The organism is Leucobacter sp. NPDC077196 (assembly GCF_040687075.1).
GTDB lineage: Bacteria > Actinomycetota > Actinomycetes > Actinomycetales > Microbacteriaceae > Leucobacter.
Window position 1 is genome coordinate 735,245 of record NZ_JBFBML010000001.1, and the last position, 55,519, is coordinate 790,763.

Sequence of the window (55,519 nt, forward strand, 5' to 3'; positions counted from 1 at the left end):
GCATCCGCACGGTACTCCCCGCACGCGTGCAGCTCGTGCTCGCTGCGAATCCGTGCCCCTGCGGAAACGCGGGCTCGCCCGACACCGCGGTGAGATGCACCTGCACGCCGCGCGTTCGGGTGGGGTATCGGCAGCGCATCTCCGGGCCGCTCTCAGATCGGATCGACCTGCGACTGTCGTTGCACCGGGTGTCGAAGGTGCTGCTCGATGATCCCCACGAACGCCGGGTCACAAGTTCTCAACTGCGCGAGCGCGTGGTCGAAGCTCGAGCCGTCGCCGCGGAGCGCTGGGCCGGCACCGGGTGGACCGTGAACGCCGAGGTGCCCGGAAGCTGGCTGCGCAGCGCGCGACTGCGCCTGCCGCGCGCCGACACCGCGGTGATCGACCATGCGCTGGCACGTGGAGCGTTGACGCTGAGGGGCTACGACCGGGTGCTGCGCGTCGCGTGGACGGTGAGCGACCTCGCTGGCGTCGAGCGACCGCGCCGAGCGGAAGTTGCGCAAGCGCTCGCCTTGCGCGGGGGTGATTCAGCGTGAACGCGAAGCGACCGCGCATCCGCCCCGATGCGAAAGAACGGGCGGCGCTCACCCAGCTCTCCCCGAACGCCGAGTCGAGCTTGGAGCAAGCCCGTGAAGGTGAGGCCGGGGTGGCGACCGGACTCGACGTGCTGTATGCCAGGGCCGTGTGGTCGAGGCTGATCGAACCGGGCGATGCGGTGGCCGGGGCCCTCATCGGCGCACTGGGCGCATCGTCGGTACTGGAGATGCTCGCAGATGTCGACGCGCCTCAGCAGCTCGAGACGTCTGCGGCGGCTGCTGGAGTCGATCTGAATCGCCGCACCCTTGCGGCGGCGGTTGCTCGCTGGCGTCACCGTCTCGACCGAGCTGCAACCGCAGCGGATCTCGACCGGGCGATCGCCTCGGGGCTGCAGCTGATCGGTCCCGAATGCTCGTTGTGGCCCGCGGCGCTGAACGATTTGGGTGTCCATGCTCCGCAGCTGCTCTGGGTGCGCGGCGAAGCAGCGTTCCTCGGTCTGCCTTCGCTCGCCGTCGTCGGTGCGCGCGCCTGCACGGGGTACGGGGCTAACGTGACGGCAGAGCTCGTGGACTCCGCCGGCACTGCCGGAATTGCGATCGTCTCAGGTGCGGCGTACGGCATCGATGCGGTGGCGCACCGTGCTGCGCTCGCATCGGGTGCGCCCACCGTCGCCGTCCTCGCGGGCGGAGCCGACCGCGCCTACCCCGCTGCGCACGAATCGCTGCTCGATCGCATTGCGGGCGCGGGAGCAGTGTGCTCAGAAATGGTACCGGGGGCCGCCCCCACGCGGTGGCGGTTTCTCCAGCGCAATCGGTCAATCGCTGCTCTCGCCACGGCTACGCTCGTGACCGAGGCAGGCACGCGATCCGGATCGCTCAATACGGCGGGTCACGCGGCTGAACTGGGACGGGATCTCGGGGCGGTGCCCGGGCCGGTCACCAGTGCGGCGTCGGCCGGTTGCCATCGGCTCATACGCGAATACGGAGCAACGCTCGTTTCGAATTCAGACGAGCTTCGCGAGTTTCTCGGTCTCGACGACGCCGCGGGGCAGTTGATCGACGGGATCGTCGACCGTCAATCGGCGTCGCACCGGCGGGTGCTCGACGCACTGCCGCTGCGCGGAATCCGAAGCGCCGGAGAGGTCGCGCTCGCCGCCGGTCTCGGTACCGAGGAGGCTCGCGGGGTGCTGGCCGAACTCGAGATGCTGGGATGCGTCGCTCGTGCAGGGGTTCCCGGAGATCTCGCGCGCTGGCGTCTGGTGCGACGCGAGTGAGCGCATTGAGCGGATCGTGGAGTGCGGCATCGTGCGGCCCGAGCGATTCGGGAAGTAGTGGAGCATTGGGCCAGAGTCAGGCTGCGAGAAGCGGATTGCGCTGCGCCCACTTGGTCGCCTCGCTCTCCGGCAGCACGACGAGCCCTCTCGGCGTGTACGAGATCGCCAGCAGCGCCTTGATCCACGTCGGATTGAGCTGCGGTGCCTTTCCGCCGCTGAAGCGGAAGGCGATCGGAGAATGCTCCGAGACCCAGATCTCGTGTCGACCGCTGCCACGGCTCGCGTCGACCGCCCAACTCAAGAAGAAGCCCTCGTGTTTTGCGAGCTTCATGCCGATCACTGTTCTCAAGTGAGCGAGGGTGCGATCTTCGAATTCGTACTCACGACCACCATGCACGACGTATCCCATACAAAAAGTATGACATAATTTATGTAATACAAGAACATGATTGCGTGGAGTGTGCAGGTCGGGCATGTCGAGTAGCCATCTGTTCCTGAAGCGGGGCGGAGTCGGTTGGTGCGTGTCGCGCTGAGATGGGCCATACAATCGCTGAGGGGATTCAGGGTCGCCGTGCTACGCGGGGCCGAAGTGGAATGATCGTGAGGACGATCGGATGATCGTTGGAGAGGCCGCAATGGATCGCGATGCCGAGATGTTCCGCTATCTCGTGGAGGCCGTGCAAGATTATTCGATCTACCTGCTCTCACCCGGCGGTCTCGTGACGAGTTGGAACTCCGGCGCAGAACGCATCAAGGGATACCAGCGCAGCGAGATCGTGGGAAAGTCGTTCGAGACCTTCTTCACGGGGGATGACCGCGCCGACGGTCTACCCGACAGAATTCTCGCAATCGCGAAGCGGGATGGTCGCCTGGAGACGGAGGGGTGGCGCGTTCGCAAAGACGGCTCGCAGTTCTGGGCCCACGTCACCGTGAACGCGGTGCGCAACGATCAAGACGTGGTGATCGGCTTCGCGAAGATCACGCGCGACGTTACCGTGGCGCGTGAAGCTTCGAACGCACTGCGACGCGCAGCTTCCACGGACCCACTCACGGGAATGTGGAACCGATCGGCGTTTCTCTCGGAGCTCGCGCAGTGGTCTGCGGATGCCGCACCGTTCGCAGTCGCGATCATCGACCTCAACGATTTCAAACGGATCAACGACACACTCGGGCACGCTGCAGGCGACGAACTTCTGCGCGCCACCGCAGAGAACCTACACCGCAGGGAAGACCTCGGAATCGTGACCGCACGACTGGGCGGCGATGAGTTCGCGGCTGCGGCTCTGACACCTGATGCGCGGGCGGTCGACGACTTCGTTGCAGGTGTGACCGCGGCGATGAGCGAGCCGGTGCGCTTCCACGGAAAGTCGAGAATCGTTTCCGCCAGCATCGGCATCGCCGGGTTCCCGGGAGACGCGAGCGACATCTCCGAGCTGCTGGTGCGCGCCGACGCGGCGATGTACGACGCCAAAGAGCGTGGGGCGAGCGAGGCGATGCGCTATCGCGAGGGCTTGCTCGAGCACTCGGCGTCACGCCGGTTCCTCGGCCGCCAGATCATCGGAGCCATCGAGCGTGACGAATTCACGCTGCTCTACCAGCCGCAATCCTCGCTGAAGGATGAGGCGGTCGTGGGCTGGGAAGCGCTCGTGCGCTGGGAGCACCCGATTCTCGGACTGCTGCACCCCGGGGAGTTCATTCCCATTGCCGAGGCGAATGGAACCATCGTGCAGTTGGGTGAATGGGTGCTGCGGCGCGCGTGTTCGGATGCAGCTGGGTGGCAGGATCGGGCCCGCGTCGCTGTGAACGTATCTGCCGCTCAACTCACCGATGAGCAGTTTCTCGCTGCGGTGAGGCGCGCGCTGTCGGAAAGCGGATTGACCCCCAGCCGACTCGAACTGGAGATCACCGAGTCGACGTTGATCTCTCATCGTCGGGAGGTCATCGCGACGTTCGAGGAACTGCAGCGACTCGGCGTGCTCATCGCGCTCGACGATTTCGGCACCGGGTTCTCGTCGTTGGACACCCTGCTGTCATTCGGCTTCGATCGGGTGAAGATCGACCGCTCCGTGCTCTACGAGAGTTTGCAGCCGTCTCGCACCCGCGATGTACTCCGGGCGATTCTGGCGCTCGGCCACGCGCTCACGGCCACCGTGCTGGTCGAAGGCGTCGAGACGGAGCAGCAGCGCGAGATACTCAAGCTCGAAGGCTTCGACGAGATCCAGGGTTTTCTCACTGGCCGGCCGGGCGCCGGCCCCGCGGTGCTCTCGCAAAGCGAACGCATGCGTGCGGCTTCGCCAACGGGGGGCGCAGTGCAGACCGGGCCTGAAACTGATCAGATCTTGCTGCCCCGCCGGTGAGTACGGGGCCGACGGCGTCCTGACCAGCAAATGCGCGAGAATGGGTACATGCGATTGTCCACCGCCGTCGAGCGGTTTCTCACGACGGTGCAGCTGGAGTACGGGTACTCGGAGCACACGGTTCGCGCCTACCAGCGCGATCTCGCATGGTTCGTCACTTTTGCTGAAGAATCGAGACGCGAGCAATTGGACGCCTGCGATATCGAACTCATGCGTGAGTGGTTGTGGCAGCGGCAGCAGCAGGGACTTGCCGCCACGACCATCGCGCGCAACGTGGCGACATTGAAGTCGTTCGGAACTTGGCTCGAGCGCTCCCGTCTCGTGCCGGGCAATCCGGCGTCACGGTTGCGTGCGCCGAAGGCGGGGCGTGAGCTGCCCCGGGTGCTGGCTGATGAGCAGATGCGCCGACTGCTCGCACGCGTCGAGGCGCGCGCGACCCCGGATCAGCCCGAATCGCTGCGCGACCATGCCGTATTCGAGTTGTTGTACGCGGCAGCGCTGCGGGTCTCCGAGCTGTGCTCGTTGCCGGTGACGGGCGTCGACACGGCTGGCCGCACGGTCCGGGTGCTGGGGAAGGGCAATAAGGAGCGGGTGGTGCCCTATGGGGGGCCGGCAGCGCGGGCGCTCGACACGTATATGGCCCTCGCCCGCCCGCAGTTGCTCGTCCGTGCGGCCGCAGCTGCGCCTGCATCCTCTGGGCGGGTTGATCACGGGGCTCTGTTCGCGGGGAACAGCGGCGGGCGCTTGGGCGTCAATGCGGTGTATCGAATGGTGGCGAGAGAGCTCGGGGAGGAACCGGGCGGGGGTCCGAAAGGTCCGCACACGTTTCGTCACACTGCGGCGACTCATCTGCTCAACGGGGGAGCGGACCTGCGAGTGGTGCAGGAGATGCTGGGGCACTCGAGCCTGTCGAGCACGCAGGTGTACACGCACGTCTCGACCGAGCGCTTGGCCCAGAGCTATCGGCAGGCGCACCCGCGCGCCTGAGCGCCGGCCATCGGAAGCTCACCACGGCAGTAGTACTGGTCGTGCGACGAAATAGCGCATTGGATTCACATATGCATCGTCGACGCGGACTCCGAGGTGCACGCATCGCTTTTCGCAGTGCCCGCCCTCGCCCACGGTGCCGATGACCGAGCCGATGCCGATCGTGTCGCCCCGCTGCAACGCGCTGCTGACGGGTTCGATCGAGTACACCGTGTGCGCATCCACGCGCACGGAGATCACCGGCCGATCGACGACCGATCCGACGAAACTCACCACCCCTCCTGCCGGGGCCCGAAGAGACGCCCCCGGCTCTGCTGCGAGATCGATGCCTCGATGGCCTGCGCCGTAGGCGTGTGGGGGAGCGCGGAAGGGCTCGACGAGCGCGAGGCCCGCTTCCAGCGGCGGCAGCCAGCGTTCGGGAGGGCGCTGGGTCGCGAATGCTGTTGACGCGTCAGTGGCTATGAGCCACAGCACCAAGCTGAGCGTCACGCCGCGGGCCAGCGCGTTCGGTTTCGATCGTACGTTCATGGAGCGATCGTGACATCGCGGGCGTCGTGGTGAGGCTCAATCTGCAAGATGGTGGAAACGGGTGGGTGATCCGCCTTGATTCCGTCTTGTGGGCGGACGAAATCGGGGTCCCGCTGGTGTACACTGGTCCAGCACCTTGTGAGAGGTGACTTCGCGTGCCCACGCATCGGAGTGACGCCAACGGTCCGTGTTCGTCTTGAGCACGGCGGCTGATCCCGAGGGCACCAGGATCTGGTCGCGATCGCGACCGATGACAACCGTAATAGGCGCGCCCGCGAGGGTGCGCAGAACAGGAGGACGGCAATGGCCGTCGTTACCATGCGCCAGCTGCTCGACAGCGGCGTTCACTTCGGACACCAGACCCGCCGTTGGAACCCGAAGATGAAGCGCTTCATCTTCACCGAGCGCTCGGGCATCTACATCATCGATCTGCAGCAGTCGCTCGGATACATCGATGCTGCGTACGAGTTCGTGAAGCAGACCGTTGCCCGTGGCGGCAACATCCTCTTCGTCGGCACCAAGAAGCAGGCGCAGGAGGCCATCGCCGAGCAGGCGACCCGTGTCAACCAGCCCTACGTGAACCAGCGCTGGCTGGGCGGACTCCTCACCAACTTCCAGACGGTCACCGGTCGGCTGGAGCGCATGAAGGAGCTCGAGCAGCTCGACTTCGAGGGCACGACGAGCGGCTTCACGAAGAAGGAGCTCCTCCTCAAGAAGCGCGAACTCGAGAAGCTGCAGAAGTCGCTCGGCGGAATCCGCCACATGGGCAAGACCCCCTCGGCTCTCTGGGTGGTCGACACCAAGAAGGAGCACCTCGCGATCGACGAGGCGAAGAAGCTCGGGATCCCCGTGATCGCGATCCTCGACACCAACTGCGATCCCGACGAGGTCACCTACCCGATTCCGGGCAACGACGACGCGATCCGCTCGGTCGCGCTGCTCACCCGCGTCATCGCCGATGCTGCTGCTGAGGGCCTCATGGAGCGCCACCAGAAGCCGTCCGAGGGCTCTGAGCAGGCCGCTGAGCCGCTCGCCGAGTGGGAGGTCGAGCTGCTCGGCACCGACGCTCCCGTCGCAGAGGCGCCGGCCGCCGACGCTGCCGCTGCTGAGGAGGCACCTGCTGCTGAGGAGGCACCTGCCGCTGCAGAGGCACCCGCAGCGGAAGAGGCACCGGCCGAGGCCGCTGCCGAGACCCCGGCCGCAGAATAATCTCTGACCGTTCACCGAACGACCACTGAAGGAGTCACACATGGCTGCAGTAAGCATGGCCGCTGTGAAGGAGCTGCGCGATCGCCTCGGCGCCGGCATGCTCGACAGCAAGAACGCGCTCATCGAGGCTGACGGAGACGTCGAGAAGGCCATCGAGATCCTGCGTCTCAAGGGCCTCAAGGGCGTCGCCAAGCGCGGCGACCGCGAGGCGAGCGAAGGCCTCGTCGCCGTTCGACAGACCGAGGGTGCCGCAACGATGATCGAGCTCGTCTGCGAGACCGACTTCGTTGCGAAGAACGAGAAGTTCATCGCACTCGCTGATCGCGTCCTCGACGCCGTCGTCGCAGCGAAGGCCTCGTCCGTGGAGGAAGCCCTTGCGGCTCCCGCCGAGGGCAAGACTGTCGCGGACGTCATCACCGAGGAAGCCGCCATCATCGGCGAGCGCATCGAAGTTCGCAAGCTGTCGCGCGTGGAGGCACCCGCAACGTCGGTGTACCTGCACCAGACCTCGAAGGATCTGCCGCCGCAGATCGGCGTGGTCGTCGGCTACGAGGGTGATGACGCCGATGCTGCACTCAGCATCGCGCGGCACATCTCCTTCGCGGATCCCCTGTACCTGAGCCGCGAGGACGTGCCCGAGGCCGACGTGGACAAGGAGCGCGCACTCGTTACGGAAATCTCCAAGAACGAGGGCAAGCCCGAGGCCGCACTGCCGAAGATCGTGGAGGGGCGCCTGACCGCGTTCTTCAAGCAGGTCGCGCTCAACGAACAGGTTCACGCGCTCGACGCTGACAAGCGCGAGGTGAAGAAGGTCGCGGAAGCTGCCGGAATCACCGTCACCGGCTTCGCACGCAGCAAGGTCGGCGCTTAGCCACTCACACCGGGACCCGGGCCATTCGGCTCGGGTCCCGTGCTGTGTCCGCACTACTATGGGCTCCGGGTGCAACCGGGGCCCGATGACGCTCAGCCGTCCACGTTCGACTCAAGGAGATACCCCACATGACGAAGACCGCCGATCGTAAGCGCCGAGTACTGCTCAAGCTCTCGGGGGAGGCCTTCGGCGGGGGAACGCTGGGTGTCAATCCCGACGTCGTCAGTCAGATCGCCCGGGAGATCGCCGCGGCTATGGAGGACGCAGAGGTCGCGGTGGTGGTCGGCGGCGGGAATTTCTTCCGCGGCGCCGAGTTGTCGCAGCGCGGCATGGATCGGGCCCGTGCCGACTACATGGGCATGCTCGGCACCGTGATGAACGCGCTGGCACTTCAAGACTTCCTCGAGCAAGCGGGCGTCGAGACCCGAGTGCAGTCGGCCATCACGATGACGCAGGTCGCCGAGACGTATATTCCGCTGCGCGCCATTCGTCATCTCGAGAAGGGGCGCGTGGTGATTTTCGGCGCCGGTGCCGGTCTGCCCTACTTCTCGACGGACACCGTCGCAGCGCAGCGCGCCCTTGAGATCCAGGCCGATCAGGTGCTCGTCGCCAAGAACGGCGTCGACGGCGTCTACACGGCCGATCCGCGTCTGGATCAGAATGCGACGCTGATCGAGAAGATCACGTATAACGATGCACTCGTTCGCGGGCTGAAGGTCGTCGATTCGACATCGTTCAGCCTGTGCATGGACAACCGCATGCCGATGCGCGTCTTCGGCATGGAGCCCGCGGGCAATGTCACCGCGGCCTTGCGCGGCGCGGAGCTCGGCACACTCGTTCACGCCTGACACCGGCCTCGCGGGCCGTGCCCGCTAAGCTGGAATTCCGAGCGTTTTCACTAAGGAGTACACCGTGATCGAAGAAGTCTTCGCCGACGTCAAGGACCGCATGAGCCGCGTGGTCGAATCTGCGAAGGAGAGCTTCGCCACGGTTCGTACGGGACGTGCGAACCCGTCGTTGCTGCAGAACGTCCAGGTCGATTACTACGGTACGCCCACGCCCCTGTCGCAGCTCGCATCCGTGCAGAACCAGGATGCTCGAAGCCTGCTCGTGACCCCGTACGACAAAGGTGCGATGAAGGGCATCGAGCAAGCCATTCGAGATATGCCGAATCTTGGCGCGAACCCGTCGAACGACGGCACCGTCATTCGTCTATCGCTGCCTGAGCTCACGACCGAGCGCCGTAAGGAGTTCGTCAAGATCGTGAAGAGCAAGGCAGAGGATGCTCGGGTCGCGGTGCGCAACGTGCGCCGCTCGGGTAAGGATGATCTGGACGCGCTGAAGAGCGACGTCGGCGAGGATGACATCGCTCGCGCCGAGAAGGAACTCGAAGCGGTCACCAAGCAGTTCATCGAGCAGATCGATGAAGCCTCCAAGCGCAAAGAAGCCGAGTTGCTGGAGGTCTGATCCGGATGGCGGGCTCGGAGAAACGCGACGAGATTCGGAGCGCGCTCGAATCGACTCGCGCGCAGCTCGAGGCGACGAATGCTCGTATCGAAGCGCGGGCCGGCCGCAACCTCGCCTTCGCTATTGCATCGGGCGTGATCCTCGGGGGCGTTTTCCTGGCGAGTCTGCTGCTCGTGAAGCAGATATTTGTGGTGCTCGTCGCCATTCTGGTGGGAATCGCTCTCGTTGAGCTCGCCTCTGCCTTCCGTGTTGCCGGGCGTCGCGTTCCGCGCATCGGCGTCGTCGTGGCGGGGCTCATCGTGGTCGCCGGCGCTGCCTTCTGGGGTGCCGAGGGCATGCTGCTGGGTCTCTTCGCGGGTTCATTGCTCCTGATCGTGTGGCGTCTCGTCGAGGGGCTCGTGCCGCGCTGGGAGGCCCCGGCTCGAACGCTCATGCGTGATGTGTTCTCCGGCTGGTTCACGCTCGTCTATGTGGGGTTTCTGGCGTCGTTCACGGTGCTGCTGGTGCTCGCGGATCACGGGGAGTGGTGGGTCTTCGCGCTCGTGCTCGTTGTCGTGTCGGTGGATGTCGGGGCGTACGCCGCAGGGGTGACATTGGGCAAACACAAGATGACCCCGCGTATCAGCCCGAACAAGACCTGGGAAGGGTTCGCCGGAGCGGCCGTTGTTGCTGCCGGCGCTGGTGTGCTGGTATCGATTCTCGCCCTCGGGCAACCATGGTGGGTCGGCATTATCATCGGCATCGTGGTGCTGTTCACCGCCACCGGTGGAGATCTCACCGAGTCCCTGATCAAACGCAACTTGGGTGTGAAAGATATGAGTTCTTGGATTCCCGGCCACGGCGGCTTTCTGGACCGCCTCGATTCGCTGCTGCCGTCCGCGGTGGGCGTCTACGGTGTGGCGCTGGCGCTGGGGGTGGTGTGATGCCGCGGCGTTCTCAGCGGTCGGACACGACACCCGTGCAGAATGGACGGGTGCACACGTCATTCCCGCTCGCGACCGGTTCGCAGCTCGGCTATCAGCAGGAGCAGGTGGATCGCTTTCTGGAGGACGCCCGTTCAGCGTACGAGGGTGCCGGAGATGAGGCGATGACGTCGATCGCGGTTCGTCGCCGAGCCTTCCCCGTAAAACGCGGAGGATATGCGGCACGATATGTCGACGCCGCGATGGATCGCCTCGAAGAGGTGTTCTACGAGCGCGAGCGACGCGCGAGGGTGCGCGCTGCGGGGGAAGAAGCCTGGTGGGACGAAACCCGCCAGTTGCTCTCCGAGGTGCGCGGTCGCATGAATCGCCCTCGCGGCAAGCGGTTCCGCCGACGAGGTTTTTTTGCGACCGGCTATCGGCGCTCCCAGGTCGACGCCTTTCTCGACCGGGTCTCCGAAATGTTCGAGCGGCGCGAACTCGTCCTGCAACCCGCCGAAGTGCGCGACGTCGTGTTTCACTCGCAGTGGCGCGGCTATGACGAGGAACAGGTGGATGCACTGCTCGATTCCGTCGTCGAGCTGATTCTCGCTACCCGTTAGGGTGGAAATAGCTCAGCGGCACACCGCATCGGAGTTTCAGTTGTCCATTCCATCCCACCGAGATAGAATCGTTACATTGTGGCTATCGTGAAGTTTGCTCCCGTCTCCCGTTGGTCGAAGCTCCGAGCTCCGGTCGCGGTGATCGCGGTGTCCGGATTCCTGGGTGCCGCGATCGTTGCTCCGTTCGCGATGCCGAGTGCGCCCGCCGACGCCGAGACGCTCGCGTTCCAGGAGCGCATCCACCAGGAGTTCATTCCGGCTACGACCGCTGAGGCCGATCTCGTGTACACCGAAGTCGGCGTTGTGGAGCTGCCCGATCCCGAAGAGGTTCGGAAGAAGCAGGAAGCGAAGCGGGCGGCAGAGGCGGAGAAGGCTGCGAAGGAAGCCGCTGAGGCCGCTGAGGAGGCCGCCGGTGCGGGAGGTGCACCGTCGTCTGGCGATGCACCCGGCGCACCGCCGAAGTACACGGGCGGTGGCTCGCCGGCCGAATGGATGGCAGCTGCCGGGATTCCCGAATCCGACTGGGGCTACGTCGACTACATCGCGACCCGCGAGAGCACCTGGAATCCCAACGCCACGAATGCGAGTTCTGGGGCGTGCGGTCTGATTCAGGCGCTGCCGTGCAGCAAGGTTCCCGGTAACGGTTACGATCCGGTCGACAATCTCCGTTGGGCGTCGGGCTACGCTGCCGACCGATACGGCGGGTGGGCCCAGGCGTACGCGTTCTGGACCGCGAACCACTGGTGGTGATCCGGCGTCATGGCGAAGAGCCGACGCCCGAACAAGTACCAGCGCGCCGCGCTGACCCCCCAGCTCGATGTGACGCGCCTCGCGAATGGTGGGGCGCGCACTGAGACTCGGTCAGGCGCGGAATGGTTCGTGAGGGACATCCCGGCCCATCGTGCTGAGAAAGAATATCTCTGCCCGGCGTGCGGAGCTGTCGTGGCTCTGGGTCAGGCGCACGTGGTCGCTTGGAGAGCCGATGATTTCTTCGGTGACGAAGTCGCAGTGCGCAATCGCCGCCATTATCATCTGCACTGCTGGCGACTCGTGTAGTACCCCGCCCCGCATGGATCCCGTCACCGCTCCCTGAGGCGCCTGCCGGGCCGGACGGAACAGTGCCGAGTGGATCACCACAGTGTCGGGGGCGTCGCCGTCACAGGTGCGTCAACAACCGGAGATGCGGGCGTGCGAGCACTGAGGCCTGGCCCCTGGTCGGGTTGCCGACCCGCCTGGAACGCCGTCGCAGCGGCCCGGGCGCGCATGTCTGCCGCCTCATTCAGCGGGTGGCCCGCGTGACCCTTGACCCACTCGAACGAGACGTCGCGGCCCACCATTGCAGTGTCGAGGAGTTCGAGCAGCTCGCGATTGAGCACTGGCTTGCCGTCGGCCTTGCGCCACCCGCGCCGTTTCCAACCCGCCATCCACTGCGTGATCGAGTTGATCACGTACTGGCTGTCGCAGAGGATGTGCAGCGGCTCATCCGCTCGGTCTGCAGTGGCGGTGAGCAGGTCGAGCACCGCCATCAACTCACCTTGGTTGTTCGTGGCGCGCGGCCATCCGCCAGCCCGCCACTGGTCGTCGTTCATGTACCAGGCCCAGCCGGCCGGGCCTGGATTGCCAAGTGCTGAACCGTCCGCTGCTGCCGTGAGTGCCATGGATTCCATCTTGCCAGAGGCTGAGCACCGTCCCGGATAGGCTGGTGGGGTTCGACTGAATCGAAGGGTGTGTGTAGTGGTGGAGATCTCGAGTAACACGGTTCTGCAGTCGCGTCGGGAGGAAATCGAATTGCAAACGGCCGACGGGCTCACGCTGTACGGCGAGCTCGCGCTTCCGTTTGACCGAGAGCCACGCGCCACGCTCGTCACCCTGCACCCGTTGCCGACGGCCGGCGGCTTCATGGAATCTCATATTCTTCGGAAGGCGGCGAATCGGCTTCCCGAGCTGGCCGATATCGCGGTGCTTCGGTTCAATACGCGTGGCACGTCGTCGCCGCGGGGCACGAGCGAGGGCGCATTCGGGGATGGCGTCTCAGAGGAGCACGACGTGGCCGCAGCCATGGCGTTCGTAGCTGATAGAGCGCTGCCGATTCCCTGGCTGCTCGGCTGGTCGTTCGGCACGGAACTCGCGCTGAAGTACGGTCTCGCGCACCCGATCGAGGGTGCGATCCTCCTTTCACCGCCGCTGCACCGGGCGACCGCCGAAGACGTGGAGGCCTGGCAGCACGCGAAACCTGAGCTCGTCGCACTGATTCCGGAGTTCGACGACTACTTGCGTCCGGGCGAGGCAGCCGAGCGTTTCGCCAGCGTTCCACGCATGACGCTCATTCCGATCGAGGGCGGCCGACACCTGTGGGTGGGGGAGAAGCAGACTCGGCGCGTGCTCGATGAGATCGTCACCGCAGTGGGTACTGCAGCCGCTCCGCTACCCACGGAAGTGGACGAGGAGCGGCTGCAGCGCTAACCGAACTGTCTGTCGCGGCTAGGGAGTGCGCGGGCCTTCGGGTTCTGATGCCGTTTCAGTCGCCGCGTCAGCGGCAGCACTGCTCGCATCGGCTGCAGTGCCCGCATCGGCTGGTTGAAGCTCGTCGACCGGCACCGCTTCGGCGATGGGCTGTGCGACGAGTCGCCCGGCCACGGTGCTCATCTTCTGCGCATTCGTGATGACCTCGCCGAGGCTCTCGAAGTACCGGGCGACGGCGCCGCGCTCGACCTTCAGCTGCGTCATGCGATCTTCTGCTGCTGCGAGTACCTTGGTTGCGCGGTCTTCTGCCGCCGCGAAGGTCGTCTGCGCGCGCTGCTCGGCCTCCATGATGATCTCAGCGGCCTGGCGCTCCGCCGCTGCACGCACATTGCGCGCGTCCTGATTCGCTTCGGTACTGAGACGCTCATACTCATCGCGCGCGAGCTCCAACTGCGCTCTGAGTTCCGCGAGTTCGGTACGGGTGGCTTCGAGCTCGAGCTGAGCCGTTTCAGATGCGGCGCGTTGACGCTCAGCGAGGTCGCGTTCGAAGGCTTCGCGCTGCTGAGCCGCGTCAGTGCTGAAGGCGGTGCTCTCCCGTTCAATGCGCTCGGTCATCTCGCGCACGGCATCCTCGGTCTGCTCACGCAGCTGCGCGAGGCGTGCTTCCTCAGACGCGCGGTGTTCGGCGAGCTCGGCCACCGTATCGGCGCGCAGGAGGTCGGTTTCCTCGGTGACGGCAGCGCGCTTCGCTGCGACCTCCCGCTCGATCGCAGCAGACTGCTCCTCGCGTTCGCGCAGCAGATCGGCTTCGTGCTGAGCGGCAGCGGTCGCGAGTACGCGGTCGTGCTCCTCGCGCTCCCGGACGAGGTCGTCGGTGAGCCGCGCTCGTTCCCGCTCGATCTGCAGCTCGAGGGTCTCGCGCTCGAGGCCGAGAGCCTCGGCGATCTCGTCGCGCTGGATGCGCAGTCGCTCAGTTTCGGCGGCACGCTCATCGGCGAGGCGTTGTTCGTGCTCGCGGGACTGAGCGGCGAGGCGCTCCTCGTGAACGGTCGTTTCGTCCGCGATCCGGGCGGCGTGGGCCTGCTGCTCGCGATCCTGCTGACGCGCGAACGCGTCACGCGCCTCGGCCATCTCTCGCTCGTGCGCGGTGACCTCAGCGGCGATCCGCGTTCGGTGCTCATCCCACTCGGAGATCACGCGATCCTGATGGGCGGCGAGTTCTGACCCGAGACGGTCCTCGTGCGCAACGACCTCGGATGACAGGCGCGCGTCGTGAGCCGACCGCTCCGAGGAGAGTTCGCTCGAAAGCGCTGCTCGAAGCGCGTCCTGCTCCTCGGCGAGTTCGGCACGCGCCGTGGAGATCGCCATATCGTGCTCAACGCGCTCGCGCTGGATGCGGCTCTCGTGCTCCAGCAGCTCTTCTGCGAGTGCGGCATCGTGAGTTTCTCGCTCGCTCGCGATGGTGGCGCGGTGCGCCTCCAGTTCTTCGGCGATGCGCGATTCGTGAGCCGCGCGCTCCGAAGTTATCGAAGTATCGTGGGCCTCGCGCTCGGCAAGGAGATCCGCGTCGTGCTGCGTGCGCTCCTGGGTGATTGCGGCTTCGTGGGCGGTGCGCTCTGCCGTGATCGACGCCTCGTGCGCGTCGCGTTCCTGAGCCAGGCGCGATACATGGGCGGCGAGCTCGTCCGAGAGACGCACCTCTTGCCGTTGCCGTTCGTCCTCGAGACTGGCCTCGTGCGCGGCGCGCTCCTCGCGCACCGCGGCGTCGTGCGCGGCCCGTTCGGAGCGCACTGACGCCTCGTGCTCAGCTCGCTCAGCGGCAATGCGGGTCTCGTGCTCATCGCGTTCGCGAGAGATGAGATCACGGTGCTCGGCCAGCTCAGCGGCAAGAGCGGCATCGTGCGCGTCGCGCTCATTCGACAGCGTCGACTGATGCGCTGCAGCCTCGCGCGCCAGCAATTGGTCGTGGTCCTCGCGCTGCGAGGCGAGGCGCGCATCGAGTGTTGCGGCAGCCGCCGCGCGGTCCTCGGCGGCGACGGAATCGGCGCGCTGGCGCTCGCGTTCGGCCTGGGCGGCCTGTGTCGCGAGCTCGTGCTGGAGGGCTTCGCGATCCCGCGCGATATCCGCCTCGTGCTCCGCGCGCTCCTGAGCGATGCGATCGGTGTGCGTCTGCATCTCAGAGCGCAGCCGGCGCTCTTGCGAGTCGCGCTCCTGCAGCAAGGCGGCGTCGTGCTCCGCACGCTCTTGCGCGATGCGGCCGCGAAGCGTCTCGACCTCGGTGGTGAGCGCGCGACGCTGGGCGTCGATATCGGCCTCGAGCGCGCGCTGCTGCTCGGTGTAGCGCTCTTCGAGCTCGGCTTCTTCGCGCAGGCGCCGCGCTTCGAACTCTGCGCGTGCGCGCTCGCCCTCCTGCACGAGACGGGCACGCTCGAGTGCTGCCTCGCGCTCATTCTCTGCTCGTTGCCGCTCGAAGGCCTCGGCCTGCAGCTCCGTGTGTGCGCGCAGCTCGCTCGCCGCTGCGCGGGATTCGCCGGTGATGCGTTCGGCTTGCGCCTCTGCCTCTGCGAGTGCGGCCTGCGCTTCCCGATGCGCTGTCTCCCGAGCTGAGAGCGCCTCTCGCTCGGCACTACTGCGGGTCAGTTCCGCTTCGCGCCGGGCCTCGTCGAGCAGACGTTCCCGTTCGTCATTCAACGCCGCGCTCTGCGTCGCGACGTCGTTCCGCGCCCCCGTCAGAATAATCTCGGCCTGTTCCGACGCAGAGGTCAGCAGTTCATCGGCGCGATGTTGCGCCTGCGTCAGGACGCGCCGGCTCTCCTCTTCGGACGACCGACGCAGCTTCTCCGCATCGAGGTCGGCCTGAGCCATGAGCCGTTGCGCGTGATCCTCGGCAACCTGCAGGCTCTTCTCGACGCGCAGGCCGAGCCCTGAGTAGCCCGAAGCACCGAGTTCGGCCACCTGCTCTTGCAGGTCAGCGATGAGCTGGCGTTGCTCGTTGCCAGTCTGCGACGCCTGCTGGTGGGCCTGCTGCAATGATTCGAGATGCGATTGCAGCGTCGCGATGTGGCCGGTGAGCGCTCCGACGCGTTCGTCGACCTCATCACGGTTGTAGCCGCGAAATGCAGGGGAGAACTGCTGGGCTGGTTCGGACACGGGCCCTCCGGTTATCTGACGGTCGTCGCGCGCCCGAAGAGGGCAGCAGACGAGAACACAATTGCCCCCCACGATAGCGTAACCGACGGCGCGTCACGGGGGAGCCGGTGCCCCGGCGCGGGCTCTCCGAAGGGCCCGGAATGAAAGCGCTCATGTCACACCCGGAAAGCTCCGGTACCGTTGGACGTTGAAGAACCGTGTTCGTGCCGGTGCGGCTGAAGTCGCTCGTGCTCGGACCGAGGTGAAAGTAGAGGAGATTCCGTGCGACATGCGCTTGCAATCGCAGTGCTCGTGCTGTCAGGCGTGCTTCTGCTCCTGGGGTTGGGGCAGCGTACGTTTCTCGCAGGCCCGGCCGAGATCAGTTTTCCGGTCGACACGCAGTCGGAGGCCGCGTTCGCCGTCATCGACGGAACCGAGTTCGCAAAGCTTCCCGGGCAGGCGAACGTCGTGGTGCGAGGCGCCGACGCATTTGTCGCGACGGCGATGACCCGCGATGCCGACGCCTGGTTGGCGCCCTACCCGCACGCGGAGCTCACGGTCGATCAGCGACAGCAACGGCTCCTCACGGCGCTCATCCCCGGAGCCATCGCAGAGTCGCCGGCCGCGGGATCCGAGGCGCCCGTCGACGAAGCCGAGGGCGCGGGGCTCGACCCTCGCGGCAGCGACCTGTGGCTGGACTCCCGTTTCATCGATGGGGTGGGCAGCTCGAACGAGACTGAGACACTCCGGGTGCCGGTCGCGATCGCGGTCGACCAGTCCGTGCTGATCGCGACGAATGGAACGGACCCGATTCCCAGCGAGTTGTCTCTCGTCTGGGTGCAGGATCGCAGCACTCCGTGGGCCGGGCCGTTGCTCGCAGTGGGAGGCCTCCTCGCGCTCGTCGGGGCGGTACTGTACTTGCTCGCGATCGATCACGATCGTCGTGGCCTGGGCCCGCGGCGCGGTCGTCGAGGCCCGCTGCAGGGGGTGCGGAACGCGTTCGCTCGTCCCGGAGCGCGGAGCCGCTCGGCAACGCCATCGACCGGTACCGGCGGAACCGCCGAACCCCGAGGAGAGCAGATGTCTACAACCGGGTCGAAGCGCCAGGATCTCGCCAGCACGACCACTCCGCGTCGGGTGCGCGCGCTGCGCCACGTCCGTCGGGCGGTTCCGGTGCTCGGTATCGCAGTGGCACTCGGTTTGACGGGGTGCTCAGCCGAATATTGGCCACAGGTCGGCCCTCAGCCCACAGAGGAGACGCCCACGGCGCAGCCCTCGTCGATCGCACCGGTGCCCGTCACCGAAGCTCAGCTGCATCGCATCGTCGAACAGATCTCGGCAGCGGCGAATCAGGGCGACGACGATCTCGATGCTGCGGCGCTCGACGAGCGGTTCGTGGAGGACGCGCTTGCTCAACGAACGGCGAATTACACCATTCGCTCGTCGGTGCCCGAGTATGCCGTGGTGCCGCCGCGCATCACCGATGACGAACTCGACTACGCGCTGGTGCAGAGCACGGAGTCCTGGCCGCGCACCGCGTTCATCACGGTCGCATCGACGTCGGGAGAAACCGATGCCGATGCTGCAGCAGACGGCACTGCTGACGGTTCCGCAGATGCGGCACCAGCGGAGGCCGACGGCGAGGCCGCCGAAGAGGGCAGCGGCACAGAGGAGCAGACCTCCCCATCGCTCGCGCTCACTCTCACGCAGCAGTCGCCGCACGAGAACTTCGAAGTCTCGCGCGTCATCGCGCTTCGCGGCGGCATTTCCATGCCTCAGGCTGCACCGGCAAAAGACGGGACGGCGCTGCTCTCGAACGATATCGAGACGCTCGTGCTCCCTCCAGCACAGGTGGGCGAGGCGTATGCGGCGCTCCTGCAAAACGGAGCGGATGCTCCGGAGGCCGACCTGTTCGATCTCGAGAGCGACGCGCTTCTCGAGAACTACGGCATGGCGCGCGCGGAGGCTGCGCAGCAGCAGTCGGACGACAAGGGCCAGACCATGCAGTACAGCGCGACGGCTCGACAGGGAGATGCTCCCGTCGTCGCGCTGTCAACTGGCGCTGGAGGAGCGCTCGTGGCGACGACGGTCATCGACGAGCAGATTGTCGATGCCGCTGGAGGGCGTTTCAAACCGCAGGCGCAGGGAGCGATCACCGCGCTCTCGGGACTGGAGGGCGAGCAGGAGCGACTCGTGCAGCAGGTCGCCCATCAGATGCTGTTCTTCGTGCCGAGCAAGTCCGAGGATGCGAAGATCGAGCTGCTCGGCGTGACGAGCGAGCTCGTGGAAGTGACGAACTAGTCTCGACGACATGCAGCGATGGCCGCATGGTGCCGCGCGAACGCCGGTCGTGCATGCAGCACATCAGAAAGGATCGACAACGATGACCCAACAGATTCCTCAGCGGCTTCCCGGTGGCGGCGTAGATCTCAGCCACTTGGCGGCGCGTTCCGCCGCTCCGCAGGCGAATGACCCCTCCGCGGAGGGCCCCTCGGGTGGATCCGTAGTCGACGTGCCGTCGCTCGTGATCGATGTCAGCGATGCGACATTCGAACAGGCAGCGCAGCTCTCGAGCGTTGTGCCCGTCGTCGCGCTGCTCTGGTCGGCGCGGAGCGAACCGTCGGCGACCCTCGGCTCGATGCTGGAAGTAGTCACTCGCGAGCTCGGTGGGCGCACGCTACTCGCCAGGATCGACGCCGATGCCAACCCGGGCCTGGCGCAGGCCTTCCAAGCGCAGACGATCCCCACCGTTGTCGCGATCGTCGCCGGGCGGCCGGTGCCGCTCTTCCAGGGGCCTGTGCCAGAGGAGCAGGTGCGGGAGTACTTCGATCAGCTGCTGCAGCTGGCGGAGCAACACGGCGTCTCCGGCCGGGTGAACGCGCCTGATGCCGTATCTGCGGATGACAACGCCCCGACTGAACCGGAGATTCCGACGGCCCACCTTGCGGCCATCGAAGCGGCGGAGCGCGGCGACTATGAGCAGGCGATTACGGAGTGGGAGGCGGTGCTGACCCGCGCCCCTGCTGACGCGGAAGCACGGGCGGCGCTCGTACAGGTCAGGTTGCTGCACCGCCTGCAGGGTCTCACTGCAGAGGAGATTCGTAGCAGCGCCGCAGCAGCGCCCGCCGAGGTCGAGGCGCAGCTTCGGGTCGCCGATCTCGATGTTTCGGGCGGGCATGTCGAAGACGCTTTTCTTCGGTTGCTCGACCTCTTCGTCGACCAGGATGCGGACGGGCGCGCCGTGATCCGCGAGCGGCTGCTCGAACTGTTCGAGGTCGTCGGCGTCGCCGATCCCCGAGTATCCGCTGCGCGAGGGCGCCTCGCAAACCTTCTGTACTGAGCGGCGGCCGATTATGGCTGCAGGGCCTGCGTATCTCGACCACGCGGCGACATCGCCGATGCCCGAACAGGTGCTGCAGGCGTATACCGATGCGCTGCGCACTGTGGGAAACCCGGCCTCCACCCACGGGCACGGGCAGCGGGCCAGCGAGATGCTCGAGGCCGCTCGCGACTGCATTTCGCGCGCGGTCGGATGCGATCACGCCGAACTCATTTTCACAGCAGGCGGGACCGAATCGATCAACCTTGCGATCAAGGGTCTGTATTGGTCACGCCGTCGCTCGGGTTCAGGCCCGGTGGTGCTGATCGCCGAGGGCGAGCACCACGCCACCCTGGAGGCCGCAGAGTGGCTGCGTGATTCGCAGGGTGCGCGACTGATCGGTGTGCCCATCGACGAACATGGGCTGCTGACGCCGACAGCGCTCGAAACGGCGATCGGTGCGGTCGGTGCCGATCAGGTGGCGGTCATTTCATTTCTATGGGCGAATAACGAGGTTGGCACGGTGCAGCCCGTCGACGAGCTGTGCGCGATCGCCGCCGCTCACGGCATCCCGGCACACGTCGACGCCGTGTCGGCGCTCGGTCAGGTGCCCGTCGACTTCGCGAACTCTGGGGCGGCGGCCATCAGCCTCTCAGCGCACAAGGTCGGGGGCCCTGTGGGCGTCGGCGCGTTGATCCTCGGCCGCCGATTCACCGCCGATCCGTTGCTGCACGGTGGGAGCCAGCAGCGATCGCGATCCGGTACTCAGGATGTCGCCGGAGCGGTCGCCTTCGCTGCCGCACTCGAGCTGATCCTCGATGGATCGGGACGTCCACGGCAGACCGCGGTGGTGCGCCTCGAGCGCCTGCGCGACCGACTCATCGACGGCGTGCGAGCTGCGGATCCGTCCGCCGTGCTCCGCGGCGCCCCCGCCGGCGCCGGGCGGCTTCCCGGCAATGCGCACTTCACGTTTCCCGGTTGTCAGGGGGACTCGCTCGTCTTCCTCCTCGACAGCGCGGGGGTTTCGGCATCGGTGGGATCAGCATGCCGGGCAGGGGTCGCCGAGATTTCGCACGTGCTCCTGGCCATGGGGCTCGCGCCAGAGATTGCGGCGGGCGCATTGCGCTTCACCCTCGGCCACGAGACCACCGAAGCCGAGGTCGACGCACTCGTCGGCGCGCTCCCCGCGGCGGTTACCGCGGCTCGAGCCGCCGGGCTCAGCTGACGCCCGATTCCGGTGCGCTGCTGCACGGGCCGTCCCGCACCCGACCAATTCTCGAAGTCGACGCATCACGCACGGGCGACTAGAATGCTCTGGTGAAGATTTTGGCAGCGATGAGCGGGGGCGTTGACTCAGCTGTTGCAGCAGCGCGAGCCGTCGAAGCGGGCCATGAGGTGGTCGGCGTGCACCTGGCGCTGAGCCGAATGCCCGGCACGATTCGCACGGGATCGCGGGGCTGCTGCACCGTTGAGGACGCGATGGATGCTCGTCGCGCCGCGAATCTGCTCGACATCCCCTTCTACGTCTGGGATCTCAGCGAGCGGTTCAAAGAGGACGTGGTCGACGACTTCATCGCCGAATACGCCGCCGGACGTACGCCGAATCCCTGCATGCGCTGCAACGAGAAGATCAAGTTCGCCGCGCTGCTCGACAAAGCCGTCGCGCTCGGCTTCGACGCCGTCGCCACGGGGCACTACGCCACTCTCGCGGACGGCGAGTACGGGCCAGAGCTGCATCGAGCGAGCGCTTGGGCGAAGGATCAATCGTACGTGCTCGGCGTGCTGACCGAGCGTCAGCTCGCGCACTGCTACTTTCCGCTCGGCGACACCCCGTCGAAGCAGCTGATCCGTGCCGAGGCGGCGGAACGCGGTCTCCAGGTGGCGCAGAAGCCCGACAGCCACGACATCTGCTTCATCCCCGACGGCGATACCCGTGGCTGGCTCTCCGATCACGTCGACCGCAGTCCCGGCGAGATTCTCGATGAATCGGGCGAAGTGGTGGGGAGTCACGACGGTGCGCACGGTTACACCGTCGGTCAGCGCCGCGGGCTGCAGCTCGGGCGGCCGGCCCCCGATGGCAAGCCTCGATATGTGCTGTCGATTCGCCCCGTTTCGAATCAGGTCGTCGTCGGGCCGAAGGAGCAGCTCGAGATCGCACGGATTGCTGGGGGGCGCTTCAGCTGGGCCGGAGTTCCCGGGTTCGACCTGGCTGATCGCTTTCGCTGCGATGTGCAGATTCGCGCGCACGCCGACCCCGTGCCGGCGTTCGCCCGCCTCGAACCGATTCGAGAGGACGCGCGCACGGAACTGCATCGAGCCGACGCGACGCACGAGGTCGTTGTCGATATCGATCTCGAACACGCGGAGCCCCTGGTCGGCGTAGCCCCGGGCCAGACTGCGGTGCTGTACGTGGGAACCCGGGTGCTCGGGCAGTTCACGATCGATCGGGCAGTGCCGGTCGAAGCCGCCGCAACCCGCTCCTGAATGTCGGGGCTCGCTCATACACTGGACTCGTGAGCACGAACGCGCAGCAGATTCCCGAAGATTTCGACGCAGCCCGCGATGAAGCGGAGCGTCTCGCCGAGAAGATCGAGCAGCTCAGAGTCGCCTATTATTCCGAGGCGACGAGCCTGGTCTCCGACGCGGAGTACGACGAGATGTTCCATCGCCTCGAAGCGATCGAGCGGGCGTTTCCCGAGCTGGCGACTCAAGACAGCCCCACACGCGAGGTGGGGGCGGCCGTGGTCTCCGGCGGGTTTCCCGAGCACGAGCATGCAGAGCGGATGCTCAGTCTCGACAACGTCTTCTCGATCGAGGAGTTCCGCGAGTGGGCCGTGAAAGCGCGATCGGCCGCCGGCCGCTCCGTGCGATGGCTGTCCGAGCTCAAGATCGATGGCCTGGCGATCAGTCTCGCCTACCGTGACGGGCGACTCGAAACCGCCACAACCCGCGGCGACGGGCGAGTGGGGGAAGACATCACGGAGAATATTGATCTCATTCCCGTCATCCCCCGAGCGCTTTCCGGGAGCGGCTTCCCCGCATTCTTCGAGGCGCGGGGCGAGGTGTTCCTCACCGGGGAGAACTTCGCGGCCCTCAATGAGCGCCAGCATGAGCTGCAGTCGGCATTCGTATCAGAGCAGCTGGCGAAGGGGAGGGATGCCGGCCAGATCCCGGTACGGTATCCCGAGTTCGCCAATGCTCGCAACACGGCGGCGGGCAGTCTGCGCCAGCGCGCGGAGAAGAAGTCGGACGCCGAGCTTGCCTTGATGCGCGACCGCCTGGGTCGATTGTCGCTCTATGTGCACGGCATCGGAGCATGGCCGGATCCCGCAATCGAGAACCAATCTGACGTATACGAGTTGTTAGCCGCGTGGGGGCTTCCCGTGTCGCCGCACTCTCGCGTGTTCGATTCGGTCGATGAGGTCGCCGCGTTCATCGAGGATCGGGGTGAGCACCGCCACGATGTCGAGCACGACATCGATGGCATCGTCGTGAAGGTCGACGAGCTCGCTCTGCACGGAGAGCTGGGGGAGACGAGCCGCGCACCGCGGTGGGCGATCGCGTACAAGTACCCGCCTGAGGAGGTGCACACGCGCCTGATCGACATACGCGTCGGTGTGGGGCGCACGGGCAGAGCCACGCCGTACGCGGTGATGGAGCCGGTGAAGGTCGCCGGCTCTACCGTGCGTCAGGCGACCCTGCACAATCAGCAGGTCGTGCGCGCTAAAGGTGTGCGCATCGGCGACACCGTCGTGCTCCGCAAGGCCGGAGACGTGATTCCCGAGGTCTTGGGGGCGGTGACCGAGTTGCGCGACGGCACCGAGCGCGAATGGCAGATGCCCGAGACCTGCCCGGAGTGCGCGACGCCGCTGCGCCCGATGAAGGAGGGCGATATCGATCTGCGCTGCCCGAACTCGAGAGCCTGCCCCGCCCAGGTGCGCGGTCGCGTCGAGCACATCGGTTCGCGCGGAGCTCTCGACATCGAGGTGCTCGGCGAGATCACGGCGGCTGCGCTGACGCAACCTGAGATCCCCGAGAAACCACCTCTCGAGACCGAGGCTGGTCTTTTCGATCTGACACTGGAGCAGATCGTGCCCATCGAGGTGATCGTGCGCGACAGCGAGACCGGCGAGCAGCGCGTCGATGAGGCGACGGGCGAGTTCGTGCGACGAGCGCCCTTCCAGCGCGTCACCGTCAAGTATCCCCCCGCTGCCCAAGGAATGACGCCTGCCGAAAGGCGCAGGGCCGGTGTGCGAAAGGACCATCGTGTCGTGCTACCGTCGCGCGACGCCGAGACGTTTCTGGCCGAGCTCGAGAGGGCGAAGACGAAACCGCTGTGGCGACTGCTGGTCGCGCTGAACATTCGGCACGTCGGGCCGGTTGCGGCGCGTGCGCTCGCCGACTGGTTCGGATCGCTCGATGCTATTCGAGAGGCGACGCAGGAGGAGCTCGCCGAGGTCGACGGCGTTGGCAGCATCATCGCGGAGTCGCTGACCGCCTGGTTCGAGGTGGACTGGCACCGGGAGATCGTGGATCGCTGGAGCGCGGCGGGCGTGCAGTGGGCGACGCCCGGACACCCCGGCCCCGGCGCCGCGGCCGCTGACGGCGTGCTGTCGGGTCTCACCATTGTCGCGACGGGATCACTCGACGGCTTCACTCGCGAGGGTGCCACCGAAGCCATCATCGCGGCGGGCGGCAAGGCTGCGTCGAGCGTCTCCAAGAAGACCGATTTCGTCGCGGCCGGGCCGGGTGCGGGATCGAAGCTGTCGAAGGCCGAGGAGCTCGGGATCCCCGTGCTCGATGCAGCGCAGTTCGCGCTGCTCGTCTCCCAGGGGCCGCAGGCGGTGACGCCCGTCAGTAATCCGTCCACAGGCGGCGTGTAACCCCAACTGCGCACGAGTTATCCACAAACTTACGTCGAGTGGCGTTGTCGCTCCTCTCGACGAATACGGTGAGATGAGACACCGCGGTTCCCAGCCGCGCAGATCCTCGTGAAGGAGCGCCAATGGCCGAGCACACCGATTCCCCGATACGCGCCGCTTGGGCGACGCAGGACCCGCTACTGACCACCTACTACGACTGCGAGTGGGGTGTGCCGGTGTTCGACGACGATGGCGTATTCGAGCGCATATCGCTCGAGGCGTTCCAATCGGGGCTCTCCTGGCTCACGGTGCTGCGCAAACGAGAGGCGTTCCGTGACGCGTTCGACGATTTCATGATCGAGCGCGTGGCTCAGTACGTCGATGCCGACGTCGACCGCCTGCTCGCTGACGCGCGCATCATTCGCAATCGAAAGAAGATCATTGCAACCGTGGCAAACGCGCGGGCGGCCCTGCAATTGCGCGAGCGAGACGGGGTGGGTCTCGCGGAGTTCGTCTGGTCGTTTCGCCCCGAACGGTCGCCCGTTCCGAAGTGCGACGCCGAGGTACCGGCCGTTTCGCCCGAGTCAAGCGCATTGGCTCGAGAGCTGAAGCGCCGAGGGTTCGCCTTCGTCGGCCCAACGACCGTCTTTGCGCTCATGGCGGCGATCGGCATCGTGGACGCTCACCTCGTGAACAGCCATCGGCGGGGCTGCTCAAGGCTCTGGATGCCTGACGGGACACGCGCGGAAGGAGAGCTGCCGTTCGCCCACCGAGCCTCCCTCGTGCCCGCTGCCGGCTGAGCGTCGCAGACATCTCGAACCTCGGCCGCCGATAGGATGGTGGGCGTTCCCAGATGACCCCTCCCGATGGAGCAGCATGCCTGAAACCAGCGCGGCGAGCACCGAGATCACGGCGGACACCGTCGCACATCTCGCGGGCCTCGCACGAATCGCCCTCACCCCAGACGAGGTCGAGGCGCTCACGAGCGACCTCGATTCGATCCTGACCCATATTGCCAAGGTCGGTGAGGTGACGACACCCGATGTTCCGGCAACGAGCCACCCGCTTCCGCTGAACAACGTCACTCGGCCCGATGTGGTGTCCGACGTGCTGACGCAGGAGGAGGCGCTCGCGAACGCCCCAGAGACCACTGACGGAATGTTCCGGGTCTCATCGATCCTCGGTGAAGAGCAGTGAGGGACTCGATGAACGAGCTCATCCAGATGACCGCGGCGGATCTCGCCACGAAGCTCGCCTCGGGCGAGGTCTCCTCGGAAGAGGCGACCCGAGCCCATCTCGACCGCATCACAGCGGTCGACGGGGCGCTCAATGCATTTCTCGCGACAGATGCAGAATCTTCGCTGGCCGTCGCTCGCGACATCGATGCTCGCCGCGCGTCGGGCGAGTCGCTCGGGGAACTCGCCGGGGTTCCCCTCGCGATCAAGGACGTGCTCGTCACGACCGACATGCCCGCGACCTCGGGCTCGAAGATCCTCGAGGGTTACCGTTCGCCCTTCGATGCGACCGCCGTCGCTCGAGCGCGGGCTGCCGGTCTCGTGTCGATCGGCAAGACCAACATGGACGAGTTCGCGATGGGCTCCTCGACCGAGAACTCCGCATACGGGCCTACGCTCAACCCGTGGAAGCTCGACAGCGTGCCCGGCGGTTCCGGGGGTGGCTCGGCTGTCGCGGTGAGCGCATTCGAAGCGCCGCTCGCGCTGGGATCGGACACCGGCGGTTCCATCCGTCAGCCGGCAGCGCTGACCGGAACGGTGGGCGTGAAGCCGACGTACGGCGGCGTGAGCCGATACGGCGCGATCGCACTCGCCTCGTCGCTCGACCAGATCGGCCCATGCGCTCGCACCGTGCTCGACACAGCGCTGCTGCACGACGTTATCGCGGGGCACGACCGGCACGACTCGACGTCGCTCGACTACGCGTGGCCATCGATGGCCGCCGCAGCTCGCGACGGTGCCGATCCGGGCACGCTGAAGGGCCTGCGCGTCGGAGTCGTGAAACAGCTCATGATCGATGGGGTGCAGCCGGGCGTACAAGCCCGCTTCGAGCAATCGCTCGCGCTGCTCACCGCCAACGGCGCCGAGATCGTCGAAATCGATGCGCCGCATTTTGAGTATGCCGTAGCGGCCTACTACCTCATCCTCCCGGCGGAGGCGTCGAGCAACCTCGCAAAGTACGACTCCGTGCGGTTCGGGATGCGAGTGACCCCGCAGGGCGGCGGCACGGTCGAGGGCGTGATGAGCGAGACGCGCGCGGCCGGGTTCGGCGCAGAGGTGAAGCGACGCATCATCCTCGGCACCTACGCGCTCTCAGCCGGCTACTACGATGCCTATTACGGCAGCGCGCAGCAGGTGCGCACCCTGATTCAACGCGATTTCGCCTCGGCCTTTGACCAGGTCGATGTCATCGCCTCGCCCACGGCGCCGACCACGGCTTGGCAGCTCGGCGCGCATAAGGGCGACCCGATGCGCGATTACCTCAACGACGCGACCACGATTCCCGCGAACCTCGCGGGAATTCCGGGGCTCAGCCTGCCCATCGGCACGGCGAGCGAAGACGGCCTGCCGGTCGGGCTGCAGCTCATGGCCCCCGCATTCGAGGATGCGCGTCTGTACCGCGCGGGTAGTGCCATCGAGCAGCTCATCGCCGACCGCGACGAGGCCCCCTTCTGGGCACAGGCTCCAGAGCTCGACGCTGCATTCCTTGCGACGGCCCAGACCGGAAAGGCGGCGAACTGATGGCCAAGACCAAACTGATGGACTTCGACCGCGCGCTCGAACTCTTCGAACCCGTCATCGGGCTCGAGGTGCACGTCGAACTCAATACGAAGACCAAGATGTTCTCGACCGCGCCCAACGTGTTCGGTTCGGAGCCCAATACGAACCTCGCTCCGGTCTGCCTCGGCCTGCCCGGTTCGCTTCCCGTGCTCAACCATGAGGCAGTGCGGTACTCGATCAGTCTCGGCCTCGCACTCGGCTGCGAGATCGCAGAGGTGTCGGGATTTGCGCGCAAGAACTACTTCTATCCCGACATGGGCAAGAACTACCAGATCTCGCAGTACGACGATCCGATCGCCCATGACGGCTCCGTCGAGATCGAGCTCGCCTCCGGTCGCATCATCCACGTGCCGATCGAGCGGGCGCACATGGAGGAGGACGCGGGCAAGCTGAACCACGTCGGGGGATCGACGGGACGCATTCAGGGCGCCGAGTACTCTCTCGTCGACTACAACCGAGCCGGTGTGCCGCTCGTCGAGATCGTAACCCGTCCGATCTTCGGCGGGGAGTCGGATACGCCCGAGATCGCATCGGCGTACGTCTCGACGATTCGTGATCTGGTCGTGTCGCTCGGCATCTCAGATGCCCGGATGGAGCGCGGAAACATCCGCTGCGACGCGAATGTCTCGCTGCGACCCCGCGGTAATGAGGGAGCCGGCATATCGGTGCTCGGAACGCGCACGGAGACCAAGAATGTCAATTCGCTGCGGTCGATCGAGCGTGCGGTGCGGTTCGAGATCCAGCGCCAGGCGCAGATCCTCGACGGGGGCGGTGCCATTACGCAGGAGACGCGACACTGGCACGAGGACACGGGGGAGACGTCGCCGGGTCGCCCGAAGAGCGATGCAGACGACTATCGCTACTTCCCCGAGCCCGATCTCGCGCCACTCACTCCCGCTCGCGAACTGGTTGAGGAGCTGCGAGCGCAGCTTCCCGAGCACCCCACGCTTCGCAGGCGGCGGCTGCGGGAGGAGTGGCAGTTCTCAGCGCTGGAGTTCCAAGACCTGGTAAACGCAGGCCTGCTTTCGACGATCGAGCAGACCGTCGCCATCGGAGTGCCCCCGCAGACGGCGCGGAAGTGGTGGACGGGAGAGGTCGCCCGCATCGCCAACGAGCGATCGACCCCCTCCGCCGACCTCATCACGCCTGAGCAGGTGGCCTCGGTCGTCGAACTCGTCGACGCCGGCACACTCAACGACAAGCTGGCGAGGCAGGTGATCGCGGGCATCATCGACGGCGAGGGCACCGCGGCTGAGATCGTCGAAGCGCGGAGTCTCGCGATTGTGTCTGACGACGGAGCGCTCATCGAGGCTGTCGACGCAGCACTTGCCCAGCAGCCTGATGTGCTCGCGAAGATCCGCGATGGCAAGGTGCAAGCAGCTGGAGCCATCATCGGAGCGGTGATGAAAGCGATGCGCGGTTCGGCCGATGCGGCGCGTGTTCGCGAGCTCGTGCTCGAACGCGCATCCGCCGCCGAATGACCGTGCAGCTACGCAGCGGCGTCGCCGGATAGCGGTTCAGGCAACAACGCAGAAGGGCGGCAGTTCGATTGAACTGCCGCCCTTCTGCGTTTCACGATCGACTCAGCGCACGTCGTCGTCCACCCAGTCCATCGACTTGGTGACGGCCTTCCGCCACTGACGCAGCAGGCGCTCCTGCTCGGCGCTGTCGAGTTCGGGCTCCCACCGGCGATCCTCCTGCCAGTTGGCCGAGAGGTCGTCGAGTCCCGACCAGAAGCCGACGGCGAGTCCCGCGGCGTAGGCGGCGCCGAGCGCCGTGGTCTCAGACACCACGGGTCGCACCACGGGCACGCCGAGGATGTCGGCCTGGAACTGCATCAGCGTGTCATTGGCGACCATGCCGCCGTCGACCTTGAGCTCGGTGAGATCTACCCCCGCGTCCGCGTTCACCGCGTCGAGTACGTCGCGTGTCTGGTACGCCACGGCCTCGAGTGCGGCCCGCGAGATGTGGCCCTTGTTCGCGTATCGAGTGAGCCCGAGGATCGCCCCGCGAGCATCGGGGCGCCAGTACGGGGCGTAGAGGCCGGAGAAGGCGGGAACGATGTAGACGCCGCCGTTATCGGGAACGCTCTCTGCCAGCTGTTCGACCTCTGGCGCGTCGGAGATGATGCCGAGCTGGTCGCGCAGCCACTGGATGAGCGATCCGGTCACCGCGATGGACCCCTCGAGCGCGTAGTGCGTCGGACCATCGCCGAGCTTGTACCCGACGGTGGTGAGGAGGCCGTTCTTGGAATGAATGATCTCCTCGCCCGTGTTGAAGATCAGGAAACAGCCGGTTCCGTAGGTGTTCTTCGATTCGCCCGCGGTGAACGCGGCCTGGCCGAAGGTGGCCGCCTGCTGGTCGCCGAGGATGCCGGCGATCGGCGTCTCGCGCAGCAGCGAGGAGTCCTCGGCGGTGCCGTAGATTTCGGAGGAGGATTTGATCTCGGGGAGCATCGACCGGGGCACGTCGAACGCTTCGAGGATGTCGTCTCGCCACTCGAGGGTCTTCAGGTCCATGAAGAGCGTGCGCGATGCGTTGGTCACGTCGGTGACGTGAACGCCGTGCTCAGAGCCGCCGGTCAGATTCCAGATGACCCAGCTGTCGGTGGTGCCGAACAGCAGATCGCCGGCGTCGGCGGCCTCGCGCGCCCCTTCGACGTTCTCGAGAATCCAAGCGACCTTCGTGCCCGAGAAGTACGTCGCGAGGGGGAGCCCGACGATGTCCTTGAACCGTTCGATACCGCCATCTGCCGCGAGGCGGTCGACGATGTCCTGCGTGCGCGTGTCCTGCCACACGATCGCGTTGTAGACGGGCTTGCCCGTCTTGCGGTTCCACACGACGGCGGTCTCGCGCTGATTGGTGATGCCGATCGCCGAGATGTCGTGCCGCGTCAGATCAGCGCGACCGAGGGCGATGCCGATGACCTCCTGCACGTTGCGCCAGATCTCGAGCGCATCGTGCTCCACCCAGCCGGCCTGCGGCATGATCTGCTCGTGCTCCTTCTGGCCGACGGAGATGATGGTGCCGCTCTTGTCGAAGATGATCGCTCGGCTGGAGGTCGTACCCTGGTCGATCGCGATGATGTATTCGGACATGGTGTTCCTTTCGTGACAGCTTCGTTGCTCGGGGAGTGGGTGGGTCAAGCCGCTGCTGCTGCGAGTCCCAGCACGAGCGGGGCGATGAGTGCTGCGATCGCGCCGCCGACGAGCGGGCCGGCAACGGGCACCCATGCGTACCCCCAGTCGCTGCCGCCCTTGCCCTTGATGGGCAGGATCGCGTGCGCAATGCGGGGCCCGAGGTCACGCGCGGGGTTGATCGCGTAGCCCGTGGGGCCGCCGAGGGAGGCGCCGATGCTGACGACGACCAGCGCGACGGGCAGTGCGGTCAGCGGCCCGAGGCCCCCGGGAACGCCGACCTGGATGTCGCCGTAATCCGCGAAGGCGAACACGGCGAAGACGAGCACGAAGGTTCCGATGACCTCCGTGAGGAAGTTGCCGAAGGGTGTGCGGATCGCCGGACCGGTCGAGAAGACGCCGAGCTTGGCCGCGGGGTCGGGTTCTGCGTCGAAGTGCGAACGGTATGCCACCCAGCAGAGAACGGCGCCGACGATGGCGCCGATCAGCTCAGCGGCGGTGGCGACGAGGAACTGGACCACGCTGATCTTGCCCGCGATCGCGAGCCCGATGCCGACGGCCGGGTTCAGTATCGCGCCGGAGTATGCGGAACCGAGCACGCCGACGAAAACCGCGAGGCCCCAGCCCCAGTTGACCAGCAGAAAGCCGCCGCTGTTGCCCTTCGTCTTCGCCAGGGCGACGTTGGCGACGACGCCACAGCCCAGGAGCACGAGGAGACCGGTACCGACGAACTCGGAGAGGAAGTAGAAACCGAGATTGACATCTGGCATGTCGTCTTTGACCTTTCAAGAAAGCGAGGGGAATGGCTCGCGATGCGTGGTGAGTGCGGGTGCGGAAGAGATGCTCCGCACCCGCGGGGTCGCACCGCTCAAATATCGACGACGACGCCTCCGCGTTCGACGTCGATGCGATGCGCGGTGCGAAGCAGTGATGCTGTGCGGTCGATCTCTTCATCGACGCGCTCGGCCTGCCAGCCCAGCGCCGGAGCAACGGCTTCAGCGGCTGCGCGCAAGCGCTCGAGAGTCAAGCCGCCGAGGAAGGCGATCGAGGTGCGGCGCAGCAGCAGATCGTCGAGGTGCACCACCTGCTCCGACGCTGCGAGATGCGCGAGCTCCGCCGCCGTGTAGGCGGGAAGCAGGTCGAGCTGCTCGTCATGCTCCGGCGTCGCGGCGAGCACCTCATCGGCGCGCGTGCCGTACCGATCGAGCAGCGCCTCGACGCGCGCACGATCATTGCCGTCCGCGCGTTCTGCGACCCAGCGCGTGCGGGCTGATCGAGTCTTCGGGAACTCCTTGCCGCCGCCGATGGCGAGCGTTTCCGTGCCGACCTTGCGAGGTACTCCGAGGAGCTCCAGCGTGTCGTTCGCGAGGTGCGCCGCGAGGGCGCGGAACGTCGTCCACTTGCCTCCCACGAGGCTGAGCAGCGGCACGCCGGCGCGTTCGGATGATTCGATGCGGTAGTCGCGCGACACGAACCCGGGGGCGGTATCGTCGTGGCGCGGCAGCGGGCGGATGCCCGAGAACGTGTAGACGATCTGAGACCGCTCGACGGTGATGTCTGGGAAGACATGGGCGACGAGATCGATGAAGTAGTCGACCTCGTCGCTCGTGCATGAGGTCGGGGTGCTGGGGTCCGCGTCGATATCGGTGGTGCCGACGAGCACGCGATCCTTCAGCGGATAGATCAGCACGATGCGGCCATCCGAGTGCTCGAAGAAGATCTCCCGACCGCCGGTGGCCGCCAGGAGCTCCGGGTGGTCGAGCACGATGTGCGAACCCTTGGTGCCGCCCATGTACCGAGTTCCGGCGCCGAGAGCTTTGTTCGTGAGGTCGGTCCACGGTCCGCTGGTGTTCAGGATCACACGGGCGGTGAAATCGAACACCTCTCCGGTGGTCTCGTCGCGCACCTGCACGGCCCCATTCTCGAAACCGACGGCGGGCAGATAGTTCGCAGCGCGGGCGCGATCGCCACCCGCTAGGAGCCCGTCGTGCAGCACATCGAGCGCGAGGCGCTCCGGATCGTGCATGGAAGCGTCGTAGTACGTCGCCGTGTACTTCACGCCCGAGTTGAGGCGGGGCAGTTCACTGAGCGAGCGGCGACGTCCGAGGAACTTGTGGCGGGGCACCTGGCCGCCGTCGCGGGAGAAGGTGTCGTACAGCGTGAGACCGATCTTGATCAGCGCCGCGCCGCGCTCTCGGGCCTTGCCGCGACCATGGGTCACTAGCAGGCGGAAGGGAGCCGACAGGATGCCGGAGAACGTGGAGAAGATCGGAATCGTGGTCTCGAGCGGGCGCACGTAATGAGGAGCGGTTCGGAGCAGACGATTGCGCTCGGCCACGGCTTCTTGCACAAGCCTGAACTCGCCGTTCTCGAGGTACCGAACGCCGCCGTGGACCATGTGGCTCGAGGCCGAAGAAGCTCCCGACACGAAGTCGCCGCGCTCGACGAGGGCGACGTCGACTCCCTGCAGTGCGAGTTCGCGGAAGGTCGCGATGCCGTTGATGCCGCCGCCGATGATGAGGACATCGGCGTTCGGGCGATCCTGCAGACTGCGAACTGCGGAGCGGGTGGTCGGCGTGCGATCATTCATGACTTCAAACCTTTCGACGTTCGTGGTCAGCTTCCTCCTCCCGTGCACCGAGTTGCAAGCTGATTGCACGTATGTGCATGATGTGTTCATCGAAGCGAGCGAAGGGGGCAGCGATGACTGCACATTCGTCCAGGTCGCGCGACGCTTTGCGCGCCGCGCAACTGTACTACCTGCAGCATCTCACGATGGAGGCGATTGCGCGGGAAATGCGAGTGTCGCGGTCTTCCGTCTCCCGGCTGCTCACGTATGCGCGCGACTCCGGTCTCGTTGAGATCCAGGTGCATTCGCCGCAGGAGGCGCGCTCTCAGCTCGAACTGCGCATCGCCGAACGGTACGGGATCACCGCGCACGTCGTGCCCTCGGCCGTGCGCGCGTCGGAAGCGGACCGGCTGGAGCGCACGGCGCGAACCGCCGCGCACCGGGTCGCGGCGGCGGTGGGCGACCGCGCGACCGTGGGCGTCGCGTGGGGCGCGACGATGAGCGCCATTGCTCGGCACTTGCCGTCGAAGACCGCGCACGAGGTGCGAGTGGTGCAGATGAACGGTGCAGCCAACGTGCGCACGACGGGGGTGTCCTATTCGGCCGAGCTGCTCGGTGGCTTCGGCAACGCGTTCGCCGCCTCGGTGTACCAGTTCTCGGTGCCCGCGATCTTCGACGACCCGAACACCCGCCGCGCTCTCTGGCGGGAACGCTCGGTGAGTCGCGTGCTCGAACTGCAAGCCTCGAGCGATGTCTACGTCTTCGGGCTCGGATCGCGCATCGGCGATCCGCGATCCCGCATCTATTCCGGCGGATACCTCGATCGCGACGACCTGCAGGAGCTGGTGCGCGCCGGCGTCGTGGGCGACTGCGGAACGGTGTTCTATCGCAGCGACGGGAGCACCGATGGCGTCGCGATGAACGAACGCTCGAGCGGACCATCGCTAGATACGGTGCGACGCATTCCGCATCGGCTGTGCGTCGTGTCGGGAGCGGCGAAGCGCGACAGTCTGCGGGGTGCGCTCGCTGCTCGGATCATCACCGAGCTCGTGGTCGACGAAGAACTCGCGCGGCTCGTCGTCGAAGCTGGCGGCTGAGCCGGCAACGTGGTGGAATAGTACACATGTTCGAGTCGCCGCGTGAGATCGCCTCCGTGCTGCACGTCGACATGGACTCGTTCTTCGTTTCGGTCGAACTGCTCGATCGCCCCGAACTGGTGGGGCTGCCGGTGGCTGCGGCGCACGACACCGCGCGGTCGGTCGTATCGAGCGCGAGCTACGAGGCGCGCCGATTCGGCGTACGTTCGGCGATGCCGGTCGCTCGGGCGAAGCAACTCTGCCCGCAGCTCGTGCTCGTCGATCCCGTGTATGCGAAGTACCGCAGTGCGTCGAAGGCCGTGATGTCCGTGTTCCAGGAGTTCACGCCGCTCGTCGAACCGCTGAGCATCGATGAGGCGTTTCTTGACGTCGCCGGAACGGTGCGGCTCTTCGGCCAACCCGTCGAGATCGCCCGCGCAATCCGGGAGCGCGTGCGCGAGCGCACGGGCCTACCGGCTTCGGTGGGGCTCGCCGGCACGAAGTTTGTGGCGAAGCTGGCATCGCAGCGCGCGAAGCCCGACGGCATTCTCGAGATTCCTCCCGCCCGCACTGTGGAGTTTCTGCATCCGCTGCCCATCGGTGCGATGTGGGGCGTGGGGCAGGCGACGGAGCGCGCGCTGCACGCGCGTGCGATCCGCACGGTCGGAGAGCTCGCACGCGAGCCGTTGCAGTCTCTCGAGCGCATCGTCGGCGGTGCGAGCGCACGGCGTCTGCACGAACTGGCGAACGGCCGGGATGCACGTCGGGTCGAGACCACTCGATCGGAGAAGAGCATCGGGCATGAAGAGACATTCGCCCACGACGTCACGGATGCCGGCACCCTCCAGCGCGAACTGTTGCGGCTCGCGACCCGCACCGGCGAGCGGCTGCGCGGTGCCGGAGTCGAGGCGCGAACGATCTCGATAAAAGTGCGCTGGAGCAATTTCGAGACGATCACTCGATCGCGCACACTCCCAGAGGCGACGGACGCCACGCAGCGGATTTACCACACCGCCAGGGAGCTCTTCGCCGCGCTCGAGCGCGGGGGCCGGGCCGTGCGACTCATCGGGGTGCGCGCCGAGCAGCTCATGCCGGTAGGCAGCGATATCGCCGCCCTATGGAGCGAAGACGATGGCTGGCGGGCCGTCGATCAGGCAGTCGACGATGTGCGCGAGCGCTTCGGCGCCTCGGGCGTCACCTCGGCCAGTCTGCTGACCGGCCGAGGTGCGGTGGTCGATCCGCGTTCTCTGGAATCGCCGAACTGACCGACGCCGTGATGCTCAGGCACCACATTACGGGCACGACTGCTTCAGGCGTCGGAACTCGATGGACCGGCGTCGACGTCGGGGTCGTCGCCCTCGCGTTCTCCCGACTCGACGATGGCGAGCACGGATTCGAGGATCGCGGCGAGCCAGTCGAAGACGAGCACCGTTCCGCGCGTCTCCTCGTCGTCCAGAAGGCGGGGCCGATCCTCAGGAGTGTCGAGTCCGATCCGCGCTGCGATCGCGAGACGCAGCGCGGTTACCGTGCGCACCCACGCGGGAAGGGTCGTGTGCGAGATGTCCACCTCGACGAGGGCGGCTTCGTCCGGCGCCCCGCCGCCGAGGCCCAGTGCCGTGGTGACGTCCATGGCGTCTTGGAGCTTCCGATTGAGCAGTCCCTGTTCGGTGACGCTGCGGAACGCACCGGCGTCGGCGTCCTGCTCGTACGCGTCGGGGAACAGCCGGGCCAGGGCCGGATCATCGGGTGTCGCATCGGAGCCGCCCACCTCCAGGCTCGCGAACAGCGGGTCGGGGTCCAGTGCGGTGCCGCTGTGGCTCTGCAGCAGCTGGATGAGCTGCGCGATCAACTGATCGAGCATCGCCGCCTCGTCGTGATCGAGGAGCAGCCTCAGTCCGTGCCCGGGGAGCGGGAGCAGCTTCATCGTTCGCCCGCCTGGCGCACGGTCGCCCAGAGCCCGTATCCGTGCATCGCTTCGACGTGCATCTCCATCGCCTCCCGAGTTCCCTCCGCGACGACCGCACTGCCGGCCTGATGCACTTGCAGCATGAGCTCCTCGGCGCGATCGCGAGTGAAACCGAAGTGCTTCTGGAAGACGAAGGCGACGTACGACATCAGGTTGACCGGATCATCCCAGACGACTGTCTGCCAGACCGGCGACTCGAGGATCGTCGGCTCCTCGACCCGGCGCGTCTGCGCCTCCGGGTGCACGGCGTGCATCAGCCCCACCCGAGTTCATGTATGCGCTCCTCGGTGATGCCGTAGAAGTGTGCGATTTCGTGCACGAGTGTCACTCGGATCTCATGAACGAGATCTTCCTGGTCTGCGCAATGACCGAGCAGATTCTCGCGGAAGAGAATGATGCGATCCGGTTCTTCTCCGTACCCGTATACCCCGCGCTCTGCGAGCGAGAAGCCTTCATACACGCCGAGAATCTCACTGCCGTCGGTCGGGCGATCCTCCACCAGAAAAATCACATTGTCGAGCTGCGCGAGCATGTCGTCGTGCAGCGAGTCGAGGCCGTCGGCGACCAGCGATTCGAACTCCTCGTGTGAGATGTCGAGCATGTCTTCACCCTACACAGAACCACTTCGGAGCGTCGGGGAAGATTGCGCGAAATGCGGCCCCGCACGCATGACATAATTAGCTGCCGCATTCACGCAGAGAAGCAACACGAATGCGCAGAAGCATCGGGAGAGGGGGCCGCGGTGAAGCGCGTCGGAGTGGCGAAGGGCGACACCGTATTCGCCGCACCCTTCATCGTCTTCGCGCTGATTGCGATCGGCGCCGGTGTCGTGCATCTCGTCGGAACGCCGCCCGCCTCATGGACGCTCGTCTTGGCAGTGGTCGCGAGTGTCATCATGTGCGGGCCGTTCCATATTCGCATTGGTTACGACCGAGGCTTCCCGCAAGCCGGGGTCTCGATCGTCATGCTCTCGATCGAACCGTTGACCGAGGCTCCGTTCATCGGCGTGTGCATCTGGGCCATGGGCGTGTTGATCGCGCAGATCTCGCTGCGCCGCAACGTCTGGTTGGCGTTGTACACGACGGGCCTCGCGACCGTCGGCGCGGTGGCCTTCGTCGCTGTCCGCAACGGTCTCGACGCGCTCGGACTCTGGTTGCCGCTGAGCTTCGTGGCTGCGACCACAGTGTTCTACGGTGTCGTGCTGCTGGGCGAGTTCGCACGTCAATGGGGGCGCGAAGAGGTGGATCGCGGCGTCAGCGCTGCATCGGTGAAGCCTGGTCGCGTCATCTTCCTGGTCGCGGTGGTCTCGGTCACCGCGACCCTGATTCACTACATCGACGCGACGGTGATCTCCTGGCTCGAAGGCGACCCGAACGTCAGCCTGACGCCCTTCGTGGTGCTCCTCGCCGGGTCCCTCTTCTACGTGCTCGCTCAGCGTTCTCGCTCCGACGACATCGAAGCCCGCCTCTCCGCCGTGGTGGACGCTGCGATCGAACTGCCGAGGGAGAGCGGAGAAGCTCTCGGAACGGCGCTGCTGAGTCGGGCCAGGGGAATCGTGCGCGCGAATTCTGTCGAGTTGCGAGACGCCGCCCCGACCAATGACGAGATCGGTGCAGCGGTCAGCCTGGAATCTGCATCCGAGCAGTACCTCGTCGCCTCGCGCAAACTCGGAGGCGGTGCGTTCAGCCGTGACGACCAGCGCGCGCTGGTCTCGCTCGCGCACTTGGCAAGTGAGGCCGCGCGCATGCGATACGAGGTCGATTCGCTCGAGCAGCGTGCCAATACCGATCCGCTGACAGGCCTGCCGAACTACGGTGCATTCCAGCAGGCGCTGATCGAGGCGAACGAGCATCGCCCGTATCACGAGGGCATCGCGCTGCTGTTCATCGACCTCGACAACTTCAAGAAGCTCAACGACAACTACGGCCACCGCGCGGGGGACGCACTGCTGCGCGTCGTCGCGGCGCGCCTCGAACGCTCGTCGGGCGGAGGAGACTTCGTCTCCCGCGTCGGCGGCGACGAATTCGTCGTCATCTTCACGGGTCTCGTGTCGATCGACCAGGCGAAAGAATCTGCCGATCGTGTCATCGCCGCACTGAGCGAGCGGATGGACCTCGAGGGGCACGATCTTCGGCCTCTCGTGAGCGCCGGGCTGGCATTCTCGAGCCATCGCGAGATCGATGCGCAGTCGCTCGTCGAGGACGCGGATCGCACCATGCTGCAGGCGAAGCGCTCCCGCCAGCAGGGAGCAGTTGGAGCGGCGAGCACGGTGAGCATCTCTTCGCACCGCTCCACCCGTTTGAACGACATCGTTGCCCGCGCGATCGAGGGCAACAGGCTGATGCTCGCGTTCCAACCGATCGTCGACATGTCGACGGGCAAGATTTGGGCGTTCGAGGCGCTGACGCGCTACGTGGATCCCGAGCTGGGCCCGATCTCCGCGCCCTCGCTGATCGCCCGGGCCAAGAGCCTCGGGCTCATGAATGCGCTGACCGAGCAGGTGATCACGAAGGCGCTTCAAGCCGCCGAGCAGTTCCGTCGGCTGGAACCGAGCGTCAGCTGCATGACGGTCAACCTCGACCTCGGCCAGATCAGCGATGCCGAGCTCGGTCCGTTTCTGCGCGATGCGGCGAACGCCCATCCGGATATCACCCTCTGCATCGAGCTGAACGAGCGCTCACTGCGCACCGTCACCGATGAACTCCGCCGCGATGCGGAGAATCTGCAGTCCGCGGGGCTGATCATCGCGCTCGACGACTACGGTTCCGATGATTCCTCGGTGGGCGCTCTCGTGCACTTCCCGATGAACATTCTCAAGATCGACAAGAGCCTGATCGGCAACCTTGAAGACACCCGTCAGCGCGAGCTGATCAAGGCGCTGCAGAGCTTCGGCGACAACCTGGGCCACACCGTCGTCGTCGAGGGCATCGAGAGTGCTGCTGTGGCCGAAACGCTCCGAGCGCTCGGCGTGCGGAGCATGCAGGGCTATCACTTCGGTCGTCCGCAGTCCTTCGCATTGACGCGGGATCGGCTCCGCCGAAGCGGTACACGGGCTGACATCTCCTAGCGGTTCAGCCGCGCGCCAGCAGCGTCGAGGAGGCTCAGTACGACGGATCCGCGTCCTGGCCCGGAGGAGTCACATCGACTCCCGAGCTCAGGCGGGAAATCGCCTCCGCCGCGACGAACTCGGGATCCGGTTCGATGAAGGCGTCGACCACGCCCATAAAGGCGAGCGCCGAAACCGACCAGACGTCGTTCTCACTCGGTCCTGCCGCTCCGTCGAGAGTCTCGTCCGATCCGTCCGTCGGGCCATTGAAGTGGGCTTCGACCAGGGCGGGCACCGTGGCGCGCACAATTCCGAGCCCTTCGATGACCGAGGCCGCTGCGACGACGAAAGGCTGGTAGTCGTTGTGGAACATCGGCTTGAGCCGGTACCCGACGGTGGGAAGCACGTTGCGGTAGAAGCTCTCCATGGTCTCGACGAATGAGAGCTCGCTCGCCTGCAGCGCATCGAGTACGCGAGTTCGCGAGGATCCTTCGGGCCAGGCCATGATGGTGGTCGAGAGCGCAGCGTAGGTGCGCCACTTGCTCGACGCCGTGACGACCTCGAAATTGTACTCGGCTGCCGTGCGGATGATGTCGATCAGCACGCGGCGCCGACCCGCTGGAGTGTGGAGGTCGTCGGTGCGCATGCTGAGGTACTGCCACGTTGTCAGCAGCGTCTCCGTGTCAGCACGATCGATCTGCGCCTGGTTCGCGAGTTCGCAGAAGAGATCGGCCATGAATGCGTCTGCAGTAGGCCAGACCTGTCCGAACTGCTTCGCGGAAACGCCGGCATCGGCGCAGATCCGCTCGATGAGTTCCTGCGAGACGCTCAGGGTGAGTCCCACGGTCTCGACGTGCTTCACCGCGCTGAGCAGCACTTTCGTGCCGACATCTTCGGTCGCCGGGCGCGAGCGAAGACTGCTTCCGCGGTTCCAACCGTCTCCCTGCACCGTTCCCCCCAATTTCGACGTCAGTAGTACACTTATGCTAGCATCCCGCCTCTGGCGCCGTGTACCGGCGCGCTCGTCTCGGGAGGATGCAGAAGTGTTCTGGCAGCGCCTGCCCTTCTGCGACTCGCCGCGCCGTCAATGCGATGCGCGAAGAACCGCTATTCGGGCACAATGAGACTTACAGGAGTCGTTCGAGGTCACACCCGGGCATTCATGACGTATCTGCGGTGCTGCACGGCCGCGCTAACAGGAGGATCCCCGGCGTGTCACACATCGACCGTTCCGTGACGAATCACGACGTAATCCCCGTGATCGGGTCTGAGCTCTTCGCCGATCAGCCGTCCGCGCGCATGTGCGTCGGTGTCATCGCAGAGAACGATGTTCCGCGGCCCGGGCTCGAAGCGGAATATCGGGCGCATTTCGAGTTGCGCCGAAAGGTGTACGTCGATCAGACCGGCCAGCTCGACGAGAGCGAGATCCAGGCTGATGGCACCGATCGCGACGTCGACGACGCGCGGTCCATCACCTTTGCGGTCTTCGAGAATCACATCGAAGGGGTGCGAGTGGTCGGCGTCTCCCGTCTCATCGTGCGCGGCGAAGACCTTCCGCTCCCGGTCGAGGAGTTCTGCCCAGACTCATTCGTGGACGATGGCCTCACGGCGCGCAGCGTCGAGGTCTCACGGGTCATCGCGCGCCACGAGCACGCTGTCATGCAGGAGCTTGTGCAATGGCATCTCTTCGCGGTCATGCTCGCCTACGAGGCGAACCACGCGCTGGAGCGCACCTTCGCCATCATCGAACCCTGGTTGGAGCGCCATCTGAGGGGGACGATTGCGATCTCGAGGATCGGGGAGCCCCGATACGTCGAGCACTATCTCGACTATAATCTTCCGATCGAGATCGACATCCCGGTGTCGACGGAACGCGTAAACGCGCGCCAAGGTGGGTTCATCGACCGGTACCGGGCTGAGGACGGCGCGATGACCTTTGTCGGTCGCGCCCCGAAGCGCGCGCTCAGCGAGCAGTCGCGGTGATGCGACGCACCGTCGAAGCTCCCGAGTTCTCCCGCAATTACGGTTTCTGGAGCGAGGATGAGCAGCGGGCGTTGATCGCCGCACGCGTGGCCATCGCGGGTGTCGGGGGAGACGGGTTCCAGTTGGGCCTGAAGCTCGCGCGTATGGGGGTGGCATCGTTCAGCGTGGCGGATCCTGAGGTCTTCGAACCAGAGAACGTCAATCGCGTCGAAGGCGCGAGCACCTCGACTTTCGGTCGCCGCAAGGCCGAGGTGTTTCGCGAGCGCGTGCTCGATATCAATCCAGAGGCAGAGGTGCGCACGTTCCTCGACGGAGTGATTCCCGAGAACGTCGAGGAATTCATGCACGGCGCCTCGCTCGTGCTCGATGAGTCGGAGCTCACGAAGCCGGAGATCGGATCGCTCATCGCCCGCCGCGCGCGATTGCAGGGTATCCCCGACCTCCTGGTCATGAACGTGGGGTTCGCCGCTCAGGTCACTTCATTCGCACCCACCTCGCCGTGGACGTTCGAGCGCTTCATGGGCTTCGATTCGGGGATGCCTCTGAATGAGATCGCGGACGCGGGCGTGGATCTGGCGCGCTGCCTCCCGTACATCCCGTCGTACACCGACCTGCGGTCCTTGCAGGCCGTCGCGGGGGAGGAGGGCCACTCGCCTGCCTCGCTGCCGTCCATCTCCATCGGCGTCGACGCGGCATCGGCGATCGGCAGTGCGCAGGCGTTCCTGCATCTGACCGCCGACGTGGCGAACCAGCGCCGTTCTCCGATCTGGGCACCGCGGATCGCGTACACGGACGCCTACCGGTTGCGCACGCGGATCGTGCGGGCGGGACGGACGCCGCACGTGATCGGACTGCTCATCGCCCACGCCAGGCAGAAGCTGAATCTCAACCCGCTCGGCAGCTACACGCTCGCCGATATTGCACGTAGACGCTCGTAAGCAGGTGCGCGGCGGGCGCGGGTTCCTGCGGCCGATCACGGGTGGACCTTGACGGGCGTGAGGTGGCCCGCGCGTGAGGTGAACTGCATAAGCCTGAGGCCCGCATCGCGCCGGATCAGATCCGTAAGTGCGCGAGGCGGGCCTCAGGTATTCATTGGGGTCCCTGCGTAGAAAGTTCTCAAACCCCACCCCGAAGCTGAAATCGTTGATTTCTCGCTGGAAACGAGGGGTATACCGGGTATCGCAGCGGGCCGATAATACCCCGATTCACGACGTACGAGGGCCTTGCGTAAGGAGGATTGGAAAACCTCAAACCTTTCTCACCCCCGCAGAAGTAGATCGACTTGTCGACGATTACCTCACTGGTTTCAGCGTCGGATACCTCGCTCAGAAGTATGGTGTGCACCGTGCAACCGTCTCGAAGCATCTCACCCGGAGCAACGTCGTGCGCCGCCAGCACGGCCTCACAATCGAGGAAGCCGCAGAGATAGTGAAGCTGCACGGCGGTGGCATCTCAATGCGCGCTATCTCACGCACTCTCGGTGTCGACCGTAATCAGGTTCGCATCTCCTTAGTCGCAGCTGGTGCACTCGTCGATCAAGCCTCGACCATGAGAATTTAAACGAAGCCTTCCTCGACAAGCACACAACCGCTCTCGGTAATGACATGGGCCTGGCCTGAGCCGTCAACGACTCGGCTCCAACTCTCAACCAGCAATCGACCCTTGAATATCGACATCGAGAAGCCGCCGTACATACCTGGATAACCAAAGTACAGATTGTCCAATGTCTCCAACGCGATGATCTCGGAAGGGATTGGCCGAATCTTTACGGGCTCCAAAGACTCGGTACGTTCCTGAATCAGTTCAGATAGGTGCTTGTCCCATGCAGCAAACTTTCGCAACTGGTTGTCGCTCAGATCACGCACGGTCAGAGCATCAGCAAGATGCTGATGATTGCGTTTCAAAGCAATAACGATTGGACGATCGCCTTCAGCGTTCCGTAACGAACGCCATGCTCCGCGGCGGATGAGTTCATCCACGACCTCCGATGAGGCGCCGAGCCAAGCTGCCTGGTGAAGTGGTGTGAACCAAGAGTCACCAGCGATTCTCTATTGATTTACGCTCAGAAATCGCTCTCGATCAAGAAGACGAAATACCGCCTCCCAATTGCCGACTCTGGCAACGTCCGCAAGACGGTTGATGTTGTCGACGTGACTCTCCCTGAGAAGTCCCGCCTCTATCACGCCTGGCCAATCAACTTCCAACTGCCACCCTACGCTCGACATTCGGACGGTGTAACCAGAACTACTGCTGCCGGATCTACATCACTTGCCGTTGCAAGAGTCGGCAACTCGGCGGAATCAAGACCAGCAAGTTCAAGTGCTGCCTGTCCAGCTAAGTGAGCCGAACGCACAGACGGGAGTGCTGCACGGATAGGTGACAGTTCTAGTCACGCCGCCAGTGCGACGGCACTCGATCTCCTCTGCAACCCGTCAGACTTTGACCGAACCTTTTTCGACCGGCGCACGGCAAAGTAGCGCTTGGTACTTCTCAACAGCTTCTGCCATTCGCTCTACAAGTCTGGGTCGGAAGACGAACTGCTTGAAGGTCGGTGAGTAAAGGCAGTAGCGCGGCGATCTGCGGAGCGCTGTCGATGTGATCCGACTCTGACGCAAGACGCTCGGCACCATCAAGACGAACCTGTCTTGGGCGTTCGCCTATAACGTGGCAGCGATTCCGGTCGCAGCGTTCGGTATGCTCAACCCAATGATCGCCGGCGATGGCGTTCTCGAGCGTCTTCGTGGTTGGCAACAGCCTGCGTCTGCGCGGCTTCACGTCCATCACCAAGCAGGCTGCCTAGCACACCGGGCCCGGTCGCCCAGCCGAGAGGAGACACCCATGACGAAGCCACACTCGGGCCACGGGCACGACCACGGGCCTCACAGTGGCCACGAGCACCACGAGCGCACTGGGCACGAGGATCACGGTGGTCACGCTGGCCATATGGGCCACTGCGGTCACGGCAGCCACGGCGATCATGTGGCACAGTTTCGGCGCCTGTTCTGGGTGAATCTCGTGCTCGCGGTGCCAGTCGTCGCGTTCTCGCCAATGTTTGCCATGATCCTCGGCTATTCAGTACCAGGCTGGGCCACGTGGATCGCACCTGTTATCGGCACCGTGATGTATGTCTGGGGCGGCTCCCCATTCTTGAAGGGCACGGTGAGCGAAATCAAGGCCCGCAAACCGGGCATGATGCTGCTGATCGCCCTGGGCATCACCGTGGCCTTCCTCGCATCGTGGGGCGCAACACTCGGGCTGTTGCATCACGAGCTCGAATTCTGGTGGGAACTCGCGCTGCTGGTGGTCATTATGCTGCTCGGGCACTGGATCGAGATGCGTTCGCTCGCCCAGACCACTTCTGCGCTCGACTCCCTCGCTGCGCTTTTGCCCGACGAAGCCGAGCGGGTCGAGGGTGAAACGGCCGTCACGGTGAGCCCGGCGGAGTTGCGCGTTGATGATCTCGTGATCGTGCGCCCGGGCGGCAGCGTGCCGGCCGACGGCATGATTGTTGACGGACGTGCGGCCATGGATGAATCGATGATCACCGGCGAATCGCTCCCCGCGACCCGCAGCGAGGGTGATGCGGTGACCGCCGGCACGGTCGCGACCGATTCGGGGCTGCGGGTCAGAGTCACCGCCATCGGAGACGACACGACACTTGCCGGCATCAACCGACTCGTCGCCGACGCACAAAACTCGTCGTCTCGGGCGCAGCGCATCGCCGACCGGGCTGCAGGGTGGCTGTTCTGGTTCGCCCTCGCCGCAGCGGTCAGCACCGCGATCGTTTGGATGCTCGTGGGCGACCCAGATGCGGCCGTGATGCGCACCATTACCGTGCTAGTGATCGCCTGCCCGCACGCGCTCGGCTTGGCGATTCCGCTCGTGGTTTCCATCGCCACCGAGCGCGCGGCTCGCGGCGGGGTGCTCGTGAAAGATCGTTTCGCGCTCGAGACGATGCGCCAAGTCGACGCGGTGCTCTTCGACAAGACGGGCACACTCACCAAGGGCGAACCGGTTGTCACCGGTGTCGCGCCAGTCGGCGATGTTGACGAGCACGCCCTGCTGGCCCTGGCTGCCGCGGCCGAGGCCGACAGCGAGCACCCCCTCGCCAAAGCGATCGTCGCCGCGGCGAGCGACCGAGGCCTCAGCCTTGCACCCGCCACCGGGTTCTCTTCTTCACCGGCGGTTGGCGTCACCGCCACCGTGGCCGGCCACGAGATTCGGGTCGGTGGGCCCCGGCTTCTGGAAGAAACCGGGCAGCCCGAGATCGGTGCAGCCGATGCCTGGCGGGCCGAAGGTGCCATCATTCTGCATGTCGTTCGTGACGGAATCATGATCGGCGGGCTGAAGCTCGCCGATGAGATTCGCCCGGAGTCGCGCGATGCCCTCGCCGCACTGCATCGGCTCGGTGTTGAGGTCGTGATGATCACCGGTGACGCTGCAGCCGTCGCGGGGGAGGTTGCTCGCGAACTCGGTATCGACCGTGTGTTCGCGGGCGTGCGCCCCGAAGATAAGGCCGCGAAGGTGGCCGAGTTGCAGCACGAAGGCACGGCTGTCGCGATGGTCGGCGACGGTGTCAACGATGCCCCCGCCCTCGCGCAAGCCGATGTTGGTATCGCTATCGGGGCGGGCACCGATGTGGCGATCGCGTCGGCAGGGGTGATCCTCGCCAGCTCTGACCCGCGTTCGGTGCTCTCAGTGATCGAACTCTCACGTGCTGCCTACCGCAAGATGAAACAGAACCTGTGGTGGGCGGCGGGGTACAACTTGATTTCGGTGCCGCTTGCCGCCGGGGTGCTCGCCCGCGTCGGGTTCGTGCTGCCGATGTCGGTCGGAGCGATTCTGATGTCGCTGTCGACGATCGTCGTGGCGCTGAATGCCCAGCTCTTGCGCCGCATCGATCTCAGTCCAGAAGCCAGCACTCGCGCCGTGCTCGAACGCACGAACTGACCTCACGCAGGTCAGGATCAGCACATGTCATCAACCACTGAATCGCACGCGTCGCACCACGGGTATATCGGCGATAAGAAGCGCTACCTGCAGCGCATGAAACGAATCGAAGGTTTGGCCCGGGGCATCGCGAACACGATCGACGAAGAGCAGTACTGTGTCCACATTCTGACCCAGGTCAGTGCGCTCACCCGCTCGCTGCAGGGGGTGGCGACGGGGCTGCTCGATGATCACCTGAAGCACTGTGTGCTCGATGCCGCCAAGCTTAGCGACGAGGCCGCCCACGAGAAGATTCAGGAGTCCACTGCCGCGGTCAACCGGCTGATCCGATCGTGACTGTGTGAGTCGGCCTCGCGGGTTAGCCTACCGGCACTTCCCGCCGAGCAGGGCTCTCGCGCCGCGCACCCCGGTGCGCTCGGAGCGCGCGGAGCGCCGACAGAATGGCCACAAGGTCAACAATCTCTTGCAGCAGCGCTCCCACCACCGCCGGCAAATAGCCGAATGCGGCGACGAGCATCAAACCGACTGAGATGATGATGCCCATCCAGATCGACTGCAGGGCGATCTGCACCGTGCGCCGCGAGACATAGGCCACATCTGCCACTCGCGCGATGTCGTTCGAGGTGATCACCGCCGCTGCTGACTCGCTCGCGACCGTTGCACCCCTGCCCGCCATCGCAACACCGACATCGGCGGCCGCCAGCACCGGGGCATCATTGATCCCATCGCCGACCATGAGTACGGGTCTCGGCCGCATCGCCTGCACAATCCGCACCTTGGTCTGGGGAGTGGTCTCAGCGTGCACCGTCTGAATGTCGACCGCGTGTGCGACAGACTCCGCGGTCGACGTGATATCACCGGTCACCATCGCGATCTCGGCTACGCCTGCTCGGCGAAGACGGGACACCGTGTCTGCAGACTGCTCACGAATCGGGTCGGACAAGATGATCACTCCGGCGAGCTCGTCACCGACCGATACGTAGACGGCCGTCTCCCCAGCTGAGAGTACGGGTCGATCGATCGGCCCGGTCACCTCTTCGATAAATGAGGGCTTGCCCACTCGCACCGAAGTGCCGTCTGCCAGGGAGGCGAGGACACCGTTTGTTGCCACCTCGTCGGCCGTCACCACTTCGGGAAGCTCAAGTTGCTGTGTGCGTGCCGATGCCACGATCGGATCGGCGAACACGTGCACGGAGTACTGCTCGGCGGCGGCCGCGAGCTGCAGCGTCTCGTCTACGGTGCGAGCAGCAGGGTGAATCTCGACGACGTCGGCTTTACCTTCGGTCAAGGTGCCGGTCTTGTCGAATGCGACTGCACGGACCCCGGCGAGCACCTCTAACACGCCACCGTCTTTGATGATGACGTTGAGCTTTGCCGCGGAACTCATCCCGCCCATAAACGCGACCGGGGTGGCGATGAGCAGCGGGCACGGCGTCGCCACGACGAGCACCTCGGCAAATCGCACCGGATCCCCGCTGAGAAACCACGCGAAGCCCGCAATCAGCAATGACACAATGGTGAACGGCACCGCATAACGGTCGGCGAGTCGCACCATCGGTGCCCGGGAGTCCACGGCCTCCTCGACCAACCGTACGATCGAGGCGTAGTTCGAATCGGCTGCCACCTTCTGCGCGCGCATCGTGAAGCTCGTCGTGCTGTTGACCGTTCCAGAAAGCAGTGGGTCGCCCGCGTGGTAGTTCACCGGGATCGGTTCACCGGTCACGGATGATTCATCAATCGTCGCGTGATCCGATAGGAGCACCCCGTCGACGGGGAGGATCTCTGAGGAGCGCACCAGCAGTTCGTCGCCGACTTTCACCTCTTCGATCGCGATGCGTTCGACCTCACCTGTTACCGGGTGAATTCGACCCGCGAATGCTGGGGCTCGGTTCAACAGTTGGTCGAGTTCTCGGCTCGCGCGGCGAGCGGCGAGGTCTTCGAGTGCTTCCCCTCCGGTGAGCATCAACGCGATGATGAGCCCCGCGACATATTCCTGTACGGCGAGTGTCGCGATCATGGCGATGACCGCAAGAATGTCGAGCCCCCAATGCCCGCGCATCAGATCTTTGAACATGTCGATCGCGGTGATCACGATCACGATACCGAGCACCAAGTATGCGGTGACCCCGAGAGCCATCTCTGCGCCGGTAAGCCAGAGCATAACCCCGGTCGCCAAACCGACGAGCACGAACATCATGAGCTTGCGGTTGCGAAGAAATTCCACCGTCGATGACATTGCGTGTGACGCTTCCGAGGTACGTGGGGCGATGGTCTGGGCTGGCACGGTGCTGTTCTCAGTCTCTCTTCGAGAGGGTTGAGAGTGCGGTGAGCGCGGTCACATCAGTGATCGTGATCCGCCCCTGTTCCTGTTGTGAGATCACCCCGGTGTCGGTGAGTTTGCGAAGTTGCCGACTGAGGGACTCTGGTGTCGTGGACAGGAGCGAAGCGATGTCCTTCTTTGCGAGCGGCAGCGTCACGTCGATGGCTCCTCGCGGCCCTGGCGTCGCAGGGAGCGAGAGCAGGTAATCGGCGAGACGAGAGCTCACGTTTCCCGAGATGACAGAAGCCAGTCGCGCCTCAGTATCATCCAAGCGCTGACTCACTCCTTGCAGCATGCGCAGCCCGATGCTCGGATGCTTCTCGACGAGACGCCCGAGATCGGCATGACGGAACACGCACAGTTCGGTATGCACGAGCGCTTCTGCTGCGTGATCGGGTCTCGTGCCGGTGAGAAACGCGGATTCTCCGATGAAGTCGCCCGGCCCGAGGACCCGGATCACCTGCTCGTGCCCAGCCGCACTTGTGCGAGCGATCTTCACCTGACCGGTGTGCACCACCATCAACTGCGACATGTCCGAGCCTGCTGTATACGCCTGCTCGACAGCGTCTAATCGGACGGTACGTGCAAATCCCGCAACTTCCACTTGCTGCGCATGTGTGAGCCCTTGAAACAGTGGTACACGGGCCACGCAGAGATCATTTGCTGGATCAGCATCCACATCGGTTGAAACAGCCAACGGCATCCTTCCCTTCCCTTCTAGTATGGCGACTCGTGGCACAACACCCGCGCTTCAGCTGAAGCCAGGGGTGGCGCGTGCAGTGATGTGCGCGTGGGGCGTCCGCGGGTTCGAGCGCTGCCCGATCACCTCGAACCCGGCGTGGGTGAGGGCTTCGACCATTTTGTTCATCGGCCACCGGTATGCGGCGGCGATCGGATGGTCGAATGCCTCTAGCCGCGGCCCCGCGAAAAAGGACATCAGCAGCGATCCGCCGTCACCCAGCCGAGTGCGCAGTGTTGCGAGCGCGTGTAGGAGCTCTTCTGAGCTCATGTGAATGGTCGAATACCAGGCGAGGATCCCGCCCCAGCGGGTCTCGCAACGGGCGAGATCGTCGATGGAATCGTGATGGAACACAACCGCGGGATGTCTGGCTCGGGCAATCGTGATGAGGCGATCCGATGGCTCGAGCCCTTCCACCGCGTGTCCGAGGCGTGCGAGGTGACCGGTCCAACGCCCGGTACCCGCGCCGACATCGAGAATGGGGCCATCGACTGCCGCGGCCCACGGCTCGATGACCGCACGATCAGGGTCATCCGGTGAGATCTCGGCACCGAGAATGCCCTCGATATCAACCTCAGGCGACCCGTATGCATCGGCCACCCGGTTTATTGAGGCCACAGGATCAGACGTCCGTGCTGCTGTGAATACGGCGTCCGTCGGTGCCTCAGGCCGCTGGGTCATGGTTCGATGATCACTTTGCCGGCAGTGTGCCCGGCCTCCACCATGGCGATGGCTTCCGCAGCCCGATCGAGACTGTACCGGTCCGTCACCTGCGGATCGACGAGACCGTACTGGGCGACGCCGGTGACCTTCTCGAGCCCTTCACGCGTGCGCACCACCGCTACGCCACCGAGTTGCTGCACGGTGGTCGGGTCTGCGGTACTGATGATGACGCTCGGGTCTTTGGCGACGACCGCGAGATCACGAAGCGCCTGCCCACCGACCAGGTCGATGAGCACATCAACACCCTCCGGCGCGATGGCACGCACCCGGTCAGCCGCACCCTCCCCGGAGGCAACGAACGTCGCACCGGTCGACTCCACCAGTTCCTGCTTCGCTGCACTGGCCACACCGATGACCGTGAACTTGTGCACATTGCCGATCTGCGCCGCCATCAGCCCGACCCCACCTCCGGTGCCAAGAATCAGCATCGTCTGACCAGGTTCCAGCTCGATCTGATGCGTCACGTCATACGCAGTCGCCCCTGCGACAGGCAGTGCTGCAGCGTCAGCAAAGGAAAGCTCTTCGGGCTTCTGGACGGTTTGTGCCGCATCCAACACCGTGTGCTTCGCGAACGTTCCCTGTCCTTTGGCCGCGAGGCCGAGCACCATGTCACCGACAGCGAAGTTCTCGACCTCTGCGCCTACGGCGGTGACGACACCGGAGGCCTCTCGGCCCATCGGTGCGGGAAGCGGCCAGTGGGAGCCCATCTGCCCCGCACGGATCTTCCAGTCAGCAGGGTTCACCCCGGCCGCTTTCACTTCGATCGCGAGCTCTCCAGGCCCAGGCGCCGGAGCCGGGCGTTCAACGAGTTCCTGCGTCTCGGGGCCGCCATAGGCGGCGAAGACCAGCGCTTTCGACATTATTGACTTCTCCTCGTTCTCCAGGTGAGTGACACTTACGTGGTTGCCTGTGGCGGAGCGTCTTCACCCGAAGCCTCTGCCGCATCAGCGAGTTCCTTCGTGGCATACTCCGCGTCAATTGCGTGCTCCGGAGGTGAATAGACGGTGTAGAGCACCAAAGGCTCATCGCCAGTGTTGCGGAAGTTGTGGCGAGTACCGGCCGGGACAGCGCACAGGTCGCCAGCATCAACGGTGTGCGTCTCGCCGTCAAGGTCGGCCTCTCCGCTGCCCGACACAAAACTCAGCAACTGGTCGGTGGTGTCATGCACCTCGTCGCCGATCTCCCCGCCCACCGGAATCGTCATCGCAACGAGTTGGGAATGCTTTCCCGTCCAGAGCACCTGACGAAAATTCGTGTTTGCTTTCGCGACCTCGTCGATGATGAAGTGCGTCGCCTTCTCGCCGACGCTGAACTGGTTCTCACTCATGTGTGTGGTCCTTTCTTAAGATGGAAGTTCGGATGAACTCTGGGCCGTGGCTGGTTCGACCGGGCGGCCTGTTTCATGTGCGGCTCGGGCGCGTTCACTCCTCGACAACGCAGTGGCTCCTTGGGTGTTGCGCAGCAGGCGCATCGCGTTGAGGATTACGATGAGCACCGATCCCTCGTGCACGAGCATGCCGATAGCCATCGTGACACCCCCTGCGAAGACCCCGACGAGCAGCACGACAACGGTGATGAGCGCGATCCAGATGTTCTGGCGCATGACGTTCACGGTGCGTTTGGCGAGGCTGATTGCTTCGGGCAGTTTCAAGAGGTTGTCGCCCATCAGGGCAATGTCTGCCGTCTCCACGGCCACCGCTGAGCCCGCTGCACCCATGGCAACACCAATGTCGGCGGTCGCGAGGGCCGGGGCGTCGTTCACGCCGTCGCCCACCATCGCGACCGTGTGCCCCTCGCGCTGCAACCGCGCGACAGCGTCGAGCTTGTCCTCGGGTAGCAACGAAGCATGGATCTCATCGATGCCGACCGCCTCACCGATGGCTTCGGCGACAAGGCGCGTATCTCCGGTGAGCATCACCACCTTCTGCACCCCGCTAGCGTGCAAGCGCCTGATCATCTCGGGGGCATCCTCGCGGATCGTATCTGCGACACCGATTACGCCAAGCACGCTCTCATCGACCGCGACAATCATCGGGGTCTTGCCTGCCGCTGCCAGTTTCTTCGCAGCCACAGCCGCCCCCGCGTCGTTCACGATCCCGTACTGTTCGAGCAGCGGCACGTTACCGATGAGTACCCGCTTGTCGTGAGCGTCGGCCACGATCCCCTTGCCCACGACCGGTGTGACCGATCCCGGAAGGCCCTCGGGGGCCACTCCTTCTTCTCGTGCGGTGTCGAGGATCGGGCGGGCAAGTGGGTGCTCGGACCCTGCTTCTGCGGCGGCTGCCCAGCGAAGCACCTCGCGCCGATCCGCTTCAGGATTGAGCACAACGATGTCGGTGAGTACCGGGCGGCCCTCGGTGAGAGTCCCCGTCTTATCGACTGCGACGGCCGAGATCTTGGCCGAGGTTTCGAGGTACTCGCCGCCCTTGATGAGAATCCCGTTGCGGGCCGAGCGGCCGATTCCCGCTACGATCGCCACGGGAATCGAGATGACGAGCGCGCCCGGGCAACCGATCACGAGCAACGTGAGGCCGAGCACTACGTCACCAGAGATGAGGCCCGCCGCAAGCGCGAGTACCATCACCGCGGGCGTGTACCACTTCGAGAATCGGTCGATGAATGCCTGCGTTTTCGCTTTCGCATCCTGCGCTTCTTCGACACGGTGAATGATGCGCGCGAGCGTCGTGTCGGCTCCGATGCCGGTCGCCATGACCTGTAGGAATCCGCCCCGCGAGATCGTGCCCGCAAACACGTGATCTGACTTCGTCTTTTCGACAGGGATCGACTCACCTGTGATCGATGCCTCGTCGATCGCTCCGGTGCCTGACACGACCTGCCCGTCGACGGGAACTTTCGCTCCGTTCTTTACGAGCACGATCTCGCCCATGCGCACCTGATGTGCGGCGATCTCGACCTGCTCACCGTCGCGCATCACGACTGCAACGTCGGGGGCCACCGCGACCAACTCAGCGAGCGCTGCACGGGTCTTGTTCATCGTGCCGGCTTCGAGTGCGTGACCGATCGCGAAGAGGAACGTCACGGCGGCAGCTTCCCAGAAGTTGCCGATGAGTGTCGCGCCGATCGCTGCAATCGATACGAGCAGGTCGATACTGATGAACTTTACGAGCAGTGCCCGGACGGCCTTCACGACGATTCCGTACCCCGCGACAATTGCTGCGGCGAGCATGAACGCGTTCGCAAGGGTAAACACATGACCAGAACCGTGGGCGTGTTCGCCAGCGTCGATCCACCATTGCGGACCGACCGTGACGTTCCAGCTGCCGCCGAAGAGCTTTTCGACGCCGAACGACACGAGAATGAGGAGGCCCGAGACAACGGGAATGAACCAGTTGCCATACCGCCACTTACGGAACGCGTTCACGAATGTGCCGCCTTTCGAATTGGTGAACTTAGTGCGTGAGGAGCCGTTTGGCTAGAACGCGGAGGCCTTCGACTTATAGCCGGCCTTATCGACAGCAGCAATGAGATCGTCGACGGAACTTCTTGTCTCATCGTGGTCGATCTCAACGCGACCCGAGGCGAAGTGCACCGTCACGTTCTCGACGCCATCGAGCTTGCCGACCTGCTTCTCGATCTTGGTCACGCACGACGGGCACGAGAAACCCTCGGCGCGCAGCAGAGTGTGGGTGGTGTCAGTAGCGTTCGCCATGATGAGTCCTTTCGCTTCACCCCGAAACGGGGATCGACCAGGAGGTTCCTGGCCTTCACGACCCAGACTATTGTGTTGACAGAGCCTCAGCCTTGACCTAGATCAAGTCGTGCTCGGAGCTCCTCTCTGTGGCTCACCAGCTACTTGGGTGCCGTGAGTCGCTTCTTGGTTGATCTGCTGGGCGCCATGAAGGTCTACAAGACCGAACTGATCCGTCAGCAAGGCCCTGGCGGACGGTCGAGCAGGTCGAGCTTGCGACCCTCGAATACGTGTGGTGGTGGAACCATGAGCGGCTCCACGGGGAACTCGATATGCGTACTCCGATCGAGGTCGAACAGGCGTACTACGCTGAAACCGAGACGCTTCTGTCACCGACCGGCTGACAGGGAAACCGGTCGGAACAAGAACCAGGCCAATTCATGTGCACCCCGATCGAGATCGAGGAAGCATATTATGCTGAGCAAGAGAAGCTTCCGTCGCTGACCGGGTGACGGACAAACGGGTCGGAACTAAACCCAGGTCGAATCACGAAGCACCTCACTCGAAACAACGTCGTGCGACGTCAGCACGGCCTCACAAACGAGGAAGCCGCAGAGGCCGTGAAGCTGCACGGCGGTGGCATCTCGATGCGCGCGATCGCCCGCACACTTGGCGTTAACCGAAAGCAGGTACGCGTTTCCCTCGTCGGCCCTGGCGCGCTAGATCTACAGCAGAGCTTAAACACCCCGATTGAATAGTCGCCTGATCGGGGTGCGCAGCGTCCGCGGCGCCCTACACGAGATAATCGCGAAGCCGGTCTGATCGCGACGGATGGCGCAGCTTCGCCATGGTTTTGGACTCAATTTGACGAATCCGTTCTCTTGTCAAACCAAAGATTTCCCCAATTTGCTCGAGTGTTTGGGGTTCAATCCCACCCAATCCAAAGCGCAGTTGAATGATACCGGCCTCACGCTCAGGCAATGAATCAAAGAGGTGCACAAGTATCTGCTGCAGCATTTTCGACATCACATTATCTTCTGGTTCCAGCGCCTCGGTATCTTCGATGAGGTCGCCGAATGAAACTTCCTGGGTGTGCCCTGGTTCAAGGAGCCATGCTTTTCTGTCAATGCTCACCGGTGCCTTGTCCAGTTGAAAGAGAGCATCCAGGTCACGTACCGTCATCTGCAGCTGATTCGCTACGAGGGCGAGCGCAGTGCTCTCATCAGCATGCACCTCTGCATCCTTCTTGAGGCTTTGCGCCTTCTTCAGCTCTTCGACTTTGTGAACTGGGATACGGATTGTGCGAGATGTATCTGCTGTTGCGCGCGTGATGGCTTGCTGCACCCACCACGTTGCGTAGGTGGAAAGCTTAAAGCCCTTTCGGAAATCCCATTTCTGTATTGCCCGTTCCAACCCAAGATTTCCTTCTTGGATGAGGTCCAGTAGATCCAATGTCCCCGCGCCAGCCGTGTATTTCTTTGCAATGCTGACCACCAGGCGAAGGTTAGAGCACAAGAACCTCGTATGTGCGTTTCGCCCCCGTTTGATTAGCCATTCCAGATCTCGGCGTTCTCGTCTGAGGCGATAGTTTTGAGCATCGAGTTGTTCTTGCGCGAGCAGACCCACCTCGATCTCTTTTCCCAGTAGCACCTCTTCTTCGGCTGTGAGTAGTTTGAACTTACCAATCTGTTTCAAATAGAGGTGAGTGGAATCTTTACCGAGGAAAGCGATTCCACGTAATTGTTCCGGTATCTCACCGTCCCAAATTTCAATCTCTTCAAATTCATCCTCACCCGCAGAAGAGTCGCCCGGACCGCTGGCATCTCGAGAAACGCGCCTGTCTCGGTTCTTCTTGCTCGGGCCTTCGTTGCTCTCAGCGTCCCCGCGGTTCCCAGGTTTGGCACCTGACTTGACCTGCAAATCAACGAGTGGGCGAACGCGCAAAGCGGGTCTGATGCACGTTGAGGTGACAGTTTGGTTAGGCAGCGAGTGCGACCTGTTTGTTCATGATGGTCTCGTACTCGAGCGGCGTCAAACGCCCC

The 55,519-nt window shown here is 64.9% G+C and carries 48 protein-coding genes and 2 pseudogenes (1 of these 50 only partly in view); 30 read left to right on the top strand and 20 right to left on the bottom strand.

Annotation, left to right across the window (positions count from 1 at the left end; genetic code table 11):
* On the top strand, nt 1-536 hold the final stretch of the coding sequence (locus AB0O71_RS03480) for a YifB family Mg chelatase-like AAA ATPase (RefSeq protein WP_363742002.1). 1,021 nt of this gene lie to the left of the window's left edge; only the last 536 of its 1,557 coding nucleotides appear in the window; its start codon lies beyond the left edge, outside the window; it ends in the stop codon at nt 534-536.
* Complete coding sequence (gene dprA / locus AB0O71_RS03485) at nt 533-1,810, top strand: DNA-processing protein DprA (RefSeq protein WP_363742005.1); 1,278 nt, start codon at nt 533-535, stop codon at nt 1,808-1,810. The genes AB0O71_RS03480 and dprA overlap by 4 nt, the downstream gene beginning before the upstream one ends.
* A 76-nt stretch (nt 1,811-1,886) precedes the next feature.
* On the opposite strand, the gene AB0O71_RS03490 is transcribed toward dprA, so the two are convergent.
* Nucleotides 1,887-2,141, bottom strand: coding sequence for a hypothetical protein (locus tag AB0O71_RS03490; RefSeq protein WP_363742007.1), 255 nt, complete (start codon nt 2,139-2,141; stop codon nt 1,887-1,889).
* Between the two features lie 283 nt (nt 2,142-2,424).
* On the opposite strand from AB0O71_RS03490, the gene AB0O71_RS03495 reads away from it, so the two are divergent.
* Nucleotides 2,425-4,167, top strand: a complete 1,743-nt coding sequence (locus AB0O71_RS03495; RefSeq protein ID WP_363742009.1) for an EAL domain-containing protein — start codon at nt 2,425-2,427, stop codon at nt 4,165-4,167.
* A gap of 48 nt (nt 4,168-4,215) precedes the next feature.
* Entirely contained in the window at nt 4,216-5,154 is a 939-nt protein-coding gene (locus AB0O71_RS03500) for a tyrosine recombinase XerC (RefSeq protein WP_363742011.1), read from the top strand.
* An 18-nt stretch (nt 5,155-5,172) separates the two neighbouring features.
* Here AB0O71_RS03500 and AB0O71_RS03505 read toward each other — a convergent pair whose 3' ends face one another.
* Nucleotides 5,173-5,682 carry a peptidoglycan DD-metalloendopeptidase family protein gene (locus tag AB0O71_RS03505; protein ID WP_363742013.1) on the bottom strand — a complete coding sequence of 170 codons (510 nt, stop codon included), beginning with the start codon at nt 5,680-5,682 and terminating at the stop codon, nt 5,173-5,175.
* A 303-nt stretch (nt 5,683-5,985) separates the two neighbouring features.
* Between AB0O71_RS03505 and rpsB the strand changes: the two genes are divergently transcribed.
* The 7 genes from rpsB (at nt 5,986) to AB0O71_RS03540 (ending at nt 11,501) form a co-directional block, all read left to right on the top strand.
* Nucleotides 5,986-6,891, top strand: coding sequence for a 30S ribosomal protein S2 (gene rpsB, locus AB0O71_RS03510; RefSeq protein ID WP_363742015.1), 906 nt, complete (start codon nt 5,986-5,988; stop codon nt 6,889-6,891).
* 40 nt (nt 6,892-6,931) lie between these two features.
* The gene (tsf, locus tag AB0O71_RS03515) at nt 6,932-7,762 is read left to right on the top strand and encodes a translation elongation factor Ts (protein WP_363742018.1); all 831 of its coding nucleotides are present in this window, start codon (nt 6,932-6,934) and stop codon (nt 7,760-7,762) included.
* A gap of 128 nt (nt 7,763-7,890) precedes the next feature.
* The gene (gene pyrH / locus AB0O71_RS03520) at nt 7,891-8,610 is read left to right on the top strand and encodes a UMP kinase (protein ID WP_363742021.1); all 720 of its coding nucleotides are present in this window, start codon (nt 7,891-7,893) and stop codon (nt 8,608-8,610) included.
* A 64-nt stretch (nt 8,611-8,674) separates the two neighbouring features.
* Nucleotides 8,675-9,229, top strand: a complete 555-nt coding sequence (gene frr / locus AB0O71_RS03525) for a ribosome recycling factor (RefSeq protein WP_363742023.1) — start codon at nt 8,675-8,677, stop codon at nt 9,227-9,229.
* 5 nt (nt 9,230-9,234) lie between these two features.
* Nucleotides 9,235-10,152 carry a phosphatidate cytidylyltransferase gene (locus AB0O71_RS03530; protein ID WP_363742025.1) on the top strand — a complete coding sequence of 306 codons (918 nt, stop codon included), beginning with the start codon at nt 9,235-9,237 and terminating at the stop codon, nt 10,150-10,152.
* A 50-nt stretch (nt 10,153-10,202) separates the two neighbouring features.
* Nucleotides 10,203-10,751: a DivIVA domain-containing protein gene (locus AB0O71_RS03535; RefSeq protein ID WP_363742027.1), complete on the top strand. Its 549-nt coding sequence runs from the start codon at nt 10,203-10,205 to the stop codon at nt 10,749-10,751.
* Between the two features lie 78 nt (nt 10,752-10,829).
* A complete protein-coding gene (locus AB0O71_RS03540; RefSeq protein WP_363742029.1) occupies nt 10,830-11,501 on the top strand; it encodes a transglycosylase SLT domain-containing protein in 672 nt (223 codons plus the stop codon).
* 380 nt (nt 11,502-11,881) lie between these two features.
* Here the strand turns inward: AB0O71_RS03540 and AB0O71_RS03545 are convergent, their stop codons facing one another.
* The gene (locus AB0O71_RS03545) at nt 11,882-12,409 is read right to left on the bottom strand and encodes a ribonuclease H (protein WP_363742031.1); all 528 of its coding nucleotides are present in this window, start codon (nt 12,407-12,409) and stop codon (nt 11,882-11,884) included.
* A gap of 76 nt (nt 12,410-12,485) precedes the next feature.
* Here AB0O71_RS03545 and AB0O71_RS03550 point away from each other — a divergent pair, with 76 nt between their 5' ends.
* On the top strand, nt 12,486-13,214 hold the full coding sequence (locus tag AB0O71_RS03550; protein WP_363742033.1) for an alpha/beta hydrolase: 729 nt from the start codon (nt 12,486-12,488) through the stop codon (nt 13,212-13,214).
* Nucleotides 13,215-13,232: 18 nt separating this feature from the next.
* On the opposite strand, the gene AB0O71_RS03555 is transcribed toward AB0O71_RS03550, so the two are convergent.
* Nucleotides 13,233-16,364 (bottom strand): hypothetical protein, encoded by a 3,132-nt coding sequence (locus tag AB0O71_RS03555; protein ID WP_363742035.1) that lies wholly within the window; start codon nt 16,362-16,364, stop codon nt 13,233-13,235.
* Between the two features lie 261 nt (nt 16,365-16,625).
* Here AB0O71_RS03555 and AB0O71_RS03560 point away from each other — a divergent pair, with 261 nt between their 5' ends.
* The 9 genes from AB0O71_RS03560 (at nt 16,626) to gatB (ending at nt 28,800) form a co-directional block, all read left to right on the top strand.
* Nucleotides 16,626-18,644, top strand: a complete 2,019-nt coding sequence (locus tag AB0O71_RS03560) for a glycosyltransferase (protein ID WP_363742037.1) — start codon at nt 16,626-16,628, stop codon at nt 18,642-18,644.
* Nucleotides 18,645-18,726: 82 nt separating this feature from the next.
* Nucleotides 18,727-19,683: a tetratricopeptide repeat protein gene (locus tag AB0O71_RS03565; protein ID WP_363742039.1), complete on the top strand. Its 957-nt coding sequence runs from the start codon at nt 18,727-18,729 to the stop codon at nt 19,681-19,683.
* 13 nt (nt 19,684-19,696) lie between these two features.
* Nucleotides 19,697-20,887 (top strand): cysteine desulfurase family protein, encoded by a 1,191-nt coding sequence (locus tag AB0O71_RS03570; protein WP_363742042.1) that lies wholly within the window; start codon nt 19,697-19,699, stop codon nt 20,885-20,887.
* A gap of 92 nt (nt 20,888-20,979) precedes the next feature.
* The gene (gene mnmA, locus AB0O71_RS03575; protein ID WP_363742044.1) at nt 20,980-22,146 is read left to right on the top strand and encodes a tRNA 2-thiouridine(34) synthase MnmA; all 1,167 of its coding nucleotides are present in this window, start codon (nt 20,980-20,982) and stop codon (nt 22,144-22,146) included.
* A gap of 29 nt (nt 22,147-22,175) precedes the next feature.
* Nucleotides 22,176-24,545, top strand: coding sequence for an NAD-dependent DNA ligase LigA (gene ligA / locus AB0O71_RS03580; protein WP_363742046.1), 2,370 nt, complete (start codon nt 22,176-22,178; stop codon nt 24,543-24,545).
* Nucleotides 24,546-24,667: 122 nt separating this feature from the next.
* A complete protein-coding gene (locus tag AB0O71_RS03585) occupies nt 24,668-25,324 on the top strand; it encodes a DNA-3-methyladenine glycosylase I (protein WP_363742048.1) in 657 nt (218 codons plus the stop codon).
* 76 nt (nt 25,325-25,400) lie between these two features.
* Nucleotides 25,401-25,721, top strand: coding sequence for an Asp-tRNA(Asn)/Glu-tRNA(Gln) amidotransferase subunit GatC (gene gatC / locus AB0O71_RS03590; protein WP_363742050.1), 321 nt, complete (start codon nt 25,401-25,403; stop codon nt 25,719-25,721).
* 8 nt (nt 25,722-25,729) lie between these two features.
* Nucleotides 25,730-27,280, top strand: coding sequence for an Asp-tRNA(Asn)/Glu-tRNA(Gln) amidotransferase subunit GatA (gene gatA, locus AB0O71_RS03595; RefSeq protein ID WP_363742052.1), 1,551 nt, complete (start codon nt 25,730-25,732; stop codon nt 27,278-27,280).
* Nucleotides 27,280-28,800, top strand: coding sequence for an Asp-tRNA(Asn)/Glu-tRNA(Gln) amidotransferase subunit GatB (gene gatB, locus AB0O71_RS03600; protein ID WP_363742055.1), 1,521 nt, complete (start codon nt 27,280-27,282; stop codon nt 28,798-28,800). Before gatA ends, gatB begins: the two co-directional genes overlap by 1 nt.
* Nucleotides 28,801-28,902: 102 nt before the next feature.
* On the opposite strand, the gene glpK is transcribed toward gatB, so the two are convergent.
* The 3 genes from glpK to AB0O71_RS03615 all read right to left on the bottom strand — a co-directional run bounded on the left by glpK (nt 28,903) and on the right by AB0O71_RS03615 (nt 33,046).
* Nucleotides 28,903-30,417: a glycerol kinase GlpK gene (gene glpK / locus AB0O71_RS03605; RefSeq protein ID WP_363742058.1), complete on the bottom strand. Its 1,515-nt coding sequence runs from the start codon at nt 30,415-30,417 to the stop codon at nt 28,903-28,905.
* A 44-nt stretch (nt 30,418-30,461) separates the two neighbouring features.
* Nucleotides 30,462-31,226, bottom strand: a complete 765-nt coding sequence (locus AB0O71_RS03610) for an MIP/aquaporin family protein (RefSeq protein WP_363742061.1) — start codon at nt 31,224-31,226, stop codon at nt 30,462-30,464.
* Nucleotides 31,227-31,324: 98 nt separating this feature from the next.
* The gene (locus AB0O71_RS03615; protein ID WP_363742063.1) at nt 31,325-33,046 is read right to left on the bottom strand and encodes a glycerol-3-phosphate dehydrogenase/oxidase; all 1,722 of its coding nucleotides are present in this window, start codon (nt 33,044-33,046) and stop codon (nt 31,325-31,327) included.
* A 113-nt stretch (nt 33,047-33,159) separates the two neighbouring features.
* Here AB0O71_RS03615 and AB0O71_RS03620 point away from each other — a divergent pair, with 113 nt between their 5' ends.
* Nucleotides 33,160-34,122, top strand: coding sequence for a sugar-binding domain-containing protein (locus AB0O71_RS03620; RefSeq protein ID WP_363742066.1), 963 nt, complete (start codon nt 33,160-33,162; stop codon nt 34,120-34,122).
* A gap of 26 nt (nt 34,123-34,148) precedes the next feature.
* Nucleotides 34,149-35,366: a DNA polymerase IV gene (dinB, locus tag AB0O71_RS03625; protein ID WP_363742069.1), complete on the top strand. Its 1,218-nt coding sequence runs from the start codon at nt 34,149-34,151 to the stop codon at nt 35,364-35,366.
* Between the two features lie 44 nt (nt 35,367-35,410).
* Here the strand turns inward: dinB and AB0O71_RS03630 are convergent, their stop codons facing one another.
* The 3 genes from AB0O71_RS03630 to AB0O71_RS03640 are packed head-to-tail and all read right to left on the bottom strand — an operon-like array spanning nt 35,411 to nt 36,668.
* On the bottom strand, nt 35,411-36,025 hold the full coding sequence (locus tag AB0O71_RS03630; protein WP_363742072.1) for a DUF2017 family protein: 615 nt from the start codon (nt 36,023-36,025) through the stop codon (nt 35,411-35,413).
* Complete coding sequence (gene clpS, locus AB0O71_RS03635) at nt 36,022-36,321, bottom strand: ATP-dependent Clp protease adapter ClpS (RefSeq protein ID WP_363742074.1); 300 nt, start codon at nt 36,319-36,321, stop codon at nt 36,022-36,024. The genes AB0O71_RS03630 and clpS overlap by 4 nt, the downstream gene beginning before the upstream one ends.
* Nucleotides 36,321-36,668 carry a metallopeptidase family protein gene (locus tag AB0O71_RS03640; protein WP_363742076.1) on the bottom strand — a complete coding sequence of 116 codons (348 nt, stop codon included), beginning with the start codon at nt 36,666-36,668 and terminating at the stop codon, nt 36,321-36,323. The genes clpS and AB0O71_RS03640 overlap by 1 nt, the downstream gene beginning before the upstream one ends.
* 141 nt (nt 36,669-36,809) lie before the next feature.
* Here AB0O71_RS03640 and AB0O71_RS03645 point away from each other — a divergent pair, with 141 nt between their 5' ends.
* Nucleotides 36,810-39,134 carry an EAL domain-containing protein gene (locus AB0O71_RS03645; protein ID WP_363742078.1) on the top strand — a complete coding sequence of 775 codons (2,325 nt, stop codon included), beginning with the start codon at nt 36,810-36,812 and terminating at the stop codon, nt 39,132-39,134.
* 34 nt (nt 39,135-39,168) lie between these two features.
* On the opposite strand, the gene AB0O71_RS03650 is transcribed toward AB0O71_RS03645, so the two are convergent.
* Entirely contained in the window at nt 39,169-40,062 is an 894-nt protein-coding gene (locus tag AB0O71_RS03650) for a hypothetical protein (RefSeq protein WP_363742080.1), read from the bottom strand.
* Nucleotides 40,063-40,325: 263 nt separating this feature from the next.
* On the opposite strand from AB0O71_RS03650, the gene AB0O71_RS03655 reads away from it, so the two are divergent.
* Together AB0O71_RS03655 and AB0O71_RS03660 are read left to right on the top strand one after the other, a co-directional pair.
* Nucleotides 40,326-41,096: a hypothetical protein gene (locus tag AB0O71_RS03655; protein ID WP_363742083.1), complete on the top strand. Its 771-nt coding sequence runs from the start codon at nt 40,326-40,328 to the stop codon at nt 41,094-41,096.
* Complete coding sequence (locus AB0O71_RS03660; protein WP_363742086.1) at nt 41,096-42,034, top strand: ThiF family adenylyltransferase; 939 nt, start codon at nt 41,096-41,098, stop codon at nt 42,032-42,034. The genes AB0O71_RS03655 and AB0O71_RS03660 overlap by 1 nt, the downstream gene beginning before the upstream one ends.
* 618 nt (nt 42,035-42,652) lie before the next feature.
* Here the strand turns inward: AB0O71_RS03660 and AB0O71_RS03665 are convergent.
* Nucleotides 42,653-43,075: a hypothetical protein gene (locus AB0O71_RS03665; RefSeq protein WP_346057741.1), complete on the bottom strand. Its 423-nt coding sequence runs from the start codon at nt 43,073-43,075 to the stop codon at nt 42,653-42,655.
* 589 nt (nt 43,076-43,664) lie between these two features.
* Here AB0O71_RS03665 and AB0O71_RS03670 point away from each other — a divergent pair.
* The 3 genes and pseudogenes from AB0O71_RS03670 to AB0O71_RS03680 form a co-directional block, all read left to right on the top strand.
* Nucleotides 43,665-43,896 (top strand): annotated as a pseudogene (locus AB0O71_RS03670) (hypothetical protein); the annotation flags it as partial.
* Between the two features lie 38 nt (nt 43,897-43,934).
* Nucleotides 43,935-46,046 carry a heavy metal translocating P-type ATPase gene (locus AB0O71_RS03675; protein WP_363742089.1) on the top strand — a complete coding sequence of 704 codons (2,112 nt, stop codon included), beginning with the start codon at nt 43,935-43,937 and terminating at the stop codon, nt 46,044-46,046.
* Nucleotides 46,047-46,070: 24 nt separating this feature from the next.
* A complete protein-coding gene (locus AB0O71_RS03680; protein ID WP_346057743.1) occupies nt 46,071-46,382 on the top strand; it encodes a metal-sensitive transcriptional regulator in 312 nt (103 codons plus the stop codon).
* A 22-nt stretch (nt 46,383-46,404) separates the two neighbouring features.
* Here AB0O71_RS03680 and AB0O71_RS03685 read toward each other — a convergent pair whose 3' ends face one another.
* The 7 genes from AB0O71_RS03685 to AB0O71_RS03715 are packed head-to-tail and all read right to left on the bottom strand — an operon-like array spanning nt 46,405 to nt 53,498.
* Nucleotides 46,405-48,282, bottom strand: coding sequence for a heavy metal translocating P-type ATPase (locus AB0O71_RS03685; RefSeq protein ID WP_363742093.1), 1,878 nt, complete (start codon nt 48,280-48,282; stop codon nt 46,405-46,407).
* Nucleotides 48,283-48,340: 58 nt separating this feature from the next.
* The gene (locus AB0O71_RS03690; RefSeq protein ID WP_346058011.1) at nt 48,341-49,069 is read right to left on the bottom strand and encodes a Crp/Fnr family transcriptional regulator; all 729 of its coding nucleotides are present in this window, start codon (nt 49,067-49,069) and stop codon (nt 48,341-48,343) included.
* A gap of 48 nt (nt 49,070-49,117) precedes the next feature.
* Nucleotides 49,118-49,786, bottom strand: a complete 669-nt coding sequence (locus AB0O71_RS03695) for a class I SAM-dependent methyltransferase (protein WP_363742096.1) — start codon at nt 49,784-49,786, stop codon at nt 49,118-49,120.
* On the bottom strand, nt 49,783-50,688 hold the full coding sequence (locus AB0O71_RS03700; RefSeq protein WP_363742099.1) for an NADP-dependent oxidoreductase: 906 nt from the start codon (nt 50,686-50,688) through the stop codon (nt 49,783-49,785). The genes AB0O71_RS03695 and AB0O71_RS03700 overlap by 4 nt, the downstream gene beginning before the upstream one ends.
* A 35-nt stretch (nt 50,689-50,723) precedes the next feature.
* Entirely contained in the window at nt 50,724-51,155 is a 432-nt protein-coding gene (locus AB0O71_RS03705) for a cupin domain-containing protein (protein ID WP_017791817.1), read from the bottom strand.
* Nucleotides 51,156-51,170: 15 nt separating this feature from the next.
* On the bottom strand, nt 51,171-53,210 hold the full coding sequence (locus tag AB0O71_RS03710) for a heavy metal translocating P-type ATPase (protein WP_363742102.1): 2,040 nt from the start codon (nt 53,208-53,210) through the stop codon (nt 51,171-51,173).
* Between the two features lie 51 nt (nt 53,211-53,261).
* Nucleotides 53,262-53,498 carry a heavy-metal-associated domain-containing protein gene (locus AB0O71_RS03715; protein WP_017791819.1) on the bottom strand — a complete coding sequence of 79 codons (237 nt, stop codon included), beginning with the start codon at nt 53,496-53,498 and terminating at the stop codon, nt 53,262-53,264.
* 195 nt (nt 53,499-53,693) lie between these two features.
* Between AB0O71_RS03715 and AB0O71_RS03720 the strand changes: the two are divergent.
* A pseudogene (locus AB0O71_RS03720) lies at nt 53,694-53,881 on the top strand (IS3 family transposase); the annotation flags it as partial.
* Nucleotides 53,882-54,269: 388 nt separating this feature from the next.
* Here AB0O71_RS03720 and AB0O71_RS03725 read toward each other — a convergent pair.
* On the bottom strand, nt 54,270-55,397 hold the full coding sequence (locus AB0O71_RS03725) for a sigma-70 family RNA polymerase sigma factor (protein ID WP_363742105.1): 1,128 nt from the start codon (nt 55,395-55,397) through the stop codon (nt 54,270-54,272).
* Nucleotides 55,398-55,519 lie beyond the last annotated feature (122 nt).

What these genes read in the sequence shown, in the direction of transcription:
- AB0O71_RS03490 (WP_363742007.1), bottom strand. Translation starts at nt 2,141, where the DNA reads ATGAAGCTCGCAAAACACGAGGGCTTCTTCTTGAGTTGGGCGGTCGAC.
- AB0O71_RS03495 (WP_363742009.1), top strand. Translation starts at nt 2,425, where the DNA reads ATGATCGTTGGAGAGGCCGCAATGGATCGCGATGCCGAGATGTTCCGC.
- AB0O71_RS03500 (WP_363742011.1), top strand. Translation starts at nt 4,216, where the DNA reads ATGCGATTGTCCACCGCCGTCGAGCGGTTTCTCACGACGGTGCAGCTG.
- AB0O71_RS03505 (WP_363742013.1), bottom strand. Translation starts at nt 5,682, where the DNA reads ATGAACGTACGATCGAAACCGAACGCGCTGGCCCGCGGCGTGACGCTC.
- rpsB (WP_363742015.1), top strand. Translation starts at nt 5,986, where the DNA reads ATGGCCGTCGTTACCATGCGCCAGCTGCTCGACAGCGGCGTTCACTTC.
- tsf (WP_363742018.1), top strand. Translation starts at nt 6,932, where the DNA reads ATGGCTGCAGTAAGCATGGCCGCTGTGAAGGAGCTGCGCGATCGCCTC.
- pyrH (WP_363742021.1), top strand. Translation starts at nt 7,891, where the DNA reads ATGACGAAGACCGCCGATCGTAAGCGCCGAGTACTGCTCAAGCTCTCG.
- AB0O71_RS03530 (WP_363742025.1), top strand. Translation starts at nt 9,235, where the DNA reads ATGGCGGGCTCGGAGAAACGCGACGAGATTCGGAGCGCGCTCGAATCG.
- AB0O71_RS03545 (WP_363742031.1), bottom strand. Translation starts at nt 12,409, where the DNA reads ATGGCACTCACGGCAGCAGCGGACGGTTCAGCACTTGGCAATCCAGGC.
- AB0O71_RS03565 (WP_363742039.1), top strand. Translation starts at nt 18,727, where the DNA reads ATGACCCAACAGATTCCTCAGCGGCTTCCCGGTGGCGGCGTAGATCTC.
- AB0O71_RS03570 (WP_363742042.1), top strand. Translation starts at nt 19,697, where the DNA reads ATGGCTGCAGGGCCTGCGTATCTCGACCACGCGGCGACATCGCCGATG.
- AB0O71_RS03585 (WP_363742048.1), top strand. Translation starts at nt 24,668, where the DNA reads ATGGCCGAGCACACCGATTCCCCGATACGCGCCGCTTGGGCGACGCAG.
- gatC (WP_363742050.1), top strand. Translation starts at nt 25,401, where the DNA reads ATGCCTGAAACCAGCGCGGCGAGCACCGAGATCACGGCGGACACCGTC.
- gatA (WP_363742052.1), top strand. Translation starts at nt 25,730, where the DNA reads ATGAACGAGCTCATCCAGATGACCGCGGCGGATCTCGCCACGAAGCTC.
- gatB (WP_363742055.1), top strand. Translation starts at nt 27,280, where the DNA reads ATGGCCAAGACCAAACTGATGGACTTCGACCGCGCGCTCGAACTCTTC.
- glpK (WP_363742058.1), bottom strand. Translation starts at nt 30,417, where the DNA reads ATGTCCGAATACATCATCGCGATCGACCAGGGTACGACCTCCAGCCGA.
- AB0O71_RS03610 (WP_363742061.1), bottom strand. Translation starts at nt 31,226, where the DNA reads ATGCCAGATGTCAATCTCGGTTTCTACTTCCTCTCCGAGTTCGTCGGT.
- AB0O71_RS03615 (WP_363742063.1), bottom strand. Translation starts at nt 33,046, where the DNA reads ATGAATGATCGCACGCCGACCACCCGCTCCGCAGTTCGCAGTCTGCAG.
- AB0O71_RS03620 (WP_363742066.1), top strand. Translation starts at nt 33,160, where the DNA reads ATGACTGCACATTCGTCCAGGTCGCGCGACGCTTTGCGCGCCGCGCAA.
- dinB (WP_363742069.1), top strand. Translation starts at nt 34,149, where the DNA reads ATGTTCGAGTCGCCGCGTGAGATCGCCTCCGTGCTGCACGTCGACATG.
- AB0O71_RS03630 (WP_363742072.1), bottom strand. Translation starts at nt 36,025, where the DNA reads ATGAAGCTGCTCCCGCTCCCCGGGCACGGACTGAGGCTGCTCCTCGAT.
- clpS (WP_363742074.1), bottom strand. Translation starts at nt 36,321, where the DNA reads ATGCACGCCGTGCACCCGGAGGCGCAGACGCGCCGGGTCGAGGAGCCG.
- AB0O71_RS03640 (WP_363742076.1), bottom strand. Translation starts at nt 36,668, where the DNA reads ATGCTCGACATCTCACACGAGGAGTTCGAATCGCTGGTCGCCGACGGC.
- AB0O71_RS03660 (WP_363742086.1), top strand. Translation starts at nt 41,096, where the DNA reads ATGCGACGCACCGTCGAAGCTCCCGAGTTCTCCCGCAATTACGGTTTC.
- AB0O71_RS03675 (WP_363742089.1), top strand. Translation starts at nt 43,935, where the DNA reads ATGACGAAGCCACACTCGGGCCACGGGCACGACCACGGGCCTCACAGT.
- AB0O71_RS03680 (WP_346057743.1), top strand. Translation starts at nt 46,071, where the DNA reads ATGTCATCAACCACTGAATCGCACGCGTCGCACCACGGGTATATCGGC.
- AB0O71_RS03685 (WP_363742093.1), bottom strand. Translation starts at nt 48,282, where the DNA reads ATGTCATCGACGGTGGAATTTCTTCGCAACCGCAAGCTCATGATGTTC.
- AB0O71_RS03690 (WP_346058011.1), bottom strand. Translation starts at nt 49,069, where the DNA reads ATGCCGTTGGCTGTTTCAACCGATGTGGATGCTGATCCAGCAAATGAT.
- AB0O71_RS03695 (WP_363742096.1), bottom strand. Translation starts at nt 49,786, where the DNA reads ATGACCCAGCGGCCTGAGGCACCGACGGACGCCGTATTCACAGCAGCA.
- AB0O71_RS03700 (WP_363742099.1), bottom strand. Translation starts at nt 50,688, where the DNA reads ATGTCGAAAGCGCTGGTCTTCGCCGCCTATGGCGGCCCCGAGACGCAG.
- AB0O71_RS03705 (WP_017791817.1), bottom strand. Translation starts at nt 51,155, where the DNA reads ATGAGTGAGAACCAGTTCAGCGTCGGCGAGAAGGCGACGCACTTCATC.
- AB0O71_RS03715 (WP_017791819.1), bottom strand. Translation starts at nt 53,498, where the DNA reads ATGGCGAACGCTACTGACACCACCCACACTCTGCTGCGCGCCGAGGGT.